The sequence below is a fragment of the Cryobacterium psychrophilum genome (assembly GCF_004365915.1).
Classification (GTDB): domain Bacteria; phylum Actinomycetota; class Actinomycetes; order Actinomycetales; family Microbacteriaceae; genus Cryobacterium; species Cryobacterium psychrophilum.
In genome coordinates, this window is the sequence record NZ_SODI01000001.1 from 2,455,908 (window position 1) to 2,513,578 (window position 57,671).

The 57,671-nt window shown below is 66.0% G+C and carries 47 protein-coding genes, 2 pseudogenes and 1 riboswitch (2 of these 50 cut by a window edge); of the genes and pseudogenes, 22 read left to right on the forward strand and 27 right to left on the reverse strand.

The window, feature by feature from the left end:
• The 5 genes from hpaE to EDD25_RS11565 all read right to left on the reverse strand — a co-directional run.
• On the reverse strand, window positions 1-1,482 hold the 5' portion of the coding sequence (hpaE, locus tag EDD25_RS11545; protein WP_134173399.1) for a 5-carboxymethyl-2-hydroxymuconate semialdehyde dehydrogenase. 15 nt of this gene lie to the left of the window's left edge; the window shows 1,482 of its 1,497 coding nt (coding positions 1-1,482); it begins with the start codon at window positions 1,480-1,482; its stop codon lies off the left edge, out of view.
• Window positions 1,479-2,435: a 4-hydroxy-tetrahydrodipicolinate synthase gene (dapA, locus tag EDD25_RS11550; RefSeq protein WP_134173400.1), complete on the reverse strand. Its 957-nt coding sequence runs from the start codon at window positions 2,433-2,435 to the stop codon at window positions 1,479-1,481. The genes hpaE and dapA overlap by 4 nt, the downstream gene beginning before the upstream one ends.
• Before the next feature lie 49 nt (window positions 2,436-2,484).
• Window positions 2,485-3,168 (reverse strand): GntR family transcriptional regulator, encoded by a 684-nt coding sequence (locus tag EDD25_RS11555; protein WP_134173401.1) that lies wholly within the window; start codon window positions 3,166-3,168, stop codon window positions 2,485-2,487.
• Window positions 3,150-4,637: a fumarylacetoacetate hydrolase family protein gene (locus tag EDD25_RS11560; protein WP_134173402.1), complete on the reverse strand. Its 1,488-nt coding sequence runs from the start codon at window positions 4,635-4,637 to the stop codon at window positions 3,150-3,152. The genes EDD25_RS11555 and EDD25_RS11560 overlap by 19 nt, the downstream gene beginning before the upstream one ends.
• Window positions 4,638-4,760: 123 nt before the next feature.
• Window positions 4,761-6,104 carry an MFS transporter gene (locus EDD25_RS11565; protein ID WP_134173403.1) on the reverse strand — a complete coding sequence of 448 codons (1,344 nt, stop codon included), beginning with the start codon at window positions 6,102-6,104 and terminating at the stop codon, window positions 4,761-4,763.
• 190 nt (window positions 6,105-6,294) lie between these two features.
• Between EDD25_RS11565 and EDD25_RS11570 the strand changes: the two genes are divergently transcribed.
• The 5 genes from EDD25_RS11570 to EDD25_RS11590 all read left to right on the forward strand — a co-directional run bounded on the left by EDD25_RS11570 (window position 6,295) and on the right by EDD25_RS11590 (window position 11,145).
• Window positions 6,295-7,785, forward strand: coding sequence for an NAD-dependent succinate-semialdehyde dehydrogenase (locus tag EDD25_RS11570; RefSeq protein ID WP_134173404.1), 1,491 nt, complete (start codon window positions 6,295-6,297; stop codon window positions 7,783-7,785).
• A 63-nt stretch (window positions 7,786-7,848) separates the two neighbouring features.
• A complete protein-coding gene (locus EDD25_RS11575; RefSeq protein ID WP_134173405.1) occupies window positions 7,849-8,655 on the forward strand; it encodes a TrmH family RNA methyltransferase in 807 nt (268 codons plus the stop codon).
• 130 nt (window positions 8,656-8,785) lie between these two features.
• Window positions 8,786-9,970 (forward strand): thiolase family protein, encoded by a 1,185-nt coding sequence (locus tag EDD25_RS11580; protein ID WP_134173406.1) that lies wholly within the window; start codon window positions 8,786-8,788, stop codon window positions 9,968-9,970.
• Entirely contained in the window at window positions 9,971-10,762 is a 792-nt protein-coding gene (locus EDD25_RS11585; protein ID WP_134173407.1) for an SDR family NAD(P)-dependent oxidoreductase, read from the forward strand. It begins immediately after the preceding gene.
• A 71-nt stretch (window positions 10,763-10,833) separates the two neighbouring features.
• Window positions 10,834-11,145, forward strand: a complete 312-nt coding sequence (locus EDD25_RS11590) for a hypothetical protein (RefSeq protein ID WP_134173408.1) — start codon at window positions 10,834-10,836, stop codon at window positions 11,143-11,145.
• Between the two features lie 6 nt (window positions 11,146-11,151).
• Here the strand turns inward: EDD25_RS11590 and EDD25_RS11595 are convergent, their stop codons facing one another.
• Entirely contained in the window at window positions 11,152-12,594 is a 1,443-nt protein-coding gene (locus tag EDD25_RS11595) for a helix-turn-helix transcriptional regulator (protein ID WP_134173409.1), read from the reverse strand.
• 160 nt (window positions 12,595-12,754) lie between these two features.
• Here EDD25_RS11595 and EDD25_RS11600 point away from each other — a divergent pair, with 160 nt between their 5' ends.
• Together EDD25_RS11600 and EDD25_RS11605 are read left to right on the forward strand one after the other, a co-directional pair.
• Entirely contained in the window at window positions 12,755-14,605 is a 1,851-nt protein-coding gene (locus tag EDD25_RS11600; protein ID WP_134173410.1) for a phosphoenolpyruvate carboxykinase (GTP), read from the forward strand.
• An 82-nt stretch (window positions 14,606-14,687) separates the two neighbouring features.
• Window positions 14,688-17,756, forward strand: coding sequence for an alpha-mannosidase (locus EDD25_RS11605; RefSeq protein ID WP_134173411.1), 3,069 nt, complete (start codon window positions 14,688-14,690; stop codon window positions 17,754-17,756).
• A 7-nt stretch (window positions 17,757-17,763) separates the two neighbouring features.
• Here the strand turns inward: EDD25_RS11605 and EDD25_RS11610 are convergent, their stop codons facing one another.
• The 7 genes and pseudogenes from EDD25_RS11610 to EDD25_RS11640 form a co-directional block, all read right to left on the reverse strand.
• Window positions 17,764-19,752 carry an ABC transporter ATP-binding protein gene (locus EDD25_RS11610; RefSeq protein ID WP_422386790.1) on the reverse strand — a complete coding sequence of 663 codons (1,989 nt, stop codon included), beginning with the start codon at window positions 19,750-19,752 and terminating at the stop codon, window positions 17,764-17,766.
• Window positions 19,753-19,763: 11 nt separating this feature from the next.
• A pseudogene (locus EDD25_RS11615) lies at window positions 19,764-19,985 on the reverse strand (MFS transporter); the annotation flags it as partial.
• Between the two features lie 285 nt (window positions 19,986-20,270).
• A complete protein-coding gene (gene ribH / locus EDD25_RS11620; protein ID WP_134173412.1) occupies window positions 20,271-20,741 on the reverse strand; it encodes a 6,7-dimethyl-8-ribityllumazine synthase in 471 nt (156 codons plus the stop codon).
• Window positions 20,738-22,000 carry a GTP cyclohydrolase II gene (ribA, locus tag EDD25_RS11625; RefSeq protein WP_134173413.1) on the reverse strand — a complete coding sequence of 421 codons (1,263 nt, stop codon included), beginning with the start codon at window positions 21,998-22,000 and terminating at the stop codon, window positions 20,738-20,740. Before ribA ends, ribH begins: the two co-directional genes overlap by 4 nt.
• A complete protein-coding gene (locus EDD25_RS11630; RefSeq protein WP_134173414.1) occupies window positions 21,997-22,629 on the reverse strand; it encodes a riboflavin synthase in 633 nt (210 codons plus the stop codon). The genes ribA and EDD25_RS11630 overlap by 4 nt, the downstream gene beginning before the upstream one ends.
• A gap of 8 nt (window positions 22,630-22,637) precedes the next feature.
• Window positions 22,638-23,672, reverse strand: coding sequence for a bifunctional diaminohydroxyphosphoribosylaminopyrimidine deaminase/5-amino-6-(5-phosphoribosylamino)uracil reductase RibD (gene ribD, locus EDD25_RS11635; RefSeq protein WP_134173415.1), 1,035 nt, complete (start codon window positions 23,670-23,672; stop codon window positions 22,638-22,640).
• 93 nt (window positions 23,673-23,765) lie between these two features.
• Window positions 23,766-23,897, reverse strand: a riboswitch (FMN riboswitch).
• Between the two features lie 71 nt (window positions 23,898-23,968).
• On the reverse strand, window positions 23,969-24,871 hold the full coding sequence (locus EDD25_RS11640; protein ID WP_134175416.1) for a sugar-binding transcriptional regulator: 903 nt from the start codon (window positions 24,869-24,871) through the stop codon (window positions 23,969-23,971).
• Between the two features lie 186 nt (window positions 24,872-25,057).
• Here EDD25_RS11640 and EDD25_RS11645 point away from each other — a divergent pair, with 186 nt between their 5' ends.
• The 4 genes and pseudogenes from EDD25_RS11645 to EDD25_RS11660 all read left to right on the forward strand — a co-directional run bounded on the left by EDD25_RS11645 (window position 25,058) and on the right by EDD25_RS11660 (window position 30,487).
• Window positions 25,058-26,794 (forward strand): glycerol-3-phosphate dehydrogenase/oxidase, encoded by a 1,737-nt coding sequence (locus EDD25_RS11645; RefSeq protein ID WP_134173416.1) that lies wholly within the window; start codon window positions 25,058-25,060, stop codon window positions 26,792-26,794.
• Window positions 26,795-26,975: 181 nt separating this feature from the next.
• Window positions 26,976-27,735, forward strand: a pseudogene (locus tag EDD25_RS11650) (MIP/aquaporin family protein).
• Window positions 27,736-27,780: 45 nt separating this feature from the next.
• Window positions 27,781-29,295 (forward strand): glycerol kinase GlpK, encoded by a 1,515-nt coding sequence (glpK, locus tag EDD25_RS11655; protein WP_134173417.1) that lies wholly within the window; start codon window positions 27,781-27,783, stop codon window positions 29,293-29,295.
• A 301-nt stretch (window positions 29,296-29,596) separates the two neighbouring features.
• Complete coding sequence (locus EDD25_RS11660) at window positions 29,597-30,487, forward strand: type IV toxin-antitoxin system AbiEi family antitoxin domain-containing protein (protein ID WP_134173418.1); 891 nt, start codon at window positions 29,597-29,599, stop codon at window positions 30,485-30,487.
• A 310-nt stretch (window positions 30,488-30,797) separates the two neighbouring features.
• On the opposite strand, the gene EDD25_RS11665 is transcribed toward EDD25_RS11660, so the two are convergent.
• The 10 genes from EDD25_RS11665 to EDD25_RS11710 form a co-directional block, all read right to left on the reverse strand.
• Complete coding sequence (locus tag EDD25_RS11665) at window positions 30,798-31,532, reverse strand: HAD family hydrolase (RefSeq protein ID WP_134173419.1); 735 nt, start codon at window positions 31,530-31,532, stop codon at window positions 30,798-30,800.
• Entirely contained in the window at window positions 31,529-32,215 is a 687-nt protein-coding gene (locus tag EDD25_RS11670) for a GNAT family N-acetyltransferase (RefSeq protein WP_166671287.1), read from the reverse strand. The genes EDD25_RS11665 and EDD25_RS11670 overlap by 4 nt, the downstream gene beginning before the upstream one ends.
• 12 nt (window positions 32,216-32,227) lie before the next feature.
• The gene (trpS, locus tag EDD25_RS11675) at window positions 32,228-33,232 is read right to left on the reverse strand and encodes a tryptophan--tRNA ligase (protein WP_134173421.1); all 1,005 of its coding nucleotides are present in this window, start codon (window positions 33,230-33,232) and stop codon (window positions 32,228-32,230) included.
• A gap of 30 nt (window positions 33,233-33,262) precedes the next feature.
• On the reverse strand, window positions 33,263-34,102 hold the full coding sequence (locus tag EDD25_RS11680) for an exodeoxyribonuclease III (RefSeq protein WP_134173422.1): 840 nt from the start codon (window positions 34,100-34,102) through the stop codon (window positions 33,263-33,265).
• Between the two features lie 9 nt (window positions 34,103-34,111).
• A complete protein-coding gene (locus EDD25_RS11685) occupies window positions 34,112-35,176 on the reverse strand; it encodes a YihY/virulence factor BrkB family protein (RefSeq protein WP_134173423.1) in 1,065 nt (354 codons plus the stop codon).
• A gap of 221 nt (window positions 35,177-35,397) precedes the next feature.
• The gene (locus EDD25_RS11690; protein WP_134173424.1) at window positions 35,398-36,156 is read right to left on the reverse strand and encodes a succinate dehydrogenase iron-sulfur subunit; all 759 of its coding nucleotides are present in this window, start codon (window positions 36,154-36,156) and stop codon (window positions 35,398-35,400) included.
• The gene (gene sdhA, locus EDD25_RS11695; protein WP_134173425.1) at window positions 36,156-37,973 is read right to left on the reverse strand and encodes a succinate dehydrogenase flavoprotein subunit; all 1,818 of its coding nucleotides are present in this window, start codon (window positions 37,971-37,973) and stop codon (window positions 36,156-36,158) included. The genes EDD25_RS11690 and sdhA overlap by 1 nt, the downstream gene beginning before the upstream one ends.
• A gap of 17 nt (window positions 37,974-37,990) precedes the next feature.
• Window positions 37,991-38,443 (reverse strand): succinate dehydrogenase hydrophobic membrane anchor subunit, encoded by a 453-nt coding sequence (locus tag EDD25_RS11700; RefSeq protein WP_134173426.1) that lies wholly within the window; start codon window positions 38,441-38,443, stop codon window positions 37,991-37,993.
• Window positions 38,444-38,453: 10 nt separating this feature from the next.
• Window positions 38,454-38,873, reverse strand: coding sequence for a succinate dehydrogenase, cytochrome b556 subunit (sdhC, locus tag EDD25_RS11705; protein ID WP_134173427.1), 420 nt, complete (start codon window positions 38,871-38,873; stop codon window positions 38,454-38,456).
• A 113-nt stretch (window positions 38,874-38,986) separates the two neighbouring features.
• The gene (locus EDD25_RS11710) at window positions 38,987-40,141 is read right to left on the reverse strand and encodes a glycosyltransferase family 4 protein (protein WP_134173428.1); all 1,155 of its coding nucleotides are present in this window, start codon (window positions 40,139-40,141) and stop codon (window positions 38,987-38,989) included.
• A 101-nt stretch (window positions 40,142-40,242) separates the two neighbouring features.
• Here EDD25_RS11710 and EDD25_RS11715 point away from each other — a divergent pair, with 101 nt between their 5' ends.
• The 10 genes from EDD25_RS11715 (at window position 40,243) to EDD25_RS11760 (ending at window position 50,676) form a co-directional block, all read left to right on the forward strand.
• Complete coding sequence (locus EDD25_RS11715; RefSeq protein ID WP_134173429.1) at window positions 40,243-41,364, forward strand: mannose-1-phosphate guanylyltransferase; 1,122 nt, start codon at window positions 40,243-40,245, stop codon at window positions 41,362-41,364.
• Window positions 41,365-41,538: 174 nt separating this feature from the next.
• Window positions 41,539-42,642: a BMP family lipoprotein gene (locus tag EDD25_RS11720; RefSeq protein WP_134173430.1), complete on the forward strand. Its 1,104-nt coding sequence runs from the start codon at window positions 41,539-41,541 to the stop codon at window positions 42,640-42,642.
• A 133-nt stretch (window positions 42,643-42,775) separates the two neighbouring features.
• Entirely contained in the window at window positions 42,776-44,404 is a 1,629-nt protein-coding gene (locus EDD25_RS11725) for an ABC transporter ATP-binding protein (RefSeq protein WP_134173431.1), read from the forward strand.
• Window positions 44,401-45,687 (forward strand): ABC transporter permease, encoded by a 1,287-nt coding sequence (locus EDD25_RS11730; RefSeq protein ID WP_134173432.1) that lies wholly within the window; start codon window positions 44,401-44,403, stop codon window positions 45,685-45,687. The genes EDD25_RS11725 and EDD25_RS11730 overlap by 4 nt, the downstream gene beginning before the upstream one ends.
• A complete protein-coding gene (locus EDD25_RS11735) occupies window positions 45,684-46,982 on the forward strand; it encodes an ABC transporter permease (protein ID WP_422386791.1) in 1,299 nt (432 codons plus the stop codon). Before EDD25_RS11730 ends, EDD25_RS11735 begins: the two co-directional genes overlap by 4 nt.
• Window positions 46,979-47,401: a cytidine deaminase gene (locus EDD25_RS11740; RefSeq protein ID WP_134173433.1), complete on the forward strand. Its 423-nt coding sequence runs from the start codon at window positions 46,979-46,981 to the stop codon at window positions 47,399-47,401. Before EDD25_RS11735 ends, EDD25_RS11740 begins: the two co-directional genes overlap by 4 nt.
• A complete protein-coding gene (locus EDD25_RS11745; protein ID WP_134173434.1) occupies window positions 47,398-48,702 on the forward strand; it encodes a thymidine phosphorylase in 1,305 nt (434 codons plus the stop codon). Before EDD25_RS11740 ends, EDD25_RS11745 begins: the two co-directional genes overlap by 4 nt.
• A gap of 120 nt (window positions 48,703-48,822) precedes the next feature.
• Entirely contained in the window at window positions 48,823-49,917 is a 1,095-nt protein-coding gene (locus EDD25_RS11750; protein WP_134175420.1) for an adenosine deaminase, read from the forward strand.
• Window positions 49,918-49,951: 34 nt separating this feature from the next.
• Window positions 49,952-50,404: a PTS sugar transporter subunit IIA gene (locus tag EDD25_RS11755; protein WP_134173435.1), complete on the forward strand. Its 453-nt coding sequence runs from the start codon at window positions 49,952-49,954 to the stop codon at window positions 50,402-50,404.
• Window positions 50,401-50,676, forward strand: a complete 276-nt coding sequence (locus EDD25_RS11760; protein WP_134173436.1) for a PTS sugar transporter subunit IIB — start codon at window positions 50,401-50,403, stop codon at window positions 50,674-50,676. The genes EDD25_RS11755 and EDD25_RS11760 overlap by 4 nt, the downstream gene beginning before the upstream one ends.
• Before the next feature lie 90 nt (window positions 50,677-50,766).
• Here EDD25_RS11760 and EDD25_RS11765 read toward each other — a convergent pair whose 3' ends face one another.
• The gene (locus EDD25_RS11765; RefSeq protein ID WP_134175422.1) at window positions 50,767-52,545 is read right to left on the reverse strand and encodes a phospho-sugar mutase; all 1,779 of its coding nucleotides are present in this window, start codon (window positions 52,543-52,545) and stop codon (window positions 50,767-50,769) included.
• A 566-nt stretch (window positions 52,546-53,111) separates the two neighbouring features.
• Window positions 53,112-53,945: a purine-nucleoside phosphorylase gene (locus tag EDD25_RS11770; RefSeq protein ID WP_134173437.1), complete on the reverse strand. Its 834-nt coding sequence runs from the start codon at window positions 53,943-53,945 to the stop codon at window positions 53,112-53,114.
• A 142-nt stretch (window positions 53,946-54,087) separates the two neighbouring features.
• Between EDD25_RS11770 and EDD25_RS11775 the strand changes: the two genes are divergently transcribed.
• Window positions 54,088-55,524 carry an NAD(P)H-quinone dehydrogenase gene (locus tag EDD25_RS11775; protein WP_134173438.1) on the forward strand — a complete coding sequence of 479 codons (1,437 nt, stop codon included), beginning with the start codon at window positions 54,088-54,090 and terminating at the stop codon, window positions 55,522-55,524.
• Window positions 55,525-55,610: 86 nt separating this feature from the next.
• Here EDD25_RS11775 and EDD25_RS11780 read toward each other — a convergent pair whose 3' ends face one another.
• Together EDD25_RS11780 and EDD25_RS11785 are read right to left on the reverse strand one after the other, a co-directional pair.
• Complete coding sequence (locus tag EDD25_RS11780) at window positions 55,611-57,401, reverse strand: acetyl/propionyl/methylcrotonyl-CoA carboxylase subunit alpha (protein ID WP_134173439.1); 1,791 nt, start codon at window positions 57,399-57,401, stop codon at window positions 55,611-55,613.
• 119 nt (window positions 57,402-57,520) lie between these two features.
• Window positions 57,521-57,671 carry the 3' end of a Maf family protein gene (locus EDD25_RS11785; RefSeq protein WP_134173440.1) on the reverse strand. 530 nt of this gene lie beyond the right edge of the window, so 151 of the gene's 681 nt are visible here — the last part of the coding sequence; its start codon lies off the right edge, out of view — the gene reads right to left on this strand; the stop codon is at window positions 57,521-57,523.

Consider the following 57,671-nt stretch of genomic DNA (forward strand, 5'->3'; position numbering starts at 1 on the left):
GCGGGGGGTGTGCACGGGAGCGAGCGTGATGTGCACGGCCTGCTGGTCGGTGTAGAAGTCGATCGAGCGGTAGCCGCCCTCGTGGCCGAGGCCACTGGCCTTCACACCGCCGAACGGGGTACGCAGGTCGCGCACGTTATGCGAGTTCAGCCAGACCATGCCGGCGTCGACTGCCTGGGCGAAGTTGTGCGCCCGTTCCAGGTTGGTGGTCCAGATGTACGCCGCGAGGCCGTACTTCACACCGTTGGCCAGCTCGAGGGCCTCCTCGTCACTGTCGAACGGGGTGATCGCCACGACCGGTCCGAAGATCTCCTCCTGAAAGATACGCGCCGTCGGGGCGACATCGGCGAACACGGTCGGCGAGACGTAGTTACCGTCGTCAAGCCCGGCCGGGCGACCGCCACCGGCGAGCAGGCGGCCCTCAGTCTTGCCGATCTCCACGTAGCTCATGACCTTCGCGTAGTGCTCCGGATGCACGAGCGCGCCGACCTCGGTCGCGGGCTCGTGCGGGTCGCCGACCACGATGCTCTGCGCGCGCGCTGCATAACGGGTACAGAAGTCGTCGTAGACCGACCGCTCCACCAGAATTCGGCTCGACGCGGTGCAGCGTTCGCCGTTGAGCGAGAAGACACCGAACAAGGTCGAGTCGATCGCGGCGTCGAGGTCGGCGTCGGCGAAGACGACGGCGGGCGACTTGCCGCCGAGCTCCATGGACATGCCCTTGAGGTTCGCGGCGCAGTTGCGGTAAATGGTCTGCCCGGTGGTCGTTTCGCCCGTGAAGGAGATGAGCGGCACATCCGGATGCTTGACCAGCGCGTCGCCGGCCTGCTCTCCGATGCCGTTGACCAGGTTGAACACCCCATCGGGTACTCCGGCGGTGCGAAAGATCTCCGCCCAGAGGCTTGCGGAGAGCGGGGTGAACTCGGCCGGTTTGAGCACGACGGTGCAGCCGGAGGCGAGCGCGGGGGCGAGTTTCCAGCTTTCGAGCATGAACGGGGTGTTCCACGGGGTGATCAGCCCGGCGACGCCCACGGGCTTGCGATTGACATAGTTGATCTGCCGGCCGGGCACCTTGTAAGTGTCGTCGGCCTGCGCGACGATCAGATCGGCGAAGAAGCGAAAGTTCTCGGCCGCACGGTGGGCCTGGCCGAGCGCCTGGGTGATCGGCAGACCGGTGTCAAAGGTTTCGAGTTCGGCGAGACGGGCGTCTTGTGCCTCGACGGCGTCGGCGATGCGGTGCAGCACCCGGGCGCGAGCGCGGGGGAGTATTTTCGGCCAGGGGCCCGTGGTGAAGGCGTCCTTCGCCGCGGCGACGGCTCGCGCGATGTCGGCCTGCTGACCGGCGGCCGCGGTGGCGTAGGTCTGGTTCGACACGGGATCGAGCACGTCGAAGGTTTCTCCGTTGACGCTGTCCACGAACTGGCCGCCGATGAAGTGCTGGATGTGGGTGGGCAGGTTCTCGGGAATGAAATGAACGCTCATTTGTGGGTTCCCGCTCCGGTGAGGGTGAAGCCGGCGCTCGAGGTGAGGTAGTCGGATCCGGAATCCATGAGAATGCGCACCCTGGCCAGGCCGCCCGGCGTCAGCTCGATCAGCGGAGGCCGCACGAAGGGGCTCTCGATCAGGCCCTGCTGGGCCATGACCCACTTGCCGGGTGCCGGGTTGGTTTCGACAAAAAGCAGGTCGACGAGCGGGTGCAGGCCGTAGTGGATCGTGCGGGCACGATCGAAGTCGCCCGACTCCCACGACTCGTACATTTCGGCCACGGCGGCGGGGGCAATGTTGCTGGTGGCGCTGACGAAACCGGCGCCGCCGAGGGCCATGAGCGGCAGGCACAGCAGCTCGAGGCCACTCCAGACCATCAGCTCGGGTCCGCAGAGCTGCAGTACGCGGGAGAAGTGTTCGAAGTCTTTCGTGGTCTCCTTGACACCCACGAAGTTGTCGAAGTCACGGTACAGCCGTGCGACGGTCTCCGGAGCGATGTCGACGGCCGTGCGGCTCGGCACGTTGTAGGCCACGATCGGCAGGTCGGGGAATTCCTCGCAGACGGTTTTGTACCAGACGTAGAGCGCCTCCTGGGTGGGTCGGGCGTAGTACGGCGTGATGATGAGTGCGGCGTCGATGCCCGCGTCGCGTCCGGCGGCCGTGAGCTCGAGGGTCTCGTCGAGCTTGGTCGACCCGGTTCCGGCCATGAAATGCACGCGGTCGTTGTTTGCCTTCGCGACGGTGCGAATGGCCTCGGCGCGTTCCGCGATGGTCTGCGAGCTGGGCTCGCCCGTCGAGCCCCCGATCGAGAGGCCGTGTGAACCGGATGCGATCTGCCAGTTCACGAGATTGGCCAGGCCCGCGTGGTCCACGGCCCCGTCCGCGGTGAAGGGGGTCATGAGGGCGGCAATGGATCCGCGGATCTGACTCGGGGTGCTGCGAAACTTCATGCTGTTTTCCTTCCGGGGAGGGGGTCGGTTGGTTCGTCGAAGCGTCGGGTCACGAGCCCGCGGGGGAGGCGTCGCGCGATGCGAGAAAGGCCTCAAGGGTGTTGAGTCGGTGGTTGCGGGCAGCGAATTCGATCTCGAGCGAGGTCGCACCCCCTTCGATGAGGTCAAGCAGGTGTTCGTGCTCGGAAACGGACGCCGCCGCGCGGCCGGGCACGAAACCGAAGGTGGACTCGCGCAGCACCGTGAGTCGGTTCCAACCGCGGTGCACGAGGTCGAGAATATGCGGGTTGGGGCAGGTGCTGTAGAGCTCGGCATGGAACTCGCGATTAAGAGCCGTGAAGCGCACGGGGTCGAAGTGCGTGAGCGTTTCGGCGAGGTCAGTGTTGATGCGGCGGGCGCGAGCGAGCGCATCGGCTCCCAGCAGGGGAGCGGCCAACGCCGTGGCCATTCCCTCGACCAGGCCGAGGGTCTGCATGGTGTGCTGGTATTCGGTGGGGTCTGGCATGGCGACCTGAGCGCCCACATTGCGGGCGAACGTCACGAGGCCTTCGGCTTCGAGGCGGCGGATGGCCTCCCGTACGGGCACGGGACTCATGGAGATCTCGCGTCCGATCTGGTCGAGAACCAGCCGGTAACCGGGGCCGAACGTGCCGTCGTTGACGCGGGTCTTGAGCCAGTCGTAGGCGATCTGGGCCTTGCCGACGGGCGGCGCGGCTACGGTGTCGGTTGCCATGAACGGTACCGTTCCTTCCACGCCGGGTTCATCGGGTAGAGGCCGTCGACTCCTTCGCCGCTGGCGACCATCTCGGCGATGAAGCTCTCTTCGCGCTCCTGCTCGATCGCATCCGTCACGAGCTCGTCGACCAGGTGCGGGGGAATGACGAGCACACCGTCGCAGTCACCGACAATGATGTCGCCGGGCTGAACGGATGCCCCGCCGCATGCGACCGTGAGGTCCACGTCCCAGGGAACATGCCGGCGGCCGAGAACGGCAGGGTGCGCGCCGGCGTGATACGCGGGGATCTCGAGGGCTTCGACCGCAGCGAGGTCGCGTACGCCACCGTCCGTCACGATGCCGGCTGCGCCGCGCACCTGAGCTCGCAGGGCGAGGATATCGCCGACCGTGCCGGTACCGGTCTCGCCGCGAGCCTCAATGACCAGTACATCGTCGGGATCCAGTCCGTCGAATGCGCGTTTTTGGGCGTTGTAGCCGCCACCGTGTGACGCAAACAGGTCTTCCCTCGCCGGGATGAACCGCAGGGTGCGCGCGCGGCCCACCATGCGCTGGCCCGGATGAGTGGGGCGCAGGCCATCGATGCTCATGTTGTTGAAGCCGCGCTTGCGCAGCTGGGCGCTCAGGGTCGCGGTCCCGACGCTATTGATGCGCGCCTTGACGTCGGCCGTGAGCGCGAACGTCGGCGGCGCGGTGGCTGCTGCGTCCGTGGCGAGAAGCCCGGCGGCCGCGGCCGAACCCCAGGCCTCGGTGCGCTGGTGGTCGTCCACCTTGGGCTGGGCGCCCCAGTAGCCGAGCTCGAATTTTCCCTCGGCCACCGGGGTGACGAGTCGGCCGCTGCTGGGGGAGCCGCTCGCGTCGGGGGCGTCCACCTCCACCTCGACCACGTCGCCGGGCTGCACAACGGATGCCCCAGCCGGGGTTCCCGTGAGGATCACGTCACCGCGCTCCAGCGTGAGGAGTTGGGCCAGGTCGGCCACGAGCTGGCCGAAGGGGAAGAACAGGTCCGCTGTGGTGTCGTTCTGCACGAGCTCACCATTGACCCAGGTTCGCACGCGAAGCGCAGCGGGGTCGAGGGATTCCGCCGCCAGAACGAACGGACCGATGGGCGTGAACCCGTCACCGCCCTTGGATCGCAGATTGGACCCTTTGTCGGCGTAGCGCAGGTCGTAGATGCCGAAGTCGTTCGCGGCGGTGACGCCGGAGACCGCCGCCCAGCCATCCTCGGGACGGATGCCGTGCACCCGGCGACCAATGATGAGCGCGATCTCACCCTCGAAGGCGAGAAGTTCGGTGCCTTTCGGTCGTACGATGACGGACCCGGAGCCGGACACGCTCGTGCCGGGCTTCAGAAAATAGGAGGGCTGCTCGGGAACCCGGCCGCGCTGCGCCGCGCGTGAGGGGTAGTTCACGTGCACGGCAATCACCTTGCCAGGCCGGCCGAGGAACGGCGTCGGTTCGTGAGTCATGGTGTCCTTTCGCAACACTGCGGTTTGTATATGAAACCATATACGATCGGTCGCGCCATGTCGAGGGGTCAGACGGATGGCGTGGCCGTTCCCGAGTTCGGGGGCGGTGCCGATGTGGTGGTGCTAGTCGTGGGCGCTGACGCCGAGGGGTGCACCCCTGGTCTCCTTGACGAGCGAGACCGCCACGAAAGAGATCGCGGCCATAATCATGAGGTAAATGCCGATCGAGGTGCTCTGCCCCGTCTTATCGAGAAGCAGCTGGGCGATGAGCGGCGCGAAGGCCCCGCCGAGGATGGCCCCGATCGCGTAGCCGATGGAGACACCCGAATAGCGCACCTGTGCCGGGAACATTTCGGCGTACAACGCGGCCTGGGGTCCGTAGGAGAAACCGAGACCGCTGGCGAGGATGACCAGAGCGAGGGCGAACCAGATGATCTCACCGGTATCGATGAGCAGGAACATCGGGACGGACCACAGGAAGAGGAAGGCATAGCCGAACTGAAATGTACGGATGCGCCCGATCTTGTCGGACAGGATTCCTCCGGCCAGGGTGGAGGCGAGCCAGAACACGGCGGCGACGGTGCTCGCCACGAGCACGGGGGAACGCTCCATGCCGAGTCCGCCGACCTCGACGGGCTTCGTGGCATACGAGGCGAAGAAGGCGATCAGAATGTAGCCGGCGGCGTTGTTGGCGATGAAGATCAGGGCGGTGAGGATCACCTGGCGCCAGTGCCCACGGAACAACTGCTTGAGCGGCGCGGCGGATTCCTTCTTACGAGTCTGCATCTCCTTGAAGACCGGGCTCTCGGCCACGGACTTGCGGATGACGTATCCCACCAGGATGAGCAGCACGGAGACGAGGAACGGGATGCGCCAGCCCCAGCTGAGGAAGGCCTCTTCGCTCATGGACGTCGTGACGGCGAGCATGACACCGGTGGCGAGAATGAGCCCGACCGGAACGCCGATCTGCGGGTAGGCGCCGAACAGGCCGCGTTTGGCCACGGGGGCGTGCTCAACGCTCATCAGGGCGGCCCCGCCCCACTCCCCGCCGGCCGAGAAGCCCTGCACAATGCGCAACACGATGAGCAGGATGGGAGCCCACACGCCGATCTGGTCAAACGTGGGGAGCAGCCCGATGAGGGCGGTGGCCGCACCCATCATGACCAGGGTGAAGACGAGCATCGCCTTGCGGCCGAGGCGGTCGCCCAGGTGGCCGGCCACGATTGCGCCCAGTGGACGGAACAGGAAGCTGATTCCGAGCGAGGCCCAGGCGACGAGCTGCGCCAGCGGGGCGTTGTCGCCGGCGAGGGGAGCGAAGAAGAGTCCCGCGAGCACGAGGCCGGCGGCCTGAGCATAAATGAAGAAGTCGTACCACTCGATTGTCGTGCCCACCATGGTGCCCGCGAGAACGCGGCGCTCCTCGGATCGTTTGGCGCTCGTCTGTGGGAGGTCGGTCGTTAAGGCCATGGAATACTCCTATGTATTTCACTGTGGTGCAGGGGGAGGGCGTCTGCCGCAAGCTCAATGTCGTCCGGCGAAACCGGGGTGTCGGCAGTATGACATGCCGAGGGCAGGATTACCTACCCATCGGTAAGTATTTAATTGGTGAGCCGTCCTTGCCGGTAGATTTGGTTCACAGGCTTTTAGAGGAGGCAGAATGACGCAGGTCACAGAAGTACGGGACGCCGAAGCAGAGCTGCTTGAGCGGGTACCCCACCAATTGTTCATCAACGGGGAGTGGGTCGCGGCATCCGCCGACCGCACCCTGGACGTGGTCGACCCGGCCACGGGTCGGGTCATCCGGACTATCAGTAACGCCAGCGTGGCGGATGGCGCCGCCGCCATGGATGCGGCCGTCGCGGCCCAGGCTGATTGGGCGGCAACGGCGCCTCGCGTACGCGCCGAGATCCTGCGCCGAACGTTCGACCTGCTGCAGGAGCGCAAGGAGCAGTTCGCCCTGCTCATGACGATGGAAATGGGTAAGCCCCTCGCCGAGGCGCGCGGCGAAGTGGCCTACGGCGGTGAGTTCCTGCGCTGGTTCAGCGAGGAAGCTGTGCGCGTGAGCGGTCGTTACGGCGAGAACCCCGAGGGAACCGGGCGCATGATCGTGACTCAGCAGCCCGTTGGCCCGTGCTTCCTGATCACCCCGTGGAACTTTCCGCTCGCCATGGCCACGCGCAAGATTGCCCCGGCCCTCGCGGCCGGTTGCACGGTCGTCATCAAGCCCGCCGAGCTGACCCCGCTCACTACGCTGCTCTTCGTGGCACTGCTTGAAGAAGCAGGGCTGCCAGCCGGCGTCGTGAACGTGATCACGACCTCGGAGTCGGCCGCCGTCTCCGGCCCGATCATCGCCGACCCGCGCCTGCGCAAGCTGAGTTTCACGGGCTCGACCCCCGTGGGCAAGGCCCTCATTCGTCAGTCGGCCGAGAACGTGTTGCGCACCTCGATGGAACTCGGTGGCAACGCCCCGTTCCTCGTGTTTGCTGACGCCGACCTCGACAAGGCCGCCGATGGCGCCATGATTGCCAAGTTCCGTAACATCGGACAGGCGTGCACGGCGGCGAACCGCTTCCTCGTGCACGAGTCCGTCGCCGACGAGTTTGCCCGCCGGGTGACCGAACGCGTGAACAAGTTCGTCGTGGGCCGTGGCACGGAAGAGGGCATCACGATCGGCCCACTGATCAACGCGGCGGCGGTCGCCAAGTCCGATGCCCTCGTGCAGGATGCCGTGTCACGCGGCGCCGTTGTGCACACCGGCGGTACCGCCCTCGACGGACCCGGCACGTTCTATGCCCCGACCGTGATCAGCGGAGTGACCGCAGGCAGCGATATCCTCGCGGAAGAGATCTTCGGTCCCGTGCTCGCGATCACGACCTTTGCCGATGACGACGAGGCGGTGCGCCTGGCCAATGACAGTAACTTCGGCCTGATCGGCTACGTCTTCACCGCTGATTTCGCTCGTGGCCAGCGCATGATGGAACGTCTGGAGACCGGGATGCTCGGCCTCAACACCGGCGTCGTGTCCAACGCGGCCGCGCCGTTCGGTGGAGTGAAGCAGTCCGGTCTCGGCCGCGAGGGTGGACTGGAGGGGATACGCGAGTACCTCTCCACGAAGTACACCCTCACGCCCGATCCCTTCGCTGGGTAGCGGCACTCGGGTGGCGCCGAGCACCCTCCCGCGAGCCGGGAGGGTGCTCGGTAGACTGGGCGGATGCCCATTATCGAGATTGCCGACCTGAGCGATCCGCGGCTCGTGGACTATGCCCACCTCACCGATGTTGCCCTCAAGAAGGCGCGCGGAACAGAGCACGGGCTGTATATAGCCGAGTCGGCATTAGTCCTGGAGCGAGCATTACGCGCGGGGCATGAACCTCGATCGGTCCTGGCCCTCGGCAACACCGCCGATGAGGCCGCGGCCGTGCTCGGCGTCTGGGCGGAACATGTGCCGGTGTTCGTGGGACCCGGTGAACTACTTGCCGAACTCACCGGCTACATCCTGCATCGCGGTGTCATTGCGGCCATGCACCGCCCCGCACTGCCCGACGCTGAGACGCTGCTGGCCGGGGCCCGCCGCATCGTCATTCTGGAGAACGTGTCCGATCCCACCAACGTGGGCGCCATTTTCCGCTCCGCGGGGGCCATCGGTGCCGATGCCATCCTGGTGACGCCGCACTGCTCCGACCCGTTCTATCGCCGGGCGATCCGCGTGTCCATGGGCACCGTGCTGCAGGTTCCGTGGACGCGCGTGGGGGACTGGCCATCCACCCGGGAGGTGCTCACCCGGCACAGTTTTCACGTGGCCGCGCTGGCCCTCACCACGGATGCCGTGAGCCTGCGGGACTTCAACGGTCACGAACACGAACGGCTGGCCCTGCTGCTCGGCGCCGAGGGTGAGGGGCTGACCCCGGAGGCACTGGAGGCGTCAGACAGCGTCGTTCAGATTCCCATGAAGCACGGCATTGACTCGCTCAACGTGGCCGCGGCCAGCGCCGTCGCCATGTGGGCGCTGACAAGCTAGCCGTCCGCCCCGCGCCGTTCCCACCGCTTGTCGGCGAAGAACGCGCCGTCCCGGTCGTCCCGACCGTGCATACCGTGCCGGCGACACCTCGGCTGTTCGCGGAGTGGCGCGACCGGCCTAGGCTGGTCGCATGAGCAATGAAGCTGTCATCGTCGATGTCGTTCGCACTCCCTCCGGCCGAGGCAAACCTGGCGGCGCCCTCAGCGGCGTGCATCCCGCCGACCTGCTCGCGGGCGTACTGAGCGACCTGCTGCGCCGCAACGACCTTGACCCCGCGCTCGTCGACGACGTGATTGGCGGTTGCGTGAGCCAGATCGGCGAGCAGAGCTACAACGTGACGCGCACGGCGCTGCTGAGCGCGGGCTTTCCCGATTCCGTGCCCGGAACGACCATTGACCGCCAGTGCGGTTCCAGCCAGCAGGCCGCGACCTTCGCCGCGCAGGGCGTGATCGCTGGCAGCTACGACATTGTCATCGCGTGTGGCGTCGAGTCGATGAGCCGAGTGCCCCTTGGCTCTTCGGCGGGAGGTCAGGATCCGTTCGGCTCCCTGATGCACGAGCGGTATCCGGAGGGACTGGTGAACCAGGGCATCTCGGCCGAGCTCATGAACGCCAAGTGGGGTCTCACCCGCGACGACCTCGACAATTTCGCCGCCCGATCGCATCGGTTAGCCGCCGCCGCGGCGACGCGCGGCGATTTCAACGGGGAGATCGTCGGCGTCACGACACCCGACGGTCGACACCTCACCGCCGACGAGACCATTCGTCCCGCCACGACCATGGATTCCCTCTCCGGCCTCAAACCGGCCTTCTTCACCGACCACGCGGCGGCACGCTTCCCCGAACTTGACTGGCATATCACCGCCGGGAATTCCTCGCCGCTGACCGACGGCGCATCCGCTGTGCTCATCATGAGTGCCACCCGCGCCAAACAACTCGGCCTCACCCCCCGTGCCCGCTTTCACGCCGGCGTCGTCACCGGAAGCGACCCCCTCCTCATGCTCACCGGCGTCATTCCGGCGACCCGGCGAATTCTTGAGCGCACCGGCCTCGGCATCGACGACATCGACGTGTACGAGGTGAACGAGGCCTTCGCCTCCGTGCCGCTCATCTGGCAGCGGGAACTCGACGCCAACCCGGAGCGACTCAACCCGCGCGGCGGTGCCATCGCGCTCGGGCACGCGCTCGGCTCCTCCGGTACGCGCCTGCTCGGCACGCTGCTGAACGAACTCGAGGCCTCCGGCGGACGCTGGGGCCTGCAGACCATGTGCGAAGGCGGCGGCATGGCCAACGCAACGCTGATTGAAAGGTACTAAATGCAGATCGACGGATGCTCCGCCCTCGTCACCGGGGGCGCCTCCGGCCTCGGCCTGGCCACAGCAACTGCCCTGCACGCGGCCGGTGCCGCGGTGGTGCTGCTCGACCTCCCCGGAGCGCCGGGGCAGCAGGTCGCCGCCTCCCTGAGCGAGACCGGACCCTCCGTGCGCTTCGTGGCCGGGGACGTGACGAGCGCCGATGACGTGCAGACGGCTGTGGACGCCGCGAGCGCACTCGGCCCGCTGCGCATCGTGGTCAACTGCGCCGGAATCGCCCCCGGCGCGCGTACCGTGGGGCGCAACGGACCGCTGCCCCTGCAAGATTTCGAGCGCGCCATTCGCATCAACCTCGTGGGCACCTTCAACGTGATCAGGCTCGCCGCCGCGGCCATGCAGCTCACCGAGCCGATCGGCGGAACCGGCCGGCAGGGAACGGCCGAACGCGGTGTCATCGTGAACACGGCATCCGTTGCCGCTTTTGACGGGCAGATTGGCCAGGCGGCCTACGCCGCCTCGAAGGGTGGTGTCGCGGCCCTCGCGCTGCCGCTCGCCAGGGAATTCGCGCAGACTCTGATTCGCGTCATGACCATCGCGCCCGGCATCTTCGACACCCCCATGCTGAAAGGACTTCCGCAGCCCGTTCGCGATTCCCTCGGCGCCCAGGTGCCGCATCCGAGTCGTCTCGGGGAACCCGACGAATACGCGGCCCTCGTGCGTCACATTGTGGAGAATTCGATGCTCAACGGGGAGACGATCCGGCTCGACGGGGCCATCCGCATGCAGCCGAAATAGCCACCCCGAAGCGCCCGACGGGCCCCGTAAGGCCGGTTAGGCTCGAAAGTAGCCGTTTAGAGGAGTAGCGCATGTTCATCCTGGGAATCATCATGATCGTGGCGAGCGCGGTGTGCTCGGTCGCGTCGGTGCGGCTGACGTCTCGCGCCAATCCTGGGGTGCACATTCCACTCTGGAGCAACCCGCCGTCGCGGTCCCGCGCGGGTACGGTGCTCACGGTGAGCACCCTCGTCCTGATGATCTGGGGCGGCAACCTGGCCACCGAACAGCTCGGCAGCTTTGTATTTCTCATCCTGATCGCGGTCGTTGTCGGCCCGTACCTCGTCGTCAGGCTCTTCCACAACCGCACGGTCGCCCGGTTGGACGCCGTCTCCCGCCCGTAGCGAGACCTACTCGGCGGCGTGGGCCTCGAGAAATTCGTAGACCTCCATGTCGTCGACGCCGGGGAACGTGCCGGATGGCAGGGGTGAGAGCACATTCGCGTGCAATCGGGCGCTCGGCCACGCGCGTCCGGCCCAGCGGGACGCCGCCTCCGAGTTGGGACGCCGGCAGCAGGACTCGTCGGGGCAGCGTGACACCGCCCGTTGCGTGGTTTCCCGCCCCCGAAACCACTTGGACTGCGCGAACGGCACGCCGACGCTGATGGAGAATTCGCCAGCATCCGTCTTCCCGGTCTGCGTGGCCGACCAGAACGTTCCGGTGGGGGTGTCGGTGTACTGGTAGAACTCGGTCGTTCGATTCGTGTGCGTGAACGCGCTGCGACTCGACCACTGCTTGCACACGAACTGGCCCTCGATCGAGCCGGTCACGTCCACAGGGAACGGCAGCCCGTCGTTCTCGTAGCCCTTCTGCAGCGCCCCATCACCGTTCACCCGCAAGAAATGCAACGGCATGTCCAGGTGCGAGGTCGCGAGGTTCGTCAGCCGCAGGGCCGCGGCCTCGTGGGTCACCCCGAAGGCGTCCCGAAAGTCTTCCACGGAGAGTTCCCGTTCGGCCTTGGCATTCGACAGAAAGGAAACGGCGGCGTCGCGCGGCATGAGACACGCCGCCGCAAAGTAGTTGATCTCGAGGCGCTGCCACAAGAACTGGGCGTAGCTGTCGGGGCGCTCATGTCCGAGCAGCCGGTGCCCCATGGCCTGGAGGGCCATCGAGCGCAGACCGTGGCCGCCGGGAATCGAGGCCGGCGGCAGGTAGATGCGGCCATTCACGAGGTCGGTCACCGAGCGGGTGGAACTGGGCAGATCGTTCACATAGACGAGGCTGAAGCCCAGCTGCTCGGCCATGACGCTCACCTCGCGGTGGGTGAGGGCGCCGAAGGTGTGACCGCTCATCTTCACTCGCTCCTCCACGAGTTCCTCAATGTCGGGCAGGTAGTTGCCCTGTTCGCGCATGCGCTCCCGCAATTCGGTGTTCGCGCGCCTGGCCTCCTCTGGGGTTGCGATCGCCTCGCTCGCGCGGCGGGCGAGTTCGCGGTGCAACCCAAGCAGTGACTCGATCGCGGCGAGCGGGGTGCCCTTGGTGATCTTCACCTGTGGCAGGCCGAGCGCGCCATAAAGCGGATTCTTCTGCGCGCGGTCGAGTTGGATCTCCATCGCCGCGCGATTGTTGGGCGCCTCACGACTCAGCAGTTCGGCCAGATCCACGCTGAGGGCGGCAGCGAGGTCTTGCAGGGCCGAGAGTTTGGGTTCGCGGCGCCCGTTCTCAATCAACGACAGCTGGCTCCCGGCGAGGTTCACCCGGTCACCGAGCTGGTCGAGGGTGAGGCCGCGTTCCGTGCGAAAGTGACGGATGCGATGGCCCAGGGTGATCAGATCGGAGGCTTGAGGCGACATTCCTTAACAATAGCGAAAGAATTGCCATTATTAACGTGCTTTTTAACGAAAGAAAACAGAAAAAGGGGGCATTCTAGAGATACGAGAGAAAATTATGCTCCCGAAGGTTTCCCCCCCCCCGATCAATCTCGCTCGCAGGCGACGTTGGAAAGGCCATAACATGACCCTGACAAGTTCATCCCCCCAGACAGATACGGAGACCGCCGTGAAGCGCACAGGAACAACTGACCCGGCACTTCAGGCCTGGGTGCAGGAGGTCGCCGAGCTCACGCAGCCCGACCGGATCGTCTGGTGTGATGGCTCGTCGCGCGAGGCGCACGAACTCTCCAAGGAGCTCGTCACCTCGGGTCAGCTCATCCGCTTGAACCCGGAATGGCGCCCCAACAGCTTTCTCGCCCGAACCAACCCCAAGGACGTGGCCCGGGTCGAAAACCGCACGTTCATCTGCTCGACCGAGGAGATCGACGCCGGACCCACGAACAACTGGGCAGAGCCCACCGCGATGCGCAGCGAACTCAAGGGTGTCTTCGCCGGCAGCATGCGTGGTCGCACCATGTACATCGTTCCCTTCTCGATGGGCCCGCTCGGAGGCCCCATCTCGCAGCTCGGCGTTGAGATCACCGACTCCGCCTACGTCGTCCTCAACATGGGCATCATGACCCGCATGGGCGAGCAGATCATCACCATGATCGAGGCCGGCGACCCCTGGGTACACACCGTCCACAGCGTCGGGTACCCCCTCGTCGACGCCGACGGCGTTGCGCGCCCCGACGTCACGTGGCCCTGCAACGACACGAAGTACATCGTGCAGTTCCCCGAGGAGCGCGAGGTGTGGTCCTTTGGTTCGGGCTACGGCGGAAACGCGCTGTTGTCGAAGAAGACGTTCGCGCTGCGTATCGCGTCCGTGATGGGTCGTGACGAGGGCTGGCTCGCCGAGCACATGCTGCTCATCAAGATCACCTCCCCGGAAGGTGGCACGTTCCACGTGGCCGCCGCCTTCCCGTCCGCGTGTGGCAAGACGAACCTGTCGATGCTGCAGCCGACCATTCCCGGCTGGAAGGTCGAGACCATCGGTGACGACATCGCCTGGCTCCGCAAGGGCGACGACGGACGTCTCTGGGCGATCAACCCCGAGGCAGGTTTCTTCGGCGTCGCGCCCGGCACCGGCGAGCTCACCAACCCGACCGCGGTGAGTACCATGTGGGGCAACACGATCTTCACGAACGTGGCCCTGCGCGATGACGGGGACGTGTGGTGGGAAGGCCTCACTGAGAAGGCCCCCGATCACCTGATCGACTGGCAGGGGAAGGACTGGACGCCCGCATCCGGTCGTCCGGCCGCACACCCGAACTCACGGTTCACCGTGGCCGCCGCCCAATGCCCGTCCATTGCCGACGAGTGGGAAGCCGTCGACGGCGTGCCGATTGATGCGATCGTGTTTGGCGGACGCCGGGCCACAAACGTTCCGCTGGTCGCCCAGGCGCGCAGCTGGAAGCACGGTGTCTTCATGGGGGCCACGATCTCCTCCGAGAAGACCGCGGCCGCTGACGGCATCGTGGGCGAGCTGCGTCGCGACCCGTTCGCGATGCTCCCGTTCTGTGGCTACAACATGGCCGACTACTGGTCGCACTGGCTCAAGGTGGGCAAGTCCCTCGGCACCAAGGCTCCCGCAATCTTCCAAGTGAACTGGTTCCGTAAGGGTGCCGATGGCGGCTTCATCTGGCCTGGATTCGGGGAGAATGCGCGAGTTCTCGAGTGGATGGTTCGCCGGATGGAGGGCGACGCCGAGGCGATCGACACCCCGATCGGTCTGCTGCCGGCTGAGGACGGCCTCAACCTGAAGGGTCTCGACCTGTCAGCGGATGCGCTTGAGCAGCTCTTCCACATCGACCGGACCAGCTGGTTGACCGAGTGCGACCTCACCGAGGAATACTTCAACCAGTTCGGCGACCGCATGCCGCCGGCTCTGCTCGCCGAGCTGTCCAGCGTGCGCTACCACCTCAAGGACTAGTCACCCTCGTCAGAAAGGCCCCGTCGCGTCCCACGGCAGGGCCTTTCTCGCGTCGGTCGTGCGGCGGGCCTAAGATGCTGGCATGCACGACAACAGCGCGCTCGTTCTGCTCAGGATCAACCGTTTCGTCGTCGAGCGGCTGCACCCGGCAATGTACCGCACCAGTCTGCCGCTCAACATTGAGGTCTGGGAAGCGCCGGGAGAGCCGGTCACCTTTCACGACGCCAGGCAGCAGCCGTTCCGGGCGTTCCAGATCGGTACGGCCTGGGGACCACCGTGGAGCACAACCTGGTTCCATGTGACCGGTACGGTTCCCGCAGGCTGGTTCGAGCTGCCGGGGCTGCGCTCCGAGCTTGTGGTGGACCTCGGATTCAGCACCGCGGTACCCGGTTTCCAGGCCGAGGGCCTCGTCTACACCGCGGACGGCGTCATCGTGAAAGCGGTCGAAGCCAGGAACCAGTCGGTCCCACTTTGCGAAGCGACGGTCAACCTGTACGTGGAGGCCGCCTCGAACCCCAACATTGCCGCCGATTTCAGCTTCACACCGACCAGCCTCGGGAACCGGGCCACCGCCCCGACCGCGCCGCTGTATACGCTGCGTCGGGCGGATGTGGCCCTCAAAGATCAGGGCGTCTGGGAGCTCGCGCAGGATTTCGCTGCCCTGCGCGGGCTGCTGGGCGAGCTGCCGGACGCGTCGGCGCGTCGGGGCGAGATTCTCCGTGCCCTGGAGCGTTGTATGGACACGGTCGATCCGCAGAACGTGGCCGGGACCGCTGCCGACGGCCGCGCCGAACTCGTCGGGGTACTGTCCAGGCGCGCGAACGCGAGTGCTCACCGCGTGCACGCCGTGGGGCATGCGCACATTGACAGCGCCTGGCTGTGGCCGGTGCGGGAGACGGTGCGCAAGGTGGCCCGCACGTTTTCGAATGTTTTGAGTCTCATGGACGAGAACCCGGATTTCATCTTCGCCGCCTCATCCGCCCAGCAATTTGCGTGGCTCAAGGAGGTCTACCCGGAACTGTTCGAGCGGGTGAAGGCGGCCGTTGCCCGTGGTGCTTTCGTGCCCGTGGGGGGCATGTGGGTCGAGTCCGACACGAACATGCCGGGGGGTGAGGCGCTCGCTCGACAATTTGTGGCGGGAAAGCGATTCTTCCTGCGCGAATTCGGGGTGGAACCGCTCGAGGTATGGTTACCGGATTCATTCGGGTATTCGGCCGCGTTGCCACAGATCGTCGCGGCGGCCGGGTCTCGCTGGTTTCTCACGCAGAAGATCTCGTGGAGCGAGACCAACCTGTTTCCGCACCACACGTTCCTGTGGGAAGGCATCGACGGCACACGCATCTTCACGCACTTCCCGCCGGTGGCTGACTATAACGCGGAGCTCTCAGGCGCCGAACTCGCCAGAGCCGAACGGAACTACGCCGAGAAGGGCATGGCGAACACGTCGCTCGTGCCCTTCGGTTGGGGTGACGGTGGTGGCGGACCCACCGCGGAGATGATCGCGGCCGCGCGGCGCACGGCAGACCTTGAGGGTTCGCCGACGGTGCAACTGTCCACGCCGCGGGCGTTCTTCGAGACGGCGGAGACCGAATACGCCGAGCCGCCGGTGTGGTCGGGGGAACTGTACCTGGAGTTTCACCGCGGAACGTTCACCTCGCAGGCTCGCACCAAACGCGGCAACCGGCGCAGCGAGCACCTGCTGCGCGAGGCCGAGTTGTGGGCCACGACCGCCGCGGTGCAGGTCGGGGCCGAGTACCCCTATGCCGCGCTTGAGCAGGCCTGGCACACCGTGCTCCTGCAACAGTTCCACGACATCCTGCCCGGCTCGTCGATCGCGTGGGTTCACCAGCAGGCCGAACGCAACTACGCGCTGGTCGCGGAGGCGCTGGACGGGCTGATCGAGACGTCCGTTCGTGCGCTGTGCGGCCACGGGTCTGCCACGCTTGCCCTCAACGCCGGCCCGTATGCGCTTGAGGGGGTTGCGGCCCTCGGCGGCGGTGCGGCCGTCGCCGAGGCGGGAGCCCGCGTCACCCGCACTCCCGCGGGGATCGTGTTGCACAACGACCTCGTCGCCGTGACGATCGACGCTGACGGGCTCTTCTCCTCGGTGCGCGATGTCGTGGCCGACCGCGAGGTGATCCCGGCCGGCCAGCGCGGTAACCTGCTGCTGCTGCACCGGGACACGCCCACGCAGTGGGATGCGTGGGATATCGACGAGCACTATCGCCGCAACGTTGAAGAACTCACGGCGGCCGACGAAGTCGCGGTCGTCCTTGAGACCCCGGAGCGCGTGGGCGTGCGCGTGACCCGCACCTTCGGCTCTTCGCGGATCGAGCAGCGCGTGAGTCTCGCGGCCGGCTCACCAGCCATTGACGTGCACCTCGCGATCGACTGGCACGAACGGCAGAAACTGCTCAAACTGGCCTTCCCCCTTGACGTGCACGCCGACCGTGCCGCCTCCGAGATCCAGTTCGGCCACATCTACCGTCCGACGCACGCCAACACGTCGTGGGACAGCGCCCGGTTCGAGACCTGCGCGCACCGCTGGGTACACGTGGGGGAGCCAGGTTACGGCGTGGCCGTGGCGAACGATTCCACGTATGGCCACGACATTGAACGGTCAACGGATGCCGGCGGAACGACCCACACAACCGTGCGGCTGTCGCTGGTGCGTGCGCCACTCTTCCCTGACCCCTTCGCCGACCAGGGCACCCACTCGATGAGCGTGTCCGTGCGGATTGGTGCCGGTATCGCCGACGCGGTGGCCGAGGGCTATCGGCTGAACCTCCCGCTGCGGGAGGTGATCGGCGTCGAGAGCGCGGCGGTCGAGCCCCTGCTGCGCATCGACAACCCGGCCGTGGTCATCGAGGCTGTGAAACTCGCGGAGGACGGCAGCGGCGACGTGATCGTGCGGCTGTATGAGGCGCACGGATCGCGCAGCCGCGCGCTGCTCGGTCACGCTCTCAGCGCCACGGAGGTCTACGCAACCGATCTTCTGGAACGTCGCCTCCCCGACGCATCCCACTCCCAATCGGGGACACCGGGCAGGGTCGAGTCGCACCCTCCGATGTTTTCGCCGGTGTCGGGGGAGTTGGTCGCCCTCGAACTGCGGCCCTTCCAGCTGCTGACCCTGCGGTTCCGCCGAGGCTAGGGAGGCGTTAGACGAGCAGCTGGTGCTTCGCGAGGTCGCGGTAGAGCGGCGTGGACGCGACGAGTTCGGCGTGCGTGCCCGTTCCGATCACCGCGCCGTGATCGAGCACCACGATCTGGTCAGAGTCGACCACGGTGGAGAGCCGGTGCGCGATCACGATGAGCGTGCGGTCTTGCGCCACGGCGTCGATCGCGGCGCGCATCTTCTGCTCGTTGGCACCGTCGAGGCTTGAGGTGCTCTCGTCGAGAAGCAGAATGGGCGGCGCCGAGAGGAGCGCGCGCGCGATCGCGAGCCGCTGGCGCTCACCGCCGGAGAGCTTCACCCCGGATTCGCCGACGCTCGCGCCGAGGCCGGCCGGGTCACGGTCGAGCACATCGCCGAGGTTCACCGCGTGCAGTACCTCTATGCACTCCGCGTCGGTGGCGTCGGGAGTCGCCAGCGTGAGGTTGTCGCGCAGCGTGCCGGCGAGCACGGGGGCGTCCTGCTCCACATAGCCGATCTGGGAGCGCAGCGCTTTGCGATCGAGCGTGCGGATGTCGAGGCCGCCGAGCCGCACAACGCCGGCATCGGCGTCGTAGAACCGTTCAATCAGTGCAAGAATCGTGCTCTTGCCGGCCCCGGATGGCCCAACGAGCGCCGTGCGCAAACCTCGCGGTGCGCTGAACGACACTCCATGCAGCACCTCACGCAGCTCGGAAACGGGAGTCTCCGTGGCGCCGGCCGAGGGCCCAGCGGATCCGGCAGCTTCGGCGTCCACGGGCACGGGGGTGGCCTGGTAGCCGAATTGCACGTTTTCGAAGGAGATCGCGGGAGCGTCGGGACGCACGCTCGCGTTCGCGGCGCCCACGGTCATGGCGAGGGGGGCAATGTCGCGGTCGAACTGGCTCTCGGACGGCAGATCAATGATCTCCTCGATCCGGCCGAGCGCACCGAGCGCCGAGTTCACCGAGGTGATCGCGCCGAAGAACTGGCCGAGCGGCATGATCATCAGGAACAGGAAGAGGATGAACGCCACGAGGTCCGCGATCGTGATCGCGTCGCTCGCGACGCGGAAACCGCCGACGCCGAGCACCACGAGAAAGGAGACCTGCATGGCGATGCCGGCGATCGGCACGACGAGTGCGGAGATCTTGGCGACCTGGATGCCCATGCGCCAGGCGCCGTGGGCATCCTCTTCGATCGCGGCCACCTCACGCTCGGTGGCGTTGGAGGCCCGCACGGTACGGATGGCGCTGATTGCGCGCGCCACGCTCGCGGCGAGGTCACCCACCTTGGCCTGCGCCGCCTGGCTCGCGGTGCGAATACGACGCGACAGCAGCACGACCGTGACCACCGAAACGGTGATCACGAGCACGGTCAGCCCGAGCAATACCGGGTCGATCACGAGCATGGCAATGAGCGCGCCGACGAAGGTCAGTGACCCGCCGATGGCCTCCACGAGGCCCTGGGTGAGCACCGCGCGCAGCAGCGTGGTGTCGCTGCCCACGCGGGAGACAAGGTCGCCGGTGCGGCGGGCATCAAACTCGCTGATCGGAAGTCGGAGCAGCCGCCCCACGAGTTTGCGGCGGCTCGAGAGCACGACGCCCTCGCCGGTGCGCTGCAGCAGGTAATGCTGGTAACCGCTGATCAGGCCGGAAATGACCACGAGGGCGACGAGGGCGATGACGAGCGAGTCGAGAGGAGTGTTTGCCTGCACCCTGGTGATCACCTGGCTCACGAGCAGGGGCTGGGCGAGACTCGCGGCCGCGCCGAGGATGCTCAGCACGATGACGAAGGCGAGCACCTTCTTGTGCTCCAACAGATACGGCAGCAGCTGGCTGAAGCTCGCGCGCGGCCCCGTGTCCGTGGGCGATCCACCGGCACCGCGGCGTGCGGGGCGCGGCGTGCGGGGCGGCCTCGGAGCGCGGCCGCCCTTGCCAGACCCCGGGGAACGTTCGCCGGGCGCCTGGTTGTCGGACGCGGCCTTGCTGGTGCTGGTGTTAGGCGAAATACTCACCCCACGATCTTAACCGCCGCGCCGAGGATTGAGCTCATGTTGTAGGCGAAGGCGGAGCCCGTGTGGCGCACGGCCGTGGGGAAGAGTCCCGGCAGCAGGGCTCCCATCGGTCCGAACGTCATGCCCATGAGGGAGAATCCCAGGATCAGGAAGAACATCACCCCCACGAACCCGGCACCGAGCAGGGGCACGAACATAAGCCGGAAGACCACGATGAACAACGTGACGAGGATGCGCTCGCGCTAGTTGGACCCGAAGACGGCGACGAGCGGCAGCTTCTCCACACGCCTGGTCTTGACGGCCGTCGTTAGGGTCTCGCTCGCCACGGGGCGGAGGCGCCCCCGAGGCCCACGATCACCATGGCGGCGGAGAACAGGAAGGGGATGCGCCAGGCCCAGAAACGGCAGCCGACACAACGCGGGAAAGAGATGACCCCTCGACGAGGTCAGGGTTCGACCCTACGCGGGCTGCACAATGCCGTTTGACGTGACCTCCCCAACCGCCTGAGCCGCGCGGGCTCAGCGGCGAAGCTCGTGCAGCAGCACGGCCGTCGCGAGCGCGGCCGTGGCGGCTTCCTCTCCCTTGTCCTCCTTCGACCCGGGCAGGCCGGCACGGTCGAGGCCCTGCTGCTCATCGTCGAGGGTGAGGACGCCGAAGCCCACGGGCTTGCCCGTATCGAGGGCGACGCGAGTGAGGCCATCCGTCGCCGCATTCGACACGAACTCAAAGTGCGGGGTGCCGCCGCGAATGATCACGCCGAGGGCGACGACCGCGTCGGCGCCATGCTCGAGCGCAACCTTGCAGGCCACGGGCAGTTCGAAGCTGCCCGGAACCCGAATGACCGAAAAGTCGGCACCGGATGCTTCGAGCACGCGCACCGCACCCGCAATAAGGCCGTCGGTGATTTCGACGTGCCATTGCCCGGCGACCACGACGACCCGCAGTCCAGTCCCGTCAACGTTGATGGTGGGGGAACCTTCGATGCTCATACTGTTGTGCCCTTCAGGAGGTCCTGCTCATTGATGTGGTGGCCCATGCGGTCGCGCTTGGCGAGGAGGTAGTCCACGTTGTGTGCGCCGATCCCCACGACGAGCGGTACGCGCTCGGTGACGGTCACCTGGTTGTCTTCGAGCTGGCGCACCTTCTCCGGGTTGTTGGTGAGCAGGCGCACCTCGGTTAGGCCGAGGTCGCGCAGAATGCCCGTCGCCGCGCCGTAGTCGCGCGAGTCGGCCGGGAGACCGAGGGCGAGGTTCGCGTCGAGGGTATCGAGGCCGTCCTCCTGCAGGTGATACGCGCGGAGCTTGTTGATGAGGCCGATGCCGCGCCCCTCCTGGCCGCGCAGGTACACGACCACACCGCCCTGGCTGTTGATGGTTTCGAGCGCCGCGTCGAGTTGCGGGCCGCACTCGCACTTGAGCGAACCGAACACCTCACCGGTGAGGCACTCGGAGTGCACGCGCACGAGCGCGCCGTTGCGGGGGGTGCCGGAGATAATCGCAACGTGATCGGCGCCGGTCATCCGGTCGCGGTAGGCCCGCACGAGGAACGAACCATGCCGGGTCGGGACGGTCGTCTCCACCTCGAAGTCCACCCGCGGAGCCTCCGCGAGCGGCAGCAGGGCGGGCAGGGGAGCCACGCCGTGGTGCTCGTTGAGGTGCTCGATGAGGTCCTTGATCGTGATGACCACGACACCCTCGCGCTCGCCGAGATCGAGCAGGCCGGGCAGGCGCATCATCTCGCCGTCCTCGGCGACGATCTCGCAAATCGCGCCGACGGGGGCGAGACCGGCGAGCTTCATCAGGTCGACCGCGGCCTCGGTGTGGCCCGCGCGTTCCCGCACGCCGCCGTCCACAGCGCGCAGCGGCAGGATGTGGCCGGGCCGGTGCAGGCTTGTGGGCGTGGAATTCGGGTCGGCGAGCACACGCAGGGTCTGCGCGCGGTCAGCTGCGCTGATGCCCGTGGTGACGCCGGAGGCGGCATCGACACTGATCGTGTAGTTCGTTCCGCGCGCGTCTTCGTTGTTCAGCACCATCACCGGCAGATCGAGGGTGTCGGCGAGGTCGTTGGTCATCGGCGCGCAAATGAAGCCCGAGGAGTAGCGCACGGTCCACGCGAGCCACTGCTGGGTGGCGAGCTGGGCGGAGATGATGACATCGCCCTCGTTCTCGCGACCCTCATCGTCGGCCACGATGATGGGTTTGCCCAACCGCAGCTCGGCGAGGGCGGTGGGGATGTCGACGAGGCTCATGCTGCACTCCTTGTTGATTCCGCGGCGGCCAGGGCGAGCATGCGCTCCACATGGCGGGCGAGAATGTCCGTTTCGATGTTGACGTGTTCGCCCACGGTGCGGGCGCCAAGTGTGGTGGCGGCGAGTGTTTCCGGAATGAGGGAGACCTCGAACCATTGATCGACCTCGCTCGCGGGGCTGATATTGCTGACGGTGAGGGACACCCCGTCAACGGCGATCGAGCCCTTGCTTGTGACGAGCGGCGCGAGTTCGCGGGAGAGGCTGAACCGCAGCACGCGCCAGGCATCGCCGGGAACGACGGTGAGAAGGATGCTCGTGCCGTCGATGTGTCCCTGGACGATGTGTCCGCCCAGTCGTCCGCCGACGAGCGCGGCGCGCTCAACGTTTACGGGGCTGCCCTCCACGGCAGCCGAGAGCGTCGACATGCGCAGGGTCTCGGCCATGACGTCGGCTGTGAAGGTCTCGTCGGTGCGGTCCACCACGGTGAGGCAGACGCCGCTCACCGAGATCGAGTCGCCGTGGCGGGCATCCGCTACCGCCAGCGGGGCATGGATGGTGAATCGCGCGGCATCCGGGCTGCGGTCAATGCGCTCGACGCGGCCGAGCTCTTCAATGATTCCGGTGAACATGCTGGTCCTTATCTGGGGTGGGCGATGACGAGGATGTCGTCGCCCAGCCGGTCGGTCGAATGAATGGATAGGGTGCGCTGGTCGTTGATCGTGGCAACCCCAATGTCGCCAAGGGCGAGGCGGGGACCGCCGAGCAGCGTGGGGGCAAGGTAAACGAGGTACTCGTCGACGAGGCCGGCCGCGACGAACGCGCTCGCGAGGGTGGGGCCGCCCTCGATGAACGCCGTGCGGATGCCGCGGGCGTGCAACTCCGCGAGCACGGCGGGCAGGTCGTCGGTGAGCTGGCGCAGTGGTGGGTGCGGGTGGGCGTGCACCGCGGCATCCGAGGGGATGGAGCGGCGCCCGATGACCACGGGCACGGGCTGGGTCGGAAGCAACGTGCCGTCATCGGCGCGCGCGGTGAGTGAGGGGTCGTCGGCGAGCACGGTTCCGGTGCCCACGAGAATGGCGCCGGCGAGGCTGCGGCGGCGATGCACGTCGGCGCGCGCGGCAGCGCCGGTGATCCACTGGCTGGTGCCATCGGCGGCGGCGGCCCGACCGTCGAGGCTCGAGGCCCATTTGAGCGTCACGAAGGGGCGGCCGAGGCGTGCAGCGACGAGCCAGTCGCCAAGAAACGCTTCGCCCTGATCTTCGCGCAGTCCGCCGTCGACATGGACGCCCGCCATGCGCAGCCGGTTGGCGCCGCCCGAGGAGCACCGCCCGGGGTCGTTCACGGCGTAGACGACGCGGGAAATGCCGGCCTCGATCAGCGCGGACGCGCAGGGCCCGGTGCGCCCGGTGTGGTTGCACGGTTCGAGGGTGACAACGGCCGTGGCGCCGCGCGCCTGGCCGGGGGAAAGGAGGGACAGGGCGTCGACCTCGGCGTGCGAGGTGCCGGTGCCGCGGTGCCAGCCCTCGCTGAGGGTACGACCGTCGGGAGCGAGGATGACGCACCCGACGCGGGGGTTGATGCCGGTCGCGGGCCCGTTCTCGGCAATCGCGAACGCGCGAACCATGGCGGCGTCGACTGATCGGGGCACATTGAGTGCGTGCGCTTCGCTCATAATCACCCTCATTCGTCGATCGACAAACTCCGGGGAAATTTTTGGGTACCGCGCAAGCGAAAACCCGTCGAGGGACCTCAAATGGTCACTCGACTCGTGCGCCTCTCATCCGGACTTTAACCGTCGGTGCTGGAATTTCACCAGCTCAACCGTTTCGTTCCTGAGAACTAACGGGTCGCGGACTTTCACCGCCGGTTCGGATTTTCACCGACCCCGGAGCACGTTTCTTGCTTCTAGTATGACTCAACACGCGGCAACCCGTGTTATTCCCGTCACGCTCCGGCCGCAACCGGCTGTCAGGAGTCGGCGATCAGTGCCCGGGCTGTTCCCTCGTCCACGAACAGGTCGGTGATGAGATCGGCACGCAACGCGCCATGCAGGCTCGCGAGCTTCGACGTGCCGGCGATGACGCAGATGCGGCGCGGCGTGCGGCGCAGCACGGTGAAGTCGGGGCCGGTGCCGCGCAGGTTGAGCGGAATCCCGTCGGTCGACCCGTCTGCACGAAAGAAAACGGTCGCGACGTCGCCGACGGCGCCCGACTCGCTGAGCGACGCGTAGTCGGCCGCCTCAAGGTAACCGCCGGCATAGACGCGGCTGGGCACCTCGGAGAACGGTGAACCCAGGCCGAACAGGGCCACGTCCATCCGCTTCTGCATTTCGAGCAGTCGGCTCACGCTGCGTTCGCGCCAGAAGGCCTGCTTGGTTTCCGGGTCGTCGAAGAACGCCGGCACCGGGAACTGCTGCACGTGCGCGCCGAACGCGGTGCCGAAACGACCGAGAATCTCGCTCGCGTAACCCAGACCGGTGGTGCTCATGTTGCCGGCGCCGTTGAGCTGCACAATCTGCGAATTGTGGGTGGCCTTGATCGTGACATGGCGGCTGATCGCGTTCATTGTCGAGCCCCACGCGATGCCCATGGTCATGTTCGAGTCGAAGTATTGGCCGAGCATTCGTGCAACCGACAGCGCGACGCGCTCCAGCCGGTCCACATCGCTCGCCCGGTCCGGCACCGGAACGACGTGCGCGGTGACCTGGAAACGGTCGAGGATTTCCTTCTCGATCCGGCCGGGGGCATCCATGGGCGAGTGGATGCGGATGTCGACGAGACCGCTGGACCTGGCGTGGCTGAGCAGGCGAGATACCGAGGAACGTGAGGTGTGGAGCTCGCGAGCGATCGCATCCATCGTGAGGTCCTGCATGTAATACAGGTGAGCCGCACGGAGCGCGTCGCGCGTGCGATCGGACTGGCCGGGATCGTCGATCTGGAGAGCGTCTGGCGGGTGCACGTTTGTTCATTCCAGTTGAGAATTTGTGTCGAACTGTCAGGATTGATTTATTCACATGTGCTTGCCCCAGCGCAAGCCCCACACGACAGAGGTGACCGAATGGCGAAGTCCAATGCAGTGCAGGCTCAGGCAGCCCTCGTAGAACGTCCCCGTGCCCAGGTGCTCATCATCGGGGCCGGCATCAACGGAATCGCGACGTTCCGCGACCTCGCCCTCCAGGGAGTGGACGTGGTCATTGTTGACCGCGGCGACTTCGTGTCCGGCGCGTCGGCGGCGAGTTCACACATGATCCATGGCGGGGTTCGTTACCTCGAGAACGGCGAGTTTCGGCTCGTCAAGGAGTCCGTCGAGGAACGCAACGGTCTGATCAAGATCGCGCCGCACTACGTGAAGCCGCTCCAGACGACAATCCCCATTTTTTCGACGTTCTCCGGCGTGCTCTCCGCGCCGCTGCGTTTTCTCACGCACAAGCAGGGCAGCAAGCACGTTGAGCGTGGCGCGCTGCTCATCAAACTCGGCATGGTGCTCTACGACTCCTTCTCCCGCGATGGTGGCACCGTCCCCCGTCATGTGTTCGCGGGCCGCAAGAAGGCCCTTGCCGCTCTGCCCCAGCTCAACGCGGGACTCAAATACACCGCCACCTACTACGACGCGGCCATGCACGATCCGGAGCGCCTCGCCCTCGATGTGCTGCGCGACGGCCTCGACGCCGGCAGCAACGCCCGCGCGGCCAACTACGTCGAAGCCGTTGGCATGGACGAGGAAGGCGTACGTCTGCGGAACGCGATCACGGGTGAAGAGTTCAGCTTCGCGGCCGACGTCGTCGTCAACACCAGCGGACCCTGGACCGACCACACCAACGATGCCCTCGGGCAGCCGAGTGCGTTCATGGGCGGCACCAAGGGGTCACACATTGTTCTCGACAGCCCCGAGCTGCTCGCAGCCACGGGCGGTCGAGAGATCTTCTTCGAGCACGAAGACGGCCGCATCGTCTTGATCTACCCGCTCAAGGGCCGCGTTCTGGTGGGAACGACCGACCTTGAGCACGACATGACGAAGCCGATTCGCTGCACGGAAGCCGAGGTCGATTATTTCTTCGAACTCGTCGCGCACGTTTTCCCAACCGTCTCCGTCGACCGTTCCAACATCGTTTTCCGGTTCTCCGGGGTGCGCCCGTTGCCCCGCCACGACGACGAGCAGCCCGGCTTCGTCTCTCGCGACTACCGCATCGAATCCCGCCCGCTGGAACGCCGCTCGGCGGACGGGCGCCCCGGCACCCTGCTGAGCCTCGTGGGCGGCAAGTGGACCACGTTCCGTGCCCTCGCAGAGAACCTCAGCTCTCAGGTTCTTGAGCTGATCGGTATGGCGCGTACCGTCTCCACCGAGGGCCTCGCCATCGGCGGCGGCCGCTCCTGGCCGACAACCGATGCCGCACACAAGGTGTGGGTCACGGCCCACGGTGACGAGGTGGGCTCGGCACGTGCCGAGCAGCTCCTGGCCCGATACGGCACGCATGCGGCCGACATCATCGACTTCCTCTCCCTCGAAGCGGATGCCCTGCTCACCAACAACGACGGCTACTCGCGCCGCGAGATCGAATACCTCGCCCAGACCGAATCCGTTGTGCGATTGATCGACGTGCTGCTGCGGCGCACGAGCATGGCCTTCGTCGGTTCAGCGACGTCGCCCCTGATCGATGAGCTCGCCGACATCCTGGCTGGCGTGCTCGGCTGGTCGGCGGATCGCTGTGCCCAGGAGGTCCAGCACGCTGAACAGATTCTGAGCGACGTTCACGGCGTGGCGTTCGCTGAGAGGACAGTGCTCAGCCACACGTAAACGGATGCCGTTGGCCCTCGCGTGCCCGCGGCATCCGCTGCGATTGTGGAGCAAATTGCACGAATGTGCAGCCGGATTACCACCCAGAAACGTCCGTACCCCGATACGGTTTGTACCAAGTCAAGGGGAAACGTGCTCACGCACGCTTTCGCTGAGTTTTTCTCCCATCAGAAAGGTCAATGTGGACAATCTCGGAGTTGTATTTCTATCGGAGGTAGTGGGAACTGCCATCCTCGTCTTGCTCGGTACTGGAGTGGTCGCCAACGTCGCGCTGGCAAAGAACAAGGGCTTCGGCGGCGGCTTCCTGATGGTGACCGTCGGTTGGGGCCTCGCGGTCTACGCCGGTGTCATCGCCGCGTACAACTCGGGCGCTCACATCAACCCGGCGGTCACGCTCGGGCTCGTCGCGTCCGGTGCCACCGAATTCGGTGCGGGGGTGCCGGTCAACGTCGTTTCGGTGCTCGTCTACATCGCCGGTCAAATGATCGGTGCCATCCTCGGTGCCGTCGCCGTGTGGCTTGCGTACAAGCAGCACTTCGATCAGGAGCCCGAAGCCGCGAGCAAACTCGGCGTCTTCTCCACCGGCCCGGCCATCCGGTCATACGGCTGGAACCTCGTCACCGAGATCATCGGCACCTTCATCCTGGTGTTCGTCGTGATCGCCTTCGGACGCAACGGCGAGGCCGGCCGGTCTCGCGGCCCTCGGTGCCCTCCCGGTTGCCCTGCTCGTTATCGTGATCGGTACCTCCCTCGGTGGGCCGACCGGCTACGCCATCAACCCGGCCCGTGACCTCGGACCGCGCATCGCGCACTTCTTCCTGCCGATCAAGGGCAAGGGCTCGTCCGACTGGGCGTATTCCTGGGTGCCTGTCCTCGGCCCCATCCTCGGTGGCCTCCTTGCCGGGTTCGCGTCGACCGCGCTGCTCCCGATCCTCGCCTAGCGTCACCCCGTATCAGCTCAAATTCTCTCAACAAAGGAGTTAAGAATGACCAAGTACGTACTCGCGATCGACCAGGGCACCACGAGCTCACGAGCGATCATCTTCGACAAGTCCGGTTCGATCATTTCCACCGGTCAGCTCGAGCACGAGCAGATCTTCCCGAAGGCCGGATGGGTCGAGCACGACCCCAAGGAGATCTGGGACAACACCCGTGAGGCCATTGGCCAGGCGCTCTCGAAGGCGAACATCACCCGCCACGACATCGAGGCCATTGGCATCACGAACCAGCGCGAAACCGCCGTTGTGTGGGACAAGACCACCGGAGTCCCGGTCTACAACGCGATCGTCTGGCAGGACACCCGCACGCAGCCCATCGTCGATCGCCTCGCGGCCGACGGCGGTGTTGAGCGCTTCAAGCAGAAGGTCGGCCTGCCGCTCGCCACGTACTTCTCGGGAACCAAGATCGTGTGGATCCTCGAGAACGTCGAGGGCGCACGCGAGAAGGCGGATGCCGGCGATCTCCTGTTCGGCACCACGGACTCCTGGGTCCTGTGGAACCTCACCGGCGGCACTGAGGGCGGCGTCCACGCCACTGACGTGACCAATGCGAGCCGCACGATGTTCATGGATCTCGAGACTCTGCAGTGGGACGACGAGATCCTGGCTGCGTTCGACGTGCCCAAGTCGATGCTGCCTGAGATCAAGTCCTCGTCAGAGGTCTACGGCACCGCGAGCGGGCACAGCCTGCTCCGCGAGGTTCCGATCGCTGGAATTCTCGGCGACCAGCAGGCTGCCACGTTCGGCCAGGCTGCGTTCGACCAGGGTGAGGCCAAGAACACGTACGGCACCGGTAACTTCCTCATCTTCAACACCGGCACCGAAATCGTGCACTCCAAGAACGGGCTGCTCACCACCGTGGGCTACAAGCTCGGCGACGGAGAAACGCACTATGCCCTCGAAGGTTCCATCGCCGTCACGGGTTCGCTCGTGCAGTGGATGCGCGACAACCTCGGCATGATCAAGTCCGCCGAGGAGATCGAGACGCTCGCCAAGACGGTCGACGACAACGGCGGGGCCTACTTCGTGCCGGCGTTCTCCGGACTCTTCGCGCCGTACTGGCGCTCGGACGCCCGGGGCGCCCTCGTTGGCCTGACCCGCTACGTGAACAGGGGCCACATCGCCCGCGCCGCGCTTGAGGCCATTGCGTACCAGACGCGTGAGGTTCTCGACGCGGTGAACGCTGACTCCGGAGTGCCGCTGACCGAACTGAAGGTAGACGGCGGGGCCACGGCCAACAACCTGCTCATGCAGTTCCAGGCTGACATGATCGGTGTGCCGGTCGTGCGACCCGTTGTTGCAGAGACCACAGCGCTCGGTGCCGCCTACGCGGCAGGCCTCGCCGTGGGCTTCTGGAGCGACCTCGACGACCTGCGCTCCAACTGGCAGGAGGACGCCCGCTGGGAGCCGTCGATGGACAAGGACGAGTCCGAACGTCTGCTGCGAAACTGGAAGAAGGCCGTCACCAAGACCCTCGACTGGGTCGACGAAGACGTGCGCTAACCGGCGCCGCCTCACTCGCTCCACCCGCCTCACCTGAAGCCCGGCGGTCGCTCTGCGGCCACCGGGCTTCTCGCGTCTCTGTGCCGCGTCCCGCGTGTTGCTAGTTCAGGAAATCCGGCGAAATGGTGACTCGCCGGCCCGGAGCAGTGCGGCGGATGCGACGAGCCTGCCCGGATCTCCTGAAGTAGCAACCGGGGCGCCGTTCGGCCGCGCTCTCTCCCCAGGAGACGAGACCGTGGCATTGTCCACAGATGCATTTTTCCACGACGACGGCCTGTCCGCCGTCGCGCACACTGGCCCCATGAACTGGTCGCAACACTTCGCTGGCGCCAATCGAACGATTTTTGAGACGGCTGAGCTGAAGGTCGCCGGAGCCACATGCCGGGTGCTCCGAGACGCCGTTGATGAGGGCACTCTGGTACGGGTTCGCCGCGGGTACTACGCACTTCCGGCTACCAGCCCGCACGTCTTGGAAGCCGTGCGCGTCGGTGGACGGCTCGGGTGTATTTCCGCCGCAGCGGATGCCGGCGTCTTCGCCTTCGAGGAGCGCTTCGCGCACATTCATGTCGACCCCACGGCGTCGCGGCTCCGCGCCCCCCACGACCGCTTTCAGCGACTCGCCAACGAGAATCGCGACGGAGTCGAACTTCACTGGGACCAGCTGCGCAGGCCCGACGGAGGCAACGAATATCGGGTCTCGCTGCCTGATGCCCTGATTCAGGTCTTTCGGTGTCAAAGACCACGATTCGCCCTGGCCACACTTGAAAACGCGCTTCACCAAAAGCTTCTTCCGGTCGCTGCGGTGGCGGGCATCTTCGCTGACCTGCCCGAGGAACTGCAGTACGTTCGCCGCCGTGTCGACCGGCGCAGTGAATCTGGTCAGGAAAGCGTGCTGCGCTGGATCGTTCTCACGGCCGGCGTGCACTGCGAGATCCAGGTCGCCATCGCACCCATCGGACGCGTGGACCTTCTCATTGAAGGTTTCCTCGTCGTCGAGGCAGACAGCCGCAAGTTCCATGATGGCTGGGAACGTCATTCCGCGGACCGCACGCGAGACTGTGCTCTGGCCATCCTCGGGTATGTGACCTACCGAGCCCTCTACAAAGACATCATGTACCGACCGGAGCGTGTGATTGCCGCGATCATGGGCCTACTGGCTGCCCGCAATCGCTTTCGTACCCTTTTTGTGTGAGGCGTTTCCTGCCCGCCCATCGCTAATTCAGGAGAAGTGACCTTCCCGCGGAAGCGGATTCCACTCCGCCCGGCCAGTCGCGGATGCACGCGACCGACCTCCTGGAGCAGCAACGGGTACCCGTCTCCGATTCCTGAGCGCGTGCTGAGTCCGCCGCGTTGCTACTTCAGGAGATCCGCGGCGGGTGGGTGGGGTGGCCCGCGGAGCAGTGCGGGAGTCGTAGTCACGCCGGCCGGATCTCCTGAACTAGCAACACGCAGCGTGGGAAAAGGGCCGGCAGATGCGGGCCGGGGCGACGACGAGCCGGCGGTCAGGGGGCCAGGGCGGCGGCGAGGGGAGCGAGGCCGGCCAGGCGAAGAACGCCCAGCCGGGCGGCGTCGGCGGAGTCGGCCTCGGTGACGGATGCCGCGCGCCGGTCGATCCAGACCGCCGCCAGTCCGGCTTCCGCGGCCCCGATCGCGTCGGTACGGATCCGGTCGCCCACGTATACGGCGGCGCCCGGAGCCACCCCGAAGACGGAACACGCGTGCCGGAAGATACGCGCGTCCGGCTTCGCGTAACCGAGGTCGCCGGACGCGATCACATGCTCCACCCTGTCGCTGAGGCCCACGCGGTGCACCTTCTCGCTCTGGAACGCGCGGTCCCCGTTGGTAATCAGCCCCACGCGCACCCCGGGAATACGGGCGGCGAGCTCATCGAGACACGGCATGGCATCGGCATGAAGCCGCCAGCTCTCGCGGTAATGCACGAAATAGCGCTCGAACCAGCGCGTCGCCTCGGTATCGGTGAGCCGCAGACCGTAGGCCGCCGCAAAATCACGCGACCGTTCCCGCCGCTGCCCGTGAAAGTCGAGCACCCCGGCCAGGTAGGAGTGATAATGCTCCTCCTCAAGGCTGCGCCAGAGCGACTGCACAGCCACCGGATCCGCCGCGAGAAACGCACCACGAACGACCGCGAGATGGCGCAGAATGCCATCTTCCACCGCCTCGCGATGCGCGAAAAGAGTGTCGTCCAGGTCGAAGAGAACGAGTTCGGGCCGTGTCACGGCGCCTCGATCTCCGACGGCCAACCCGGCTTCACGAGTCGGTCGTCGGTGGTTCGCAGCACAGCATGCCACGACAACGGATGCCCGCCGTCGCGATCAGCGGACGCCGACGGCCCCCGGCCCAGGAAGGTGAAACCGGCCGCTCGAGCCGTTCGTGCCGATGCCCGGTTTCCGACCAGGCACTCCCACTGGATCGTGCTCACGAGGGCGGCGCCGAACGCCCAATCGATCACGAGCCGCTCGGCCTTCTGCATGAGGCCCAGGCCCCGGTGCGGTGCACCCAGCCAGAAACCGAACGCCCCCACGCCCGGGGATGGGCGGCGCAGACCGATGACGCCGAGGAGGGGCGTGGCGAGGGTCAGCTCGACCAGCTCGACCAGCTCGACCGGCGGGGCTGGAGGGGCGGGCTGGACCACGTCGACCAGCGCGGTGGGGTCGCCCCGCGGGGTCGGCGGGGCGATGGGAAGACGCGCGGCGCCGCGCACGGCCCAGGTGTACTCGGTGTCTCCGGCCCAGCCTTCCGGCACATACTCGGCGATGAAGCCGTCGGCGTGCTCGCGCCGGTACGGCCACGGGATCGTCAGATACCGCTCGAAGAGCGGGTCCTGGCAGTATTCGAGCACGAGTGGGGCATCCGTTGCCTCAAGGGAATCGAGCACAACGGATGCCGATGCGAGCCTCACCGGAAGCATGGTCTAGCGGGGACGCAGAAAGCCGACGCGCTCGAAGACGGTGTCGAGCGTGGCGTCGGCCACCTCGGCGGCGTGCGCGGCGTTGACAGCGAGCAACCGGTCGAGCTCGGCCGGGTCGTCGAGCAGCTCCTGCACCCGCGCCCGAATCGGATCGAACGTCGACGTGACCACCTCGGCGAGGCCCTTTTTGAGGTCGCCGTAACCGCGGCCGGCGTACTCGTCCTCGAGGGACTGTGTCGACCGCTCGGCCAGTACGGAGTAAATCGTGAGGAGGTTGGCGACACCGGGCTTGTTCTCCCGGTCGAAGACCACACCGCCGTCGGTGTCGGTGACGGCGCGCATGATCTTCTTACGGGTCACCGCGGAGTCCTCCAGCATCCAGATCACCCCGGCGTGTGACTCCGCCGACTTCGACATCTTCGACAGGGGGTTCTGCAGGTCGTAGATCTTGGCGGTCTCCTTCTGGATGGCGACCTCCGGCACGGTGAACGTGTCACCGAAGCGGGAGTTGAACCGAACCGCGAGGTCGCGCGTCAGCTCCACGTGCTGGCGCTGATCCTCTCCGACGGGCACGATCGACGTCTGGTACAGCAGAATGTCTGCCGCCATCAGCGTTGGGTAGGCGAACAGGCCCACCGTCGTGGCGTCGGCGCCGTGCCTGGCTGATTTGTCCTTGAATTGCGTCATGCGGCTCGCCTCACCGTAACCGGTGATGGTGTTGAGCACCCACGCGAGCTGCGCGTGTGCGGCCACATGAGACTGCACGTAGAGGGTGGAGGCGGAGGGGTCGATACCGGCCGCGATGTACTGCGCCGCGGTACGCCGGGTGTTCTCGCGCAGCGCGGTCGGGTCCTGTGGCACCGTGATGGCGTGCAGGTCGACGATGGAGAAGAACGCGTCATGCGTCTGCTGCAGCTCCTTCCAATTGAGGAGGGCTCCGATGTAGTTGCCGATCTGCAGCGATTCAGCCGAGGGCTGCATGCCCGAGTACAAGCGTGTTTTAGTCATTATTCATATCTCCAGAAAGCAGAACGGGCATCAAATTGCGTAGTCGACGACCACGGGGGAGTGGTCGGACCAGCGCTCGTCGTAGGCCGCGGCGCGGTCGACCTCGTAGGTGGTGACGGATGCCGCGAGGGCAGGGGTGGCGAGGTGGTAGTCCAGACGCCAGCCGGTATCGTTGTCGAACGCTTTGCCGCGCTGGGACCACCAGGTGTACGGCCCTTCGACTTCTCCGGCCCACTTGCGTCCCACATCCACCCAGCCGAGGCCGCCGCCGGTGTTGTAGTCCGCGTCACCTTCGCCTCCCAGAATGGCGTCGAAGTAGGCGCGTTCCTCCGGCAGAAAGCCGGCGTGCTTCTTGTTGCCGCGCCAGTTCTTGATGTCGAGGGTGCGGTGGCCCACGTTGAGGTCGCCGAGAACGACGGCGAGTTCACTGTGGGCGGTGAGTTCGGGCATCCGCGCCAGCATCGCGTCGAGGAACTTGTATTTCTCCACCTGCTTGGGTGTGTCGGTTTCGCCCGAGTGCACGTAGGTGCTCACGACCGTGATCCGGCGGCCGTTCATCTCGTAATCGGCTTCCAGCCAACGGCCGGCGCTGTCAAAGTCGGTCGCACCGAGCTCCACGCGGTGAATCGTTGCGGCCTTACGGCTCGCCAGGGCCACTCCGGCGCGGCCCTTGGCCGTGGCGGCGTCGTGCAGGATATTCCAGTCCGGGCCCAGCAGACCCTCGAGGTCTTCGATCGACGCTCGTACCTCCTGGATCGCGAGGATATCCACGTCACGGGCGGCGAGCCAGTCGCCCATCCCCTTGCGGTACGCGGCGCGAACCCCGTTGGTGTTGATGCTGGCAATACGGAGGGGCTTGGCTGAAGGCATGCGCCAATTCTATCGAGGGGTCTCCGGCGGCAGGTTCTTGACCGCCTTGACCGCCTCGCGTACGCGGCGCGTGGCGCGGGAGCGTCGCCACCACGGGAACCCCACGTAGGCGCGGCGCGCGTCCGTGAGTTCGGCCTCGACGTGCGCCCGTTGTTCCTGCTCCTCCTTCTTTGACTTGGCAGCGGCCTTCTCGTCGGCGCTGCGGGACTCAGGGGGAATGCCCGCGTCGCTCATGCCCACGGAGATCCACGAGGCGGCGAGCAGTATCACTGTGCTCACGAGGTTGAACCAGATGAGTAGCCCAATGATCACGGCGAATGTGGCGAGGAGCGGGTTCCTGGTCGCCCCGCCGAGGAGCGTGCCGCCCAGGATCTTGAGCACGCCGAGCGCGACCCCGCCGAAAACCGAGCCGACCACGAGACGACGCAGCGGAATCCGCACGCGCGAGAGCACCCGGAACAGCGCTGCGAGCGTGGCGCTGTCGATCACCAGCACGAGCGCAACTCCGATGCTTCGGGCGGTGGCCTGGTACCAGATGGACTGCTGGCTGATGCCGACAAGGCCGAACAGGGTGTCGAGGGCAGCCGTGCTCGCCAGAGACACCAGCGCTGAGAGCAGGAGGGCGAGGCCGAAGAGCAGCCCGAGTACGAGCTCGCGCGCCTTCAGCAGGAGAATAAACGCGTTCTGCTTCGGCATACCGAACATGCGCCGCACAGCGAACGAGGTGGTGGAGAGCCATCCGAGGGCGGTGAGGAGCAGCCCGGCGAGGGCGATCGCGCCCGTCCACCGTAGGGTGGTCCCCGCCGTTTTGAGTGACTCCGGGTCGATCACACCGTCGGCTCCGATAAGGCCGGGTACCGATCGGTTGATCGTGGCGTAGAGCTGCTCGGTGATGGCGGGGCTGTTCGTGACAAACAGTCCGGCAATCGAGAAGCCCACCCAGAGTGCTGCGAACACGGCAAAGATAGCCTGAAACGACATGCCTCCTGCCAGCACCGATCCGCCTCGATCGGTGAATTGCGCGAAGACGCGCACGGGCCGCAGGGCGGTGATCTTGGCGAGGATGGGCTTCACGCGCCCAGCATATACACACCAGGACTAAAACCTGTGACCCGAGTGAACGGATGCCGAAGCCCCACTCTGCGGCGAGTCTCCGGTGCGTCCAGGCGATTCTGGGGAGCCGGTGGTACCGACCCGAAACAGTGCCGCCGGCTCCTCCGCGCTGGCTGTCGTGAAAATATCCAAAAATGGCCGCCCCGCACGAGTGTGCGGAACGGCCATATCCCGGATGGTGCTTAGACCTTGCCTCGCATGATGGCCTGCTTGACCTCGGAGATGGCCTGGGTCACCTGGATGCCGCGCGGGCATGCTTCGGTGCAGTTGAAGGTCGTGCGGCAGCGCCACACGCCCTCCTGGTCGTTGAGGATGTCCAGTCGCACGGCAGCGTTGTCGTCCCGGGAGTCGAAGATGAAGCGGTGGGCGTTCACAATGGCGGCCGGACCAAAGTACTGGCCGTCCGTCCAGAACACCGGGCAGCTCGAGGTGCATGCCGCGCAGAGGATACATTTCGTCGTGTCGTCGAAGCGTGCGCGCTGCGCGACGGTCTGAATGCGTTCCTTGCCATCCTTCGGTGCGTTCTGCGACACGAGAAAGGGCTGAACCTCCTTGAACGAGTCGAAGAACGGCTCCATGTCAACGATGAGGTCCTTCTCGAGCGGGAGGCCCTTGATCGCCTCGACGTACACCGGCTTGGTGATGTCGAGGTCCTTGATCAGGGTCTTGCACGCCAGGCGGTTGCGGCCGTTGATGCGCATGGCATCGGAGCCGCAAATTCCGTGGGCGCACGAGCGACGGAAGCTGAGTGAGCCGTCCTGTTCCCACTTGATCTTGTGCAGGGCGTCCAGCACACGGTCCGTCGGGTACATCTCGACGTCAAAGTCCTGCCAGTGCGGCTCTTCGTCGGCCTCGGGATTGAAACGGCGGATGTTGAAGGTCACCGTGAAGGACGAGATGGTCTCGGGGACGGCCGGCTGGTCAATCGTTGAAGTGCTCACTAGTACTTCCTCTCCATCGGCTGGTAGCGGGTGATGACGACCGGTTTCCAGTCGAGCGCGATGTGGTCAGCGGCGTCTGCAGACATCGGGTCTCCGGTGAGATACGCCATCGTGTGCTTCAGGTACTTCTCGTCGTCACGGGTCGGGAAGTCCTCGCGCTGGTGTCCGCCACGGCTTTCCTGACGGTTACGGGCGGAGTACACCACGACCTCGGCCAGATCGAGCAGGAAGCCGAGTTCGACGGCCTCCAGCAGGTCGGTGTTGAACCGGCGGCCCTTGTCCTGCACACCGATGTTCTTGTAACGCTCACGAAGCAGGTGGATGGTCTGGGTCACGCCGGCGAGAGACTCGTCGGTGCGGAACACCTGGGCGTTCTTGTCCATCTCCTCCTGCAGGATCTTGCGCAGCACGGAGATGCGCTCGGTGCCGGTGGACGAGCGGATGCCCTCAACCAGGTCGCGAACACCCTTGGCCGGATCCTTCGGCAGCGGAACAAAGTTTGCCGTCTTCACGTACTCGACCGCGTTGATGCCGGCGCGCTTCCCGAACACGTTGATGTCGAGGAGCGAGTTGGTGCCCAGACGGTTCGAGCCGTGCACCGAGACGCAGGCGCACTCGCCGGCGGCGTAGAGGCCGGGAACGACGGTCTCGTTGTTGCGCCAGACCTCAGCCTTCACGTTGGTGGGGATGCCGCCCATCGCGTAATGTGCGGTCGGCATGACGGGTACCGGGTCGGTGACCGGGTCGACGCCGAGGTAGGTGCGGGCGAACTCGGTGATGTCGGGGAGCTTGGTTTCCAGCACCTCCGCGCCGAGGTGAGTGCAGTCCAGGTACAGGTAATCCTTGTCTGGGCCGGCGCCGCGACCCTCCGCGACCTCCTTGAGCATGCAGCGCGAGACGATGTCACGCGGAGCGAGGTCCTTGATGGTGGGGGCGTAACGTTCCATGAAACGTTCACCGGACGCGTTGCGGAGAATTGCCCCTTCACCGCGTGCACCCTCGGTGAGCAGAATGCCGAGGCCGGCGAGCCCGGTCGGGTGGAACTGGAAGAATTCCATGTCCTCGAGGGGGAGGCCCTTGCGCCAGACGATTCCCACGCCGTCACCGGTGAGGGTGTGCGCGTTGGACGTGGTCTTGTAGATCTTGCCGAATCCGCCGGTGGCGAAGATGAACGCCTTGCCCTGGAAGACGTGCAGTTCACCACTGGAGAGGTCCATGGCGACGACGGCTGACGGCTGGTCGACTCCGTCAACCTCGGTCATCACGAGGTCGAGCACGTAGTACTCGTTGAAGAAGTTGATGCCGTGCTTGACGCAGTTCTGATACAGCGTCTGCAGAATCATGTGGCCGGTGCGGTCGGCGGCGTAGCACGCACGACGCACGGGGCTCTTGCCGTGGTCACGGGTGTGGCCACCGAAGCGACGCTGGTCAATCTTGCCCTCTGGCGTGCGGTTGAAGGGCAGGCCCATGTTCTCGAGGTCGATGACCGCGTCGATGGCTTCCTTGGCCAGGATCTCGGCGGCGTCCTGGTCAACCAGGTAGTCGCCACCCTTGATCGTGTCGAAGGTGTGCCACTCCCAGTTGTCTTCCTCCACGTTGGCGAGCGCGGCGGCCATGCCGCCCTGTGCTGCCCCGGTGTGGGACCTGGTGGGGTAAAGCTTGGAGATGACGGCAGTGCTGGCGTTGGGGCCGGCTTCGATGGCGGCACGCATGCCGGCTCCACCCGCTCCCACGATGACAATGTCGAACTGGTGGTAGTGAACTCCGTCAACGACGGTGGACGCTGTGGGCGCGGTGGAAGAGGCGGGCGATGTCATTAGTGAGGGGACAGCTCCTAGAGGGACGAGCAGAAAGAAGGCAGGAGGTCGGCGGGCGCGCCGGCCGGGCAGGCGTCGAACGTGAAGACCACGAGCGTGCCGAGCACGATCAGGATGACCACGGCGGCGAGGATGGCGTACTTGAGGATGCCGCGGCTGGTGCGGTTCGTCGCATAGTCATTCACGAGGGTTCGCATGCCGTTGCCACCGTGGATGAGGGCGAGCCACAGCATGGTGACGTCCCAGATCTGCCAGAACGGATTCGCGAGCTTGCCGGCGACGAAGGCGAAGTTGAGCCTGTTGATGCCCTCGCCGATCATCAGGTTGACAAACAGGTGGCCGAAGATCAGCACGACCAGGAGCACGCCGGAGACGCGCATGTAAATCCAGCCCCACTTCTCCCAGTTCGCGCCGCGCTTTTTGGCGGTGCGCGCGTAGGGGCTGCGGGGGGCGTCGATAGTTGTAGTCATATTCTTTCCCCTAGTGTTCGCTGAACACGTTGATGAGGTGGCGCGGAGCGAAACCGAGCATCGTGATCACCCAGAGTCCGATCACCACATAGAACATGACCTTCTGGTACTTGGCATTCCAGAAGTCGATGAGGATGATCCGCAACCCGTTGAACGCGTGGAACACGATGGCGGCCACGAGGGCTACTTCACCGAGACCCATAATGGGCGTCTGATACTGCGAGATCACCGCGTTGTAGGCTTCGGGACTCAGGCGAACCAATGCCGTGTCGAGAATGTGGACCAGCAAGAAGAAGAAAATCGCGACACCGGTGATCCGGTGCAGGACCCATGACCACATGCCTTCGTTGCCCCGGTACAAGGTGCCGGCCGGGCGACGTGATGTCGTCTTCTGCTGAGATGTTAGGGTTCCTGCCGACTGATTTGGCATGAACAACCCTCCCTGGCTGAATAGTTTTTGCCTCAAACGAGACCGATCGGGCTCAATGAGCTCGCCTAACAGTCTAGCCATGTGCGCACCCGCGCTGGTGACGCTGGCGTCGCTCAGCGCTGCAAATATAGAGGAATTGCGGTCATTGACCGAATGGCTGCGCGCTCGTCGATTACGTCCTCGTAGTGACCCATCAGTACGTCGCACACCGTCGGCCAGGAACGTCCGAGAACCGTGCGTCGCCCGGCCTCGCCCATTCGGTTGCGCACGGAGGGATCGCGCACGAGCCGCTCCACGCAACGGCGCAGGTCGCGCTCGTCGTCGGGAATGAAAAGGTAACCGTTCTCGCCGTGAGTCACGAGGTCGAGGGGACCACCCGCGGCAGGCGCCACCACCGGCAGCCCCGCGGCGTGGGCTTCCTGCAGCGTTTGACCGAAGGTCTCTTCCGTTCCCGCGTGCACGAATATGTCAAAGCTGGCATAGGCCGTGGAGAGTTCGGAACCGGCGAGACGACCAAGCCAGGTGACGGGCATACCTTCGAGCGCCCTCGCGATCTGCGGTTCCGACGGTCCATCGCCCACGAGTGCCAAGCGGATGCCCGAGATCCCGCGCAGTGCGCGAAACCGTTCCACTTGCTTCTCGGGTGCCATGCGTCCGACGTAGCCCACGATGACCTCATGATTGGGGGCAATCTTCTGCCGGAGGGCGGTTACGTCTGGCGAGTTCTTGCGGTTCGGATGAAAACCCACGAGGTCGACCCCGCGGGTCCACAGCGCCAGGTTGGGAACATGCATTCGCTCAAGGTCGCGCATCGACGCGGACGAGGGTACGAGCGTGCGCGTGGCCCCCTCGTGAACCCACTTGACATAGCGCCAGGCGAGGGCGGTCGCCTGGCCGAGGCGGTTGCGCGCGGCGTAGCCGGCAACATCCGTTTGGAAAATGGCGACGGAGGGGATATCGAGCCGGTTCGCGGCCGAGATGCCTTGGGCGCCGAGCAGGAAGGGGCTCGCCGCGTGAACCACGTCGGGACGGAAATCGGCGAGCAGACGTTGCACGTGCGGACTCGGGAGTCCCACCGGGAACTGCCGGTAGGCGATGGCGGGCACGGTGTGCACGGGAAATCCCGCATAGTGGCGGGGCGCGCCCGCCGGCGCGATGACGATGGCCTCGTGACCGGCCCCGGCAAGGTGCTCAAGCACCTTGCACACGCTGGTCGTGACTCCGCTGATGGTGGGAAGGAAACTTTCGCTGATGAGTGCGACCCGCATGATTTGAGGCTAGAGGCGCAGGGTGGCCCCGGTGTGGCGTGGGAGTGAAAGCCGGATGAACGTGCACCGGCCCGTCCAGCGGTGCGCGATAGTCTGGCCCCATGCCGAAGATTCCCGCCGCCCTCGACCGCTTCTACAGTGTGATTCCGGCGGGCGGGATCGGATCGAGGCTCTGGCCGCTCTCCCGGGCCGACGCGCCCAAGTTCTTGCACGACCTCACCGGTTCCGGCCAGACGCTGCTTCGCGATACCTGGGACCGGCTCGTGCCCGTGGCCGGAAACCAGCGCGTCATGGTCGTCACCGGACGTGCACACCGAGCCGCCGTGGAACGCCAGTTGCCTGAGCTGCGCGACCCCAACGTCGTTCTCGAGAGTGAGCCCCGTGACTCGACGGCGGCCATCGGCCTCGCGGCCGCCATCCTGGAACGCCGCGAACCGGGAGTGATCATCGGCTCGTTCCCCGCCGACCACGTCATCTCCGGGGAATCCCTGTTCCGTGCCGCGGTGACCGAGGCCGTGGTCGCGGCCGACGCCGGGTATATCGTCACGATCGGCATCCGCCCCACCGAGCCGTCGATCGGTTTTGGGTACATCAAGAGCAACGGCGCTCTCGACATCCCGGGGGCGGAGAGCGCCCTGTCGGTTGACTCCTTCGTAGAAAAGCCCGATCCCGAGGTGGCCGAGCAGTACCTCACCGAGGGGACGTACCTCTGGAATGCCGGGATGTTCATTTCTCGCGCGGACCGTCTGCTCGAGGCGATCGGCGAGAGCGAGCCGGAGTTGCTCGCCGGGCTGCTCGAACTTGCCGAGGCGTGGGACACCCCGCGCCGGGGCGCGGTCGTTGACCGTGTGTGGCCGGCACTGAAGAAAATTGCCATCGACTACTCGGTGGCCGAGCCCGCCGCCGCTGCCGGACGACTCGTGGTGATTCCCGGCCAGTTCGAGTGGGACGACGTGGGCGATTTCGCCTCCATCGCCAAACTGCACTCCGGGGGGCGCAAGGCCAACCTCGCCATCCTCGGGGAGGGCGCCCGCGTACTCGCCGACTCAAGCAGCGGAATTGTTGTGAGCCACACCGGCCGCATGATCGCGCTCATCGGCGTGGAAGACATCGTCGTGATCGACACCCCCGATGCCCTTCTCGTCACGACGAGCGCCAACGCCCAGAAGGTCAAGTCCGTCGTCGACGCGCTGAAGCTGTCGGGCAGCAGCGACGTGCTTTAGGGCGCTGACACGCGCACGCATGCCTGCGCAGATGAGCAAAACAGGGTCGCAAATGTCGCGGGTTGATAACCATTCGGCTTGCGCGCCACTTTGCTCATCTGAGCGGCGCAACATTCTGTAACGTGGCCACCACGGCCCGAGCGAACCCCGCACGGCAGCATCCTGGAGGTCACTTTGACAATCACGACCCGTAAAGCCGCGCTCGGCGGTTTTGCCATGTTCGGCGTTATCGCCCTTCTTGCCGCCTGCGCGCCGGCCCCGACCGACTCCGGTTCAGGTTCGAACGATTCAGCGTCGGATTTCCTGCCCTGCATCGTCTCCGACTTCGGCGGATTCGACGACAAGTCCTTCAACCAGTCCAGCTACGACGGCATCACGGCCGCCTCCAAGGAACTCGGCGTCGAGTTCAAGCAGGCCGAGTCCACCACGGAAGACCAGTACGCCAGCAACGTGAGCAGCATGGTGGACCAGGGCTGCAACTTCATCCTCACCGTCGGTTTCGCGCTCGCCAATGCCACGCGCGATGCCGCCCAGGACAACCCCGACGTTGACTTCGCCATCATCGACTCTGCGATCTCCAACGACGACTTCAGCCCGTTGACCCTCGACAACGTGAAGCCTGTTCTCTACGACACGGCCCAGGCCGCGTTCCTCGCGGGCTACCTCGCTGCCGGCACCACCAAGACCGGCATCGTGGGAACGTATGGCGGACTGCAGTTCCCGTCGGTCACCATCTTCATGGACGGCTTCGTCGATGGCGTGGCGTACCACAACGAGCAGAAGGGCACCTCGGTCACGGTAACCGGCTGGGACAAGGAAGCTCAGACCGGCACGTTCGCGGGAAGCTTCGACGATATCAGCGCTGGCAAGACCATCAGCCAAAACCTGATCAACAGCGGCGTTGACATCATCCTCCCGGTCGCCGGACCGCTCTTCCAGGGCACCGCGCAGGCCATCAACGACTCCGGCAAGGACGTTGCCATCATCGGCGTGGACAGCGACCTGTTCGAGACCACACCCGAGTTCGGCGGCCTGTACCTCACCTCCGTCATGAAGCAGATGGCGGATGCCGCCAAGCAGATCATCGTGGACGCCGCCGGTGGAGACTTCTCCTCCGACCCGTACGTGGGCACCCTCGAGAACGAGGGCGTGCTCCTCGCCCCGCTCCACGACTTCGAGTCGAAGGTCGACCCGGCGCTCGTGACCGAGATCGACACGATCAAGGCCGCGATCATCTCCGGCGACATCGTCGTGACCTCGGACGCAACCCCGAAGTAGCATCACCGCTTTTTCCGCACGATTCGCACCACCGCAGTGATGCGAAATCGGGGAGGTCAGCTGTGCTGGCCTCCCCGATTTGTGTCCGCTCAACCTGACCGGTTCCCCTGGCCGCTCAATAGAATTGGGAAATATGAAGCTCGAACTTCGTGGCATCACCAAACGCTTTGGTGCGCTGATCGCCAACGACAACATCAACCTTGTGATCGAGCCGGGGGAGATCCACGCGCTTCTCGGTGAGAATGGCGCGGGCAAGTCCACCCTGATGAACGTTCTCTACGGCCTCTACCGGGCGGAAGAGGGCGAAATTCTCCTCGACGACACGGCCGTTCATTTTGCCGGACCCGGCGATGCGATGAGCGCCGGAATCGGCATGGTTCACCAGCACTTCATGCTCATCCCGGTCTTCACCGTTGCCGAGAATGTGATGCTCGGCAACGAGCAGACGAAGTCGGGCGGACGGCTCGACCTCACCGCAGCCCGCGCACGCGTGCGGGAGATCTCCGATCGTTTCGGCTTCAACATCGACCCCGACGCCCTCGTGGAGGATCTACCCGTTGGTGTGCAGCAGCGGGTTGAAATCATCAAGGCGCTCTCCCGCGACGCCAGGGTGCTCGTCTTCGATGAGCCCACCGCCGTGCTCACCCCGCAGGAGACCGACGAATTCATGGTCATCATGCGTCAGCTCAAGGAGGAGGGAACCTCCATTGTGTTCATCACGCACAAGCTGCGGGAGGTGCGGGAGGTTGCCGACCGCATCACGGTCATCCGTTTGGGAAAGGTTGTGGGCGAAGCCCTGCCCACGGCCAGCAACGAAGAGCTCGCGACCCTGATGGTGGGACGCGCCGTGGATCTCACGGTGGACAAGGCGCCCGCGACACCCGGCAAGCCGGCACTTGTCGTGAAGAACCTCACCGTGATCGACCCTCGCGGCCAGGTGGTCGTCGACGACGTGAGCTTCTCCGTTGCCGCGGGCGAGATCCTCGCCATCGCCGGTGTGCAGGGAAACGGCCAGACCGAACTGACCGAGGCGCTCATGGGGCTGCAGCCGCACGTCGCGGGCGAGATCGCGCTCGACGGTTCCTCGCTGCGCGGCCATTCCGTGCGCAAGGTGCTCGATGCCGGGGTGGGCTTCGTGCCGGAGGACCGCAACGTCGACGGCCTCGTTGCGTCGTTCAGCATCGCCGAGAACCTCATGCTCGACCGTTCCAACCAGGAGCCGTTCGTGAAGCGCTTCAACCTGCAGCTCGACGACCTGAAGACGTTTGCCGAGGAGACGGTGAAGGAGTTCGATGTTCGATCGCAGGGCATCGAGACCCCGGTGGGCCGGCTCTCCGGTGGCAACCAGCAGAAGGTCGTGCTGGCGCGCGAACTCAGCCGCCCCCTGCGCCTGTTCGTCGCCGCGCAACCCACGCGTGGGCTTGACGTCGGTTCCATCGAATTCGTACACGAACGCATCGTGGCCACCCGCGACGCCGGCACCCCGGTGATCGTGATCTCGACCGAGCTTGACGAGGTCGCCGCCCTCGCGGACCGCATCATGGTCATGTACGACGGGCGCGTTGTGGGCATCGTCCCCGGCGACACGCCTCGCTCCGTGCTCGGCCTCATGATGGCCGGCGTGGCACCTACCGACGGCACAGTGCCTACCGACGGCACAGTGCCTACCGACGGCACAGTGCCTACCGACGGCACAGAGCCCACCGACGCTGCACCAACTAACAGCGAGCCCACAGCCAGTACCGAAGGAGCTGCCGTATGAGCGACAGTCAGGTCCCCGCGACACCGCCAACCGCGCCCCCCTCCGCTTCGACGGAGCCGCGCAAGTCCGACGAGGAGCCCGGACGCTGGCACTCGGTGTTTCGCGAGATCACGACGGGAAGTGCCATCATTTCCGTGCTTGCCGTCGTGCTCGCGCTGCTCGTGGGCGCCGTCATGATTGCGCTCACGACGACCGACGTGCAGGAGGCGGCCGGGTACTTCTTCTCCCGGCCCGGCGACATGCTCTCGGCCATCTGGCAGGCCGTGTCCGGCGCATACTCGGCACTCTTCCAGGGATCGATCTACAACTTCCGCCGGGACAGCTTCGCCGACGGGATCAAGCCGCTCACCGACACGCTCACCTTCGCCACCCCGCTCATCGCGGCCGGCCTCGGCGTCGCGCTCGGTTTTCGCGTCGGCATGTTCAACATCGGTGGTCGTGGGCAGATGCTCATCGCGGCCGCCCTCGGCGGCTGGGTCGCGTTCGCGCTCGACCTGCCCTACGGCATCCACTTGATTGCCGCCCTCGTCGTCGGCGTGCTCGGCGGCGCCCTGTGGGGTGGGATCGTGGGGCTGCTCAAGGCCCGCACCGGTGCGCACGAGGTGATCACCACGATCATGCTCAACTACGTGGCCTTCTACCTCGTGAGTTATCTCCTGCGTGACGGTTTCCTGAAAACTCCCGGCTCCAACAACCCGAAGACCCCGGCCAGCAAGCCAACGGCCATCTTCCCCGACCTGCTCGGATCGAACTACAACCTGCACCTGGGCTTCGTGATCGTGATCGCCGCAACGATCTTCACCTGGTGGCTGCTGTCGCGTTCCAACCTCGGCTTCCAGTTTCGCGCCGTGGGCGCGAACCCGAGCGCGGCCCGCGTGGCCGGAATCGGCGTGCAGCGCATTTATGTCTACGCGATGCTCATCTCCGGTGGACTGGTCGGTCTGGCCGGCATCAACCAGGTGCTCGGCACCACCACGAGCGGCTTCGGCGCCACCGTGGACTCAAGCATCGGATTCGACGCCATCACGGTCGCGCTGCTCGGTCGTTCCAAGCCGTGGGGCGTCTTCGCCGCCGGGATCTTGTTCGGTGCGTTTAAGGCCGGTAGCTTCTCGATGCAGGCCGCCGAGGGCGTGCCCGTTGACATCATCGTGGTTGTTCAGGCTCTCATCGTGCTCTTCATCGCGGCGCCGCCGCTTGTGCGTGCCATCTTCCGCCTCCCGACGCCCGGCGCACCCACGCGCAAGCCTCGACTGAACGTAACCCAGGAGGTGACGGCCAAGTGAGCACCATCACACCCGTTATTCACCCCGCCCCGCGCGCGAAAACGGCACACGGCCCCGTCGGCGGTGCGAGCCGAAATTGGAAGGCGCCCATCGCGCTCGGCGTCTTCACTCTGCTCGGCCTCCTGATGCTCGTGGTCTTCGGCCGTGACGGCATCAGCACAATGCGCCTGTCCACCGGCTCCGACCTCATCCAACTGCCCGCGCTGGAGCTTCCCACCCGCGCCACCGGTGTGGTCATCACCGTGCTGCTGCTCGCGATCACGCTCGTGAGCAGCCGGCTCGTGTACAAGCGAGCCAAGGTGCCCGTATGGCTCATCAGCGTTTTCGCGTTTCTGCTGCTCGTCGGCTTCCTGGTCTGGGCGTCGGCGGGGAGCACCCTTCCCATCCCCGGGCTGCTGTTCGGCTCGATCAGCCTCGCCGTGCCGTTGATCTTCGGTGCGCTCGGCGGCGTGATCTCCGAGCGGGTCGGCGTGGTCAACATCGCCATCGAGGGTCAGCTGCTCGCTGGAGCGTTCACCTCGGCTCTCGTCGCCTCGGTGACCAACCAGCCCCTGCTCGGCCTCCTCGCCGCCATGGTCGCCGGAATGGCCGTGTCGTTCGTGCTGGCCGCGTTCTCGATCAAGTACTTCGTCGACCAGGTCATCGTCGGTGTCGTGCTCAACGTGCTCGTCATCGGTTTCACCGGATTCCTTTACTCGCAGCTGCTCGCCCCCAACTCGGCGCTGCTCAACCAGCCGCCCAAGTTCGAGCGCATCCACATTCCGTTCCTCAGCGAGATCCCGATCATCGGCCCGGTCCTGTTTCGCCAGACGCTCATCGTCTACCTCATGTACGTGGCCGTGATCGCGGTGTACTTCGCCGTTTTCCACACCAAGTGGGGCCTGCGTCTGCGCGCCGTGGGGGAGCATCCGCAGGCCGCAGACACCGTGGGCATCAACGTGGCTCGCACCCGTTTTCTGAATGTGTCGCTCGCCGGCGCCATTGTGGGTCTCGGCGGCGCATACTTCACCCTCGGCTCGGTGGGGGCCTTCGGCAAAGAGATGACAGCTGGCGCCGGATTCATTGCCCTCGCGGCCGTGATCTTCGGCCGGTGGGATCCGATTCGGGCCACCCTCGCCGCGCTGTTGTTCGGCTTCGCGAGCAACCTGCAGAGCGTGCTGAGCATCATCGGTTCGCCCGTGCCGAGCGAATTCATGCTCATGCTCCCGTATCTCGTGACGATCTTCGCCGTGGCAGGCCTGGTCGGCAGGTCGCGGCCCCCGGCCGCATCCGGCAAGCCGTACATCAAATCATGACCGCGCCAACGCCCGACTGGGCCGCGCTGCGGCAGGCGGCGACCGACGCCATGGGCCACGCCTACGTGCCCTACTCCAAGTTCCCGGTGGGGGCCGCCGCACTCGTTGATGACGGGCGAGTGATCAGCGGATGCAACGTGGAGAATGCGTCCTACGGCCTCACCCTCTGCGCCGAATGCGCCTTGGTGTCCAGCCTGCACATGACCGGCGGCGGCCAGCTCGTCGCCTTCACCTGCGTGGACGGTAACGGCAACACGCTCATGCCGTGCGGTCGCTGCCGGCAACTGCTTTACGAACATTCCGCAGCCGGCATGCTTTTGGAGACCGTATCGGGAACCCGCACGATTGACGAGGTGCTGCCCGACGCCTTCGGTCCGCGCCAGCTCGCCGAATATCGCACGTCAGGAGGATCATCATGAGTGCCACCATGGAAGCCTTCGACGCCGTCGACCTCATCCGCGCCAAGCGAGACAAGGGCGAGCTGACCACCGCCCAGATCGACTGGCTCATCGACGCGTATACCCGTGGCTATGTGGGCGATGAGCAGATGGCGGCCATGACCATGGCCATCTTCCTCAACGGCATGAGCCGCAATGAGGTTCGCGCGCTCACCATGGCCATGCTCGCCAGCGGGGAACGCATGAGCTTCACCGGACTCGGCAAGCCCACGACCGACAAGCACTCCAGCGGCGGTGTCGGCGACAAGATCACCCTCCCGCTCATGCCGCTCGTGGCGGTCTTCGGCGCCGCGGTGCCGCAGCTCTCCGGCCGCGGCCTCGGCCACACCGGCGGCACCCTCGACAAGCTGGAGTCGATCCCTGGCTGGCGCGCCAATCTCAGCAACGAGGAAATGTACGCCCAGCTGCGCGATCACGGTGGCGTTGTCTGCGCGGCCGGCAGCGGCCTCGCGCCCGCAGACGGCAAGTTGTATTCTCTCCGAGACATAACCGGCACGGTCGAGGCCATCCCGCTCATCGCATCGTCGATCATGTCCAAGAAGATCGCGGAGGGCACGAGCGCGCTCGTGCTCGACGTCAAGTTCGGCTCCGGCGCCTTCCTCAAAGACATTGAGCGATCACGTGAACTTGCGCGCACCATGGTTGAGCTTGGCGAGGATGCCGGAGTGGCGACATCCGCCTTGCTGACCAACATGAATGTGCCGCTCGGTTTCGCGATCGGCAACGCCAACGAGGTGCGGGAATCGGTTGACGTGCTCGCTGGCGGTGGTCCCGCCGACGTGGTCGAGCTCACCGTGGCGCTGGCCCGCGAGATGCTGAACCTCGCCGGCATCACCGACGTGGACGTGGAATCGGCGCTGCGCGACGGCCGCGCCATGGACAAGTGGCGCGACGTGATTCGTGCCCAGGGCGGCGACCCGGATGCCGCGATGCCCGTGGCGCGCGACACTCACGTCGTGCTCGCCGATCGTGACGGTGTCCTGGTCGAACAACAGGCGTTGCCGTTCGGTATCGGAGCGTGGCGCCTCGGCGCCGGTCGGGCACGCAAACAGGACCCGGTGCAGCACGCCGCCGGGATCGACCTGCACGCGAAGCCCGGTGACACGGTGCGCCGCGGCCAGCCGTTGTTCACGCTCAGCGCCAACGAGCCGGAGCGATTCGCGCGCGCACTCGAGGCCGTTGACGGGGCCTGGCGTATTGGGGACGTGGGCGAGCCGGTACTCGATGGCGGTCCGCTGATCGCCGAGCGCATTTCCCGGTAGCCGTCGCCGCGCTTCCAACCGAAACGGGAAAACGTGCAGCGTGCCTTCAGCAAACATGGAGCCTCCGGGCGTACCTGCCGGTAGATTAGAAGAGTGAATACGACTCCAGAGGAATTCCTGATGCCCGGCGGCGGCGTAAGCATCAATACCCTGCCCAAGATCTCGCTGCACGACCACCTTGACGGTGGCCTGCGCCCGCAGACCATCATCGAATTGGCTGAGGCCATCGGTCTTGACCTGCCTGAAACCGATGTCGAGAGCCTTCAGAAGTGGTTCTACGACCAGTCGAGCGCCGGCTCCCTCGTGGAATACCTCAAGACCTTCGATGTGACGTGCGCCGTCATGCAGACGCGTGACGGACTTTTCCGTGTCGCGAAGGAATACGTGGAAGATCTCGCCCTCGACGGCGTTATCTATGGTGAGGTTCGCTGGGCGCCCGAACAGCACCTCGCACGCGGACTCACCCTCGACGAAGCGGTCGAAGCGGTTCAGGACGGCCTTGAGGCGGGCATTGAGCACATGGAGGCCCAGGGCAAGTCCATCCGCACCGGTCAGATCATCACGGCCATGCGCCACGCCGACCGCAGCCTCGAAATCGCCGAGCTCGCCGTGCGCTACCGGTTCGACGGCGTCGTCGGCTTCGATATTGCCGGCGCGGAAGCGGGCTTTCCCGCGAGCAATCACCGGGCCGCGTTCGACCTGCTCGCCCGCGAGTTCATGCCGACGACGGTACATGCCGGCGAGGCCGACGGCCTCGACAGCATCCGGAGTGCACTGTTCGACGGTCGCGCGCTGCGCCTCGGACACGGCGTGCGTCTCGCCGAAGACGTGACGATCGAGCGTCAGGACGACGACAACACCTTCGTCACCCTGGGCCCGGTGGCCCAGTGGGTGCGCGACCGCGAGATCACGCTCGAGCTGTGCCCCTCGTCGAACCTGCAGACCGGCGCCATTGCCGCGTGGGGCGACGAGCTGCTCGACCACCCCTTCGACCTGCTGTACCAGCTCGGCTTCAAGGTGACGGTGAACACCGACAACGGCCTGATGGGCGATACGACGCTCTCGCAGGAGCTCGCCCTGTTGAGCGATGCGTTCGGCTACGATCTCGATGACCTTGAGGTCTTCCAGCTCAACGCGGCCGCCGCATCGTTCCTGCCGCTCGAGGACCGGGAGGAGCTCACGAAAGCCATCGTCGCGGGCTTCGCCGACGCCTGATCTCAGTTACCACTCGCAACTCATGAGAGACCACATGTCGCTGCCACCGCTGCCTCCCTCCGCCATTACGATCGGTGCGCGAGTAGGCGATTGGCGAGCAGCGGTCACGGCTGCCGGGGTCGCGCTCGAGCGATCGGGCGCTACGACCGCGGAATACACCGCGCGTATGCTCAGCGTCATCGACGAGTTCGGTGCCTACATCGTGATCGCGCCGGGGTTGGCCCTCGCGCACGCTCGGCCGGGTGAGGATGTGCTCGCCGATGGCCTGAGCGTCGTCACCCTGGCCGAACCCGTGAACTTCGGGCACCCCAACAACGACCCGGTGAGCGTGATCGTGGGGCTCGCGGTACTGAGCCGCGATGAGCACCTGGGGTTCGTCGCTGAACTCGCGAACGTGTTCAACGACGCGCAGGTCATTCCGGCCCTCGCTGCGGCCACGGATGCCGAATCCGTGCGTTCCTTGTTCGGGCATACGGCATCCTCGTGAAGATCGTTGTCATGTGCGGCGTTGGTGTTGGTACGTCCGCGATCCTCAAGGGAAACGCCGAACGGGCCCTGGAACGCCTCGACATTGATGCGAGCGTTGTCGCAACGGATGTTGCGGGCGTGCGAGCCGAAGCGGCCGACGCCCAGGTGATTCTCACCTCGTCGGAGCTCGTCGCTGCGATCGGAAAGACCAACGCCGACGTGATCGTGATCAGTAACTACTTCGACGTCGACGAACTCGTCGCCAAACTCGACGTGGCCCTCGGCTCCTAGCAGGGTCACCCGGCACGGCGGCCGTCGGCGACTTTTGCGCCCTCCCGGGCTGCGGGAGCGCGCAGTGGGCGCCGATCGGGCCGGTACGGGCTACGTGATCAGGTCGCGCATTCCCTGTTCGAGCTCGGCGAGAGCCGCGATGGACGTAGCCTTGCGCTCCTCGACGGTGCCGGTGGTGCTGTGCGTGTCGAGGTAGACCTTCAGTTTGGGTTCCGTGCCGCTCGGGCGCACCATCACGCGTGAACCATCGACGAGACGGATACGCAGCACGTCGCTCGGGGGAAGCCCGCCGAGGCCCCAGCGAAAGTCATCGATCTGGGCGACGGCAACGTTCCCGACGAACTCCGGCGGTGTGTGGCGCAGCCTGGTCATCACACGGGCGATCGTCGAGAGATCGCTCACGCGCACCGAGATCTGGCCCGATGCGAAGTGTCCGAATTTCTCCGTGAACTGATCGAGATGATTCTCGAGGGTGAGGCCCTCCGACTTCAGGTCCGTCACCAGAGAGAGGAGCGAGACAGCAGCGGAAATGCCGTCCTTGTCGCGCACGGTGGTCGGGTTCACGAGGTAGCCGAGCGCCTCTTCGTACCCGAAGATTAGGCCTGGTGCGCGGGATACCCATTTGAAGCCGGTGAGGGTGTCCGCGAAGTCGAGGCCATAGGCATCCGCTACCGCGCGTAGGGCCGGTGACGACACGATGGAGCACGCGAGGGTGCCGACGAGGGGCTGGTCGCCGGCCGCCTGGGCGGCAAGCGTGGCCGCACGCCAGCCGAGGATCATACCGACCTCGTTGCCGCTGAGCCGGCGGTAGCCGGACGACTCGCCAGCGTCGGGAACGGCGACCGCGAGACGGTCAGCGTCCGGGTCGTTCGCGATGATGAGCTCGGCGTTGACCTCGCGGGCGGTCTCGTACGAGAGATCCATCGCGCCGGGCTCTTCGGGGTTGGGGAATGCGACCGTGGGGAACGCGGCATCCGGTGCGACCTGGGCGTCGACGAGGGTGGGCAGCTCGAAGCCGGCCTGCTCGAGAACGCGGCGAGTGGTGTCCCAACCCACGCCGTGCAGCGCCGTGTACACCGTGTTCACCTGGGCACGCGGTGTGTGTGCGATGCTCGCGGTCGCGGTGATGTAGGCGCGTACGACGTCTTCTTCCGCCGTCTCGTACGCGGCCCGTGGCAGTTTGGGAACGAGTTCCTCGGCGGCCACGCGCAGGATCTGCGCCGCGATGAGCTTGTCATCGGGGGACACGATCTGGGCGCCGTTGTTCTCGCCGCCCAGGTACACCTTGTACCCGTTATCGTTTGGCGGGTTGTGGGAGGCGGTCACCATCACGCCCGCGCTGGCGTCGAGGTGGCGCACAGCGAAAGCGAGCACCGGGGTGGGAAGCAGGCGCGGCAGCAGGATGGCGTGCACCCCGACGCCCGACATGATCGCGGCGGTATCGGTGGCGAAGATGTGCGAATTCTTGCGTCCGTCGTAGCCGATCACGACGGAGGGCGTGACACCGGGCTTGGCGTGGTTCAGGAGATAGCTCGCGAGTCCGGAGGCGGCCTGCGACACCAGAACGCGGTTCATACGGTTGGAGCCGGCGGATATTTCGCCGCGAAGCCCGGCCGTGCCGAACTCGAGGCGCGTGTCGAAGCGATCGTGCAGCGACACGAGCGCGGCGGAGTCGCCGTCTCCGGCCGCGTTGATGAGGCCGCGCAGCTGGACCTGCGTCTCAGGGTCCGGGTCCTGGCGCAGCCAGGCGCGGGCCGTTTCGATCAGGACGGTGGTCGAATCGGCCGCCGATCCACCGGCCAGGGGAATTACCGGCGCCTGGTTCTTGGACGAGGGTGCCGCGCGGTCGTCGCTGCCGACGGTGTCCATTGCGGTCGTCGGGGCGTCGTCAACGTCCTCGTGGGCGAGCGCCGCGGCCGAGGGCGTTTCAGACGGATCCGCATCGGTAGCGGGCACGGACACCGTGCTGATCACCAGGGTGGGGGTGCCGTCATCATCGGTCTGTTCAGCGACGGGCGTGTCTGCGCCGTGCTGAGCGGGGGTGTCCGCATCATCCGTCGGCGCCGTGTCGGGGGTGGCGCTCGCGGTTGCCGCAGAGGGCAGGTTGACCCACGGATTCGGTGCCGCGCTGGCTGTCGGTGGGGCGATCACCGGAAGGGACAGGGCAACGGTCGCGAGAAGATCGACCTCTGGGCTGATCGTGACGGCATCCTCGGGCGCTGTGGACGCTGTTGCGGGAGCGGGTGCGACCGGGGTGGAATTCGGCTCGGTGTCGGTGTCGGTGTCCGTGTCGGACTCGACCGGCGGGGTGGGCGTGGACTCTGCGGCGGACTCGGCCGCGGCATCCGTTTCGGGCGCGGTGGCGTCGTCGGCGCGGGCGGAATGCCGACCGCTCACGCGCACCGGGGGCACCTCGGGCGACTCATTGTTCGGGCTCACAGTGTGGCCACGATCTTGGCCAGGAGTGCGCTGATCACGGGTTCGGCGAGCTGGCCGGCCTCGATGACCTCGCCGTGGCTCAACGGGGTTTTCTGAATGCCGGCGGCAAGGTTGGTGATGAGCGACAGCCCGAGCACCTCCATGCCGGCCTGCCGGGCGGCAATTGCCTCAAGTGCCGTCGACATTCCCACGATGTGCCCTCCGATGGCCTTGGCCATCTGCACCTCGGCGGGGGTCTCGTAGTGCGGCCCGCGGAACTGGCAGTACACACCCTCGTCGAGGGAGGGGTCGATGGACCGTGCCACGTCGCGCAGGCGCTGGGAATAGAGGTCGGTCAGGTCGATGAAGGTGGCGCCCTCGAGCGGCGAGTCGGCCGTCAGGTTGATGTGGTCGCTGATCAGCACGGGCGTTCCGGGGGTCCACGTTTCGCGGATCCCGCCGGCCCCGTTCGTGAGAATCATGGTCGTCACCCCCGCCGCGGCGGCGGTGCGCACGCTGTGTACGACGCGGCGCACCCCGTGACCTTCGTAGTAGTGCGTGCGGGCGCCGATGATGAGCGCGCGCTTGCCGCTGGGCAGCACCACCGAGCGCAGGGTGCCCACGTGGCCGGCGAGGGCCGGCGCGCCGAAGCCCGTGATCTCCTGGGCGGGGATGGTGTGCGTGGTCTCGCCGATCAGGTCGGCCGCCTTGCCCCAACCACTGCCGAGCGTGAGGGCAACGTCGTGGCGTGCCACTCCCGTGATGTTGGCAATCTGCTGCGCTGCTGTCCGTGCGACGTCGAACGGATCGGTTTCGGGCGCGTCTAACAGGTTTATGTCGGTCTTGAGCATTCCCCCACTCTAAGCGACCCGCGAATTCGACGGAGATTTTGCGCCAAACCGGCGGAAATAGTGCGCCGCTCCCTCGCTTTCGAGCGAATACCGGTCATCCGGCGGTTTGGCGGGGGCCACAGGACTTGAGAGAATAGAGCACATGGCCTATGAGTTCGAACGCAAGCAGAGCATTGTTGTACTCGGCGGAGGGCCTGGCGGATACGAAGCGGCGTTGGCCGGTGCGCAGCAGGGCGCCGAGGTGACTCTGGTTGAAGCCGTCGGCGTGGGCGGCTCTGCCGTCATCACGGATGTTGTGCCGTCGAAGTCCCTCATTGCAACGGCCGAGGCCTCCAACTCCATTGGCGAGGCCACCGATCTCGGTGTGCAGTTCTTCGTTCGTGGTGAGACGGGAAAGCCGTTGCGACCCGAGGTCGCGATCAACCTCGCGGCGGTCAATAAGCGCCTGCTCGCCCTCGCCCGTCAGCAGTCCGAAGACATGAAGGCCACGCTCATCCGCGCCGGCGTCAAATTCGTGCAGGGACACGGACGCCTGGACGGAACCACCGGCGTGATCGTGGCGACCTCCGGCGACAGCTCGGCAACCGACTTCGACCGCATCGACGCCGACACGATCGTCGTCTCCGTGGGTGCGAGCCCGCGCATTCTGTCCTCCGCGATGCCTGACGGAGAGCGCATTCTCGCCTGGACTCAGCTCTACAACCTGCGAGCAGTGCCCGAGCATCTCATCGTGGTCGGATCCGGAGTCACCGGCGCGGAGTTCGCCTCGGCGTACCGCGCCCTGGGAGCCAAGGTCACGCTTATTTCGAGCCGCGACCAGGTGCTGCCCGGCGAAGACGCCGACGCCGCCAACGTGATCGAAAACGTGTTCAAGCGCAACGGCATGATTGTCATGTCCAAGTCGCGCGCGGCATCCGTCGTGCGAGACGGCGACGGGGTGCTCGCCACCCTCGAAGACGGTCGAGAGGTGCGGGGCAGCCACTGCCTCATTGCCGTCGGGTCCGTGCCGAACACCGAGGGCATCGGCCTTGAGGCCGCCGGCGTGCAGCTCACCGATAGCGGTCACATCCAGGTGAACCGCGTGGCGCGCACGTCGATTCCGAACATCTACGCGGCCGGAGACTGCACGACCGAGCTGCCGCTCGCGTCGGTTGCCTCGATGATGGGCCGCACGGCCGTGTTTCACGCGATGGGCGACACGGTCAACCCGATCGAGATTCGCAACGTGGCCGCGAACATCTTCACGCAGCCGGAGATCGCGACGGTGGGCTGGACACAGAAGCAGATCGAAGACGGCCTCGTCCAGGGTGACGTGTACAAGCTGGCGCTGTCATCCAACCCGCGTGCCAAGATGATGGGCATCAAGGACGGGTTCGTCAAGCTCATTGCCCGCACCGGCAGCGGCACCGTCATCGGCGGAGTGATCGTGGCGCCCAAGGCGAGCGAACTCATCTTCCCGCTCGCCCTCGCGGTCGAACACCGGCTGACCGTGGACGAGGTGGCCCAGGCGTTCCCGGTCTACCCCTCGCTCACCGGTTCCATCACCGATGCCGCCCGCGCCATGCACGTGGTGCTGTAGCCACCTGCTCAAAGCACATCGCACCCTGCCGGAACTCCGGGAGGGTGCGATTGTGCGTGCAGGCAGCGGATACGCCTCGGCTCGACCTAAGCGGCGTCGGTGACCAGCATGGCGTCGGCGACCGTGAGGAGCAGCGCCCCTGAGGAGACAGTCGTGCCAACAACGGCGGTGAGGCCACCGACCACGCCGTCGCGGTGAGCGGTCATGGGCTGTTCCATCTTCATGGCCTCGAGCACGAGGAGCAGGTCGCCCTTGACGACCGAGTCGCCGTCGGCGACGAGCAGCTTCACGATCGTGGCCTGCATCGGAGCCTTCACGGCGTCGCTGGTGTCGTTTGCGACCGTACTGGCGCCACCGCGGCGCCTCGGAGCCGGGCCCGCTGAGTTGTCCCCGGGCGCGCCGGGCAACAGGCGTGTGGGGAGGCTGACCTCGATGCGACGGCCCTCCACCTCAACGACCACGTTGTGGCGCTTCTGCGCGGGGGTGGGGTCCTCAAGTGTTCCGGTCCAGGGTTCGATCGTGTTGTCGAACTCTGTTTCGATCCAGCGGGTGAACACCGAGAACGGCGCGCCGTCGGCGGGAGCGAAGGCGGGGTCCCGTACGACAGCGCGGTGAAAGGGCAAAACGGTGGGAAGCCCGGTGACTTCAAACTCGTCGAGGGCTCGTCGGGAGCGTTCGAGAGCCTCGTCGCGGGTGGCGCCGGTCACGACGAGTTTGGCGAGTAGCGAGTCGAAGGATCCGGAGATCACGTCCCCGGACTGAACGCCGGTGTCCACACGCACGCCGGGTCCGCCGGAAGGCTTGAAGAGGTGAACCGGGCCAGGGGAGGGGAAGAAGCCGCGGCCGGGATCTTCACCGTTGATACGAAATTCGAAGGAGTGGCCCACGGCGACGGGGTCGGAGTAGTCGAGAACGCCACCGGCCGCGATGCGGAACTGTTCACGCACGAGGTCGATGCCGGTGATTTCCTCGGAGACCGTGTGCTCGACCTGCAACCGGGTGTTGACCTCGAGGAAGGACACCGTCCCGTCCTGACCGATCAAGAACTCGCAGGTGCCGGCGCCCACATAGCCGACCTCGGTGAGAATCGCCTTCGACGCCCGGTACATTTCGGTGGTCTGTTCCTCGGTGAGGAACGGCGCCGGCGCCTCCTCGACGAGCTTCTGGTGTCGGCGCTGCAGGGAGCAGTCGCGGGTGGAGACGACGACGACGTTGCCGTGCATGTCGGCGAGGCACTGGGTTTCCACGTGCCGGGGGTTGTCGAGGTACTTCTCAACGAAGCACTCGCCACGACCAAAGGCCGTGATGGCCTCTCGCGTGGCGGAGTCAAAGAGTTCGGCCACTTCGGCGCGTTCACGGGCGACCTTGAGGCCGCGACCGCCGCCGCCGAAGGCGGCCTTGATAGCCACCGGAAGTCCGTGCACGTCCACGAAGGCGAGCACCTCTGCGGCGTCGACCACGGGGTTGAGCGTGCCGGGGGCCATGGGAGCGCCCACCTTTTCGGCGATGTGTCGAGCCGACACCTTGTCGCCGAGTTGGTCGATCGCACTGGGCGACGGACCGATCCACGTGAGACCGGCATCGATGACGGCGCGGGCGAAGTCGGCGTTCTCGGCCAGGAAACCGTAGCCGGGGTGAACGGCGTCCGCGCCGGAACGACGGGCGACGGAGAGGATCTTGTCGATGACGAGATACGTTTCCGCGCCGGTGGTGCCATCGAGCCCATAGGCTTCGTCGGCGAGGCGCGCGTGCAGGTTGTCGCGATCCTGGTCGGCGTAGACGGCGACAGAGCGGATTCCGCTGTCTTTGGCGGCGCGGATCACCCGGACAGCGATCTCGCCCCGGTTGGCGATGAGGACCTTCGTTATGAGTGACACAAGTCCCAAGCTTATGGGGCAGCGACCGTGGCCTTTTGGCCGACCCCCACAAAAAGTGACGGCAAATCAGTGGGGATTCCTACAACTGGCTAACAATCACCCTCCCCGCCGCGACGGATTCAGAGGACGCCGCGGCGATTCCACAGGTCGGGCCAGTGGTGACCGAGGCCGGCCACGAGGCGGCGCAGTGTGGGCAGGGAGAGACCCACGACGGCCGACGGGTCGCCCACGATCCGTGTGATGAACGGCGCACCCAGGCTGTCAATCGTG

What these genes read in the sequence shown, in the direction of transcription:
- ribH (WP_134173412.1), bottom strand. Translation starts at nt 20,741, where the DNA reads ATGAGCATCGAAGGTTCCCCCACCATCAACGTTGACGGGACTGGACTG.
- EDD25_RS11730 (WP_134173432.1), top strand. Translation starts at nt 44,401, where the DNA reads ATGAGCGACAGTCAGGTCCCCGCGACACCGCCAACCGCGCCCCCCTCC.
- EDD25_RS11640 (WP_134175416.1), bottom strand. Translation starts at nt 24,871, where the DNA reads ATGCAGGACCTCACGATGGATGCGATCGCTCGCGAGCTCCACACCTCA.
- EDD25_RS11700 (WP_134173426.1), bottom strand. Translation starts at nt 38,443, where the DNA reads ATGACTACAACTATCGACGCCCCCCGCAGCCCCTACGCGCGCACCGCC.
- EDD25_RS11575 (WP_134173405.1), top strand. Translation starts at nt 7,849, where the DNA reads ATGCCCATTATCGAGATTGCCGACCTGAGCGATCCGCGGCTCGTGGAC.
- EDD25_RS11740 (WP_134173433.1), top strand. Translation starts at nt 46,979, where the DNA reads ATGACCGCGCCAACGCCCGACTGGGCCGCGCTGCGGCAGGCGGCGACC.
- EDD25_RS11750 (WP_134175420.1), top strand. Translation starts at nt 48,823, where the DNA reads ATGCCCGGCGGCGGCGTAAGCATCAATACCCTGCCCAAGATCTCGCTG.
- EDD25_RS11770 (WP_134173437.1), bottom strand. Translation starts at nt 53,945, where the DNA reads ATGCTCAAGACCGACATAAACCTGTTAGACGCGCCCGAAACCGATCCG.
- EDD25_RS11680 (WP_134173422.1), bottom strand. Translation starts at nt 34,102, where the DNA reads ATGCCTTCAGCCAAGCCCCTCCGTATTGCCAGCATCAACACCAACGGG.
- EDD25_RS11565 (WP_134173403.1), bottom strand. Translation starts at nt 6,104, where the DNA reads ATGGCCTTAACGACCGACCTCCCACAGACGAGCGCCAAACGATCCGAG.
- ribA (WP_134173413.1), bottom strand. Translation starts at nt 22,000, where the DNA reads ATGAGCCTCGTCGACATCCCCACCGCCCTCGCCGAGCTGCGGTTGGGC.
- EDD25_RS11715 (WP_134173429.1), top strand. Translation starts at nt 40,243, where the DNA reads ATGCCGAAGATTCCCGCCGCCCTCGACCGCTTCTACAGTGTGATTCCG.
- EDD25_RS11725 (WP_134173431.1), top strand. Translation starts at nt 42,776, where the DNA reads ATGAAGCTCGAACTTCGTGGCATCACCAAACGCTTTGGTGCGCTGATC.
- EDD25_RS11775 (WP_134173438.1), top strand. Translation starts at nt 54,088, where the DNA reads ATGGCCTATGAGTTCGAACGCAAGCAGAGCATTGTTGTACTCGGCGGA.
- trpS (WP_134173421.1), bottom strand. Translation starts at nt 33,232, where the DNA reads ATGACTAAAACACGCTTGTACTCGGGCATGCAGCCCTCGGCTGAATCG.
- sdhA (WP_134173425.1), bottom strand. Translation starts at nt 37,973, where the DNA reads ATGACATCGCCCGCCTCTTCCACCGCGCCCACAGCGTCCACCGTCGTT.
- sdhC (WP_134173427.1), bottom strand. Translation starts at nt 38,873, where the DNA reads ATGCCAAATCAGTCGGCAGGAACCCTAACATCTCAGCAGAAGACGACA.
- EDD25_RS11645 (WP_134173416.1), top strand. Translation starts at nt 25,058, where the DNA reads ATGGCGAAGTCCAATGCAGTGCAGGCTCAGGCAGCCCTCGTAGAACGT.
- dapA (WP_134173400.1), bottom strand. Translation starts at nt 2,435, where the DNA reads ATGAAGTTTCGCAGCACCCCGAGTCAGATCCGCGGATCCATTGCCGCC.
- EDD25_RS11710 (WP_134173428.1), bottom strand. Translation starts at nt 40,141, where the DNA reads ATGCGGGTCGCACTCATCAGCGAAAGTTTCCTTCCCACCATCAGCGGA.
- EDD25_RS11590 (WP_134173408.1), top strand. Translation starts at nt 10,834, where the DNA reads ATGTTCATCCTGGGAATCATCATGATCGTGGCGAGCGCGGTGTGCTCG.
- EDD25_RS11595 (WP_134173409.1), bottom strand. Translation starts at nt 12,594, where the DNA reads ATGTCGCCTCAAGCCTCCGATCTGATCACCCTGGGCCATCGCATCCGT.
- EDD25_RS11765 (WP_134175422.1), bottom strand. Translation starts at nt 52,545, where the DNA reads ATGGACACCGTCGGCAGCGACGACCGCGCGGCACCCTCGTCCAAGAAC.
- glpK (WP_134173417.1), top strand. Translation starts at nt 27,781, where the DNA reads ATGACCAAGTACGTACTCGCGATCGACCAGGGCACCACGAGCTCACGA.
- EDD25_RS11560 (WP_134173402.1), bottom strand. Translation starts at nt 4,637, where the DNA reads ATGACTCACGAACCGACGCCGTTCCTCGGCCGGCCTGGCAAGGTGATT.
- EDD25_RS11660 (WP_134173418.1), top strand. Translation starts at nt 29,597, where the DNA reads ATGAACTGGTCGCAACACTTCGCTGGCGCCAATCGAACGATTTTTGAG.
- EDD25_RS11585 (WP_134173407.1), top strand. Translation starts at nt 9,971, where the DNA reads ATGCAGATCGACGGATGCTCCGCCCTCGTCACCGGGGGCGCCTCCGGC.
- EDD25_RS11755 (WP_134173435.1), top strand. Translation starts at nt 49,952, where the DNA reads ATGTCGCTGCCACCGCTGCCTCCCTCCGCCATTACGATCGGTGCGCGA.
- ribD (WP_134173415.1), bottom strand. Translation starts at nt 23,672, where the DNA reads ATGAGCGAAGCGCACGCACTCAATGTGCCCCGATCAGTCGACGCCGCC.
- EDD25_RS11580 (WP_134173406.1), top strand. Translation starts at nt 8,786, where the DNA reads ATGAGCAATGAAGCTGTCATCGTCGATGTCGTTCGCACTCCCTCCGGC.
- EDD25_RS11605 (WP_134173411.1), top strand. Translation starts at nt 14,688, where the DNA reads ATGCACGACAACAGCGCGCTCGTTCTGCTCAGGATCAACCGTTTCGTC.
- EDD25_RS11570 (WP_134173404.1), top strand. Translation starts at nt 6,295, where the DNA reads ATGACGCAGGTCACAGAAGTACGGGACGCCGAAGCAGAGCTGCTTGAG.
- EDD25_RS11600 (WP_134173410.1), top strand. Translation starts at nt 12,755, where the DNA reads ATGACCCTGACAAGTTCATCCCCCCAGACAGATACGGAGACCGCCGTG.
- EDD25_RS11745 (WP_134173434.1), top strand. Translation starts at nt 47,398, where the DNA reads ATGAGTGCCACCATGGAAGCCTTCGACGCCGTCGACCTCATCCGCGCC.
- EDD25_RS11630 (WP_134173414.1), bottom strand. Translation starts at nt 22,629, where the DNA reads ATGTTCACCGGAATCATTGAAGAGCTCGGCCGCGTCGAGCGCATTGAC.
- EDD25_RS11555 (WP_134173401.1), bottom strand. Translation starts at nt 3,168, where the DNA reads ATGGCAACCGACACCGTAGCCGCGCCGCCCGTCGGCAAGGCCCAGATC.